Consider the following 56570-nt stretch of genomic DNA (forward strand, 5'->3'; position numbering starts at 1 on the left):
CCGGCGTAACTGGAGACCGCATCGACCACCTTGCCGGACGGATTTACCAGTGCGACCTGCAGGTCATACAGGAACGGGTCGTCGGGCGTCCACACGTGCGGATTGGGAATCGGCAGGCGGATCGTGTCACCTGCACCCGCGGACGCAGCCGAGATCACTCGACCGCCGGGCTCGGATACGAACACCATGGTGCGCTGGCCCCTGGTCCCGGCAACCCGAGGCGTGACAGCCAGACTCGTCAGATCACTCGAGATGTCGAGCTTGTTGATGTAGGTGGCATGCACCGGCTCCATCCACACCGTCTGCCAGATTCCCGAGGCACCGGTGTAGAACAGTCCCTCTGGGTCGTTGCGCTGCTTGCCGATCGGGAATGGGTTGGCTTCGTTGCGGTCCTGGGCCCGCACCGTGATCTCCTGGGCGCCCGGCCCCCGCAACGCCTCGGTGATGTCGACACTGAACGCGGTGTAGCCGCCCTCGTGGTGGGCCACCTGTTCGCCGTTGACCCAGACGGTGGCGATTTGATCGACCGCGCCGAAGTGCAGCAGCACATGCTGTCCCAGCCAATTGCTGGGCAACTTGACGACTTTGCGGTACCACATCTCGTCGTCGTGACGCGCGATACCGGACAGGGCGGACTCGACGGGATACGGGACGAGGATCTGCTCGCGGAAGGCGGCCGGCGGTGGCGGAGCCGGCAGCACCGTGCCGGCGGAACGGCCCATATAACTCCACACCCCGTTGAGATTCAGCCACGCGGTGCGCGCCATCTGCGGGCGCGGATAGTCGGGCAGTGCGTTATCCGGTCCGACCAGCTTGGTCCACGGCGTGGGCAGCAGTGCCGGCTTCGGATGCCACATGACGACGGCCTTGGCCGGTGGGCTCCCGAGCATGGCAAAAGCCAACAGGGCCAAGGTGACTGCCGCGAATCGACCGGTCCAGATCCGACGGCGGTGGCGGCGCTCGCACGGCAGCGCAAGGTCGTCGGTCACGATTCTTCCCCCCGAGCTAGACACCAACCGTGGCGCGCCCCTGCGCGACCGTTTTTCTGCACAGCAAACGAACCGTTCCAGTCGCGACACGAAGTGATCCGGCAGCAGCCTTCGGGTTGACCGCAGTTGACCGGGAAGATGCCGTTGCCAGACGCACTCTAGCCGGTGGAAACCGGGGTGGCCATTATCTTTAGGCCCTATTCCCGCAGCAATGTTTCAGTCGTCGGCCTTGTTCAATGACAACCTGCGGCAAGGGTTTACGGCGGCGCCGCGGCCTCGGCTTTCACGGTCGCGGACGCGCGGATTCATAGCTTTCAGCAAACGCCGTCCGGCGTGTCGGCGCTGCGCCTGGCCGATATGGCACCATCGCCACGTGGTGTCACGAACTGCCAAGGCCCGCGGAGAGACGATCCCGGTGATCGCACTCACCGGCCACCTCGGCGCGGGCAAGACCACGTTGCTCAACCATGTTCTGCGTGCCCCGCACGCCCGGATCGGGGTGGTGATCAACGATTTCGGGGAAATCAATGTCGACGCCGGACTGATCAGCGGGCAGATCGACGAACCGGCATCGATCGCCGGCGGCTGCATCTGTTGCCTGCCCGACGACGGCCAGCTGGACGCCGCTCTGGCCCGGCTGGCCGACCCCAGGCTCCGGCTGGACGCCATCATCGTGGAAGCCAGCGGGCTGGCCGACCCCGCGGCACTGGCCCGCATCATCGGATTCAGCGAGATCGGCGGCGTCCGCGACGGCGGCGTCGTCGATGTGATCGACGCGGTGCAGCATTTCGACACCGTCGACAGCGGTGGCGCGGCGCCCGCCCGATACGGTGCGGCGACATTGGTCGTGGTGAACAAGCTCGATCAGATCCGGGACGCCGACCGCGACACGACGCTGCGACGTGTCGAAGCCAGAGTGCGGGAACGCAATTCACGGGCTCATGTGATCGGTGCCACGAACGGGCAGATCGACCCGGCCCTGCTCTACGACGTCGCCGCCGCCACCGACGAGACGGGCCAGCTGTCGTTCCGCGAGGCATTGTTCTCCGAGCCCGACGAGCATGCGCACGTGCACGCCGAGTCGGTGACGGTGACGGCCGACGGCGCCGCCGATCCGGAGCGGCTGATCGAACTGCTGGAGGATCCGCCCGCAGGGGTGTACCGGATGAAGGGCCGGGTGGCAGTGCGTCATCGCGCGGGGATCCGCGGCTACGTGGTCAACGTCGTCGGGCCCGCGGTCCACATCGCACGCGGCGGCGCGGCACCGGGATCCGAAAGCCACCTTGTCGCGATCGGAACACATTTCGATACCGGAGCCGCGCGCACCCGGATGGCCGACGCGCTGCGGCCCGCCGATGGACCGCCGTCGGCGACGGCGCAGCGACGCTGGCAGCGCTACCTCACGCGGGCCTGACAGCACGGCGCCCCACCCTCTGTCGAGGATGGGGCGCCGCGCGAAACAGCCTGCGTTTAAACCACTTTGGAGACGTAGATCGTCTCGTAGTTGTCGGTCGCCCACGCGCTCATGAACGCGCCGATCGTGATGGGTTCGCCCTTCGGGAACCGCTTGACCTTGATCGTGATGGGATTGCCGTCGTCGTCGGTGACGACCTTGTCGACCTCATCAGCCTGGGCGCTGCTGCCACTGTCGTTGAGGTAGACGATGCCCTTGTTGGTGTCCACCCCGATCACCACGACGCCGTGGTTGGCCGTCTGGAAATCCTTGATGCCACCGTCGAGACCCTCGCAGTCGCCCTTGGCGCACTGAACGGCTGCCCACAGCGTCTCGGCATTGAGACCGACAATGGGTGCATCACCCCGAGCGACCGCCGCCTCTAGATCGAGGAGGGCCTGCTGGCCCTCGTCGGGCTCGTAGACCTTGAGCTCGGCGTGAACGTATTGGCCGTAATGGATGTTCAGCAGCGCCGCGGTGTCCGGCGCGTTGGCGCCGTCCGCGCTGTTCTCGTTGATGTAGATCTTCCGGCCCGGCTTGCTCACGCTGTCAGTGGTCTTGGCCAGCTCGACGATTTGGGCTTCCGTCGGCTGCAGGGACTTGTCGCCGCGGAGTTGCCCGACGACCATTGCCGCTGCCATCAAGATGCAGTTCTCGTAGTTTTGTTCGACGTAGTACTGCGAGTTCAAGGCCGGGTTGCCGTACACGCCGTTCCCCTGGATCGCGATCTTGACCACGACGCTTTGGGTGTCAGCCTCCGCGAGCCCCATGTCGACTGCCAAGGAATGCAAGAAGTTCTGCACCTGACCGGCGACCCCGGGCAGTTTCGCGCCGCTGCCGTTTTCCGCCGTGATCACGAAGCTGTCGGTGATACCCGGCGTAACCAGTGACGAATCGACGCGATAGGTGTAGCTGCCGTCCGCCTCACGGGTGACCGTGCCGTACTTGGGCTGGGTCGTGACGGTGTAGGTCACCCCGTATCCGTTGTTGCTCTCGGCGTTGACGTCGACGCTGATCAGCTTGCCGGGCCCCGAACCCGCGCTCACGCGTGGATCCAGGCCGGGGCCGTCGTTGAAGAAGATGTAGGTCAGCCGGTCGGAAATGTCCTTGAACACAGACTGGGGTGACGGGAGCTGCGCCGCGGACGCCGCCAGCGAGGCGTCGGGTGTCGGCGGGGCCGGGGTGCCGTCGTTGCCGGGCTGGCCGGTGTGGCCGTTGTTCGCGGACGTGCCGCCGGCGGCCGGATAGGACGCATCACCGAAGTCTCCGCCCTTGCCGCCGTAGCCTCCGGTCTCGGTGCCTGCACCGCCGTCTGCTCCGCCGTCGCCACCGTCACCGCCCTTGCCGCCGTTACCCCCGTCGACGCCGTTGAAGCCCGAGCCGGCGTCACCGCCCTTGCCCCCGACTCCGCCGGACCCGCCCATCCCGCTGGTCTGGGTGCTCGATCCGGCTCCGCCATCGCCGCCGCGCCCGCCGGTACCCGGAGTTCCAGGGGTCCCGCCGATCCCAACGGCCGGCGCTTTGGAGTCTGCCGTCGACCAACCGCCGTAGCCACCATTGCCCGCGGCGCCCCCGGCACCGCCCTCGCCACCGTTGCCCGCGGCCGCATTGGTGGTCGCCGCCCCGCCGGTTCCGCCGACGCCGCCCTTTCCGCCATTGCCGCCACTACCGCCGGTTCCGTTGCTATCGGCGGTATCTTGACCGACACCACCGCCGCCACCCTTTCCGCCTGCACCGCCGTCACCGCTGCTACCGGTATTGCCGTTGGACGAGATGACGAAGAAATACTTGCCCGTGCCGGCCTCCCCGCTGCGCTGACCGCCGACACCGCCAACACCGCCGTCACCGCCATTACCGCCGGCAGCACCGTCACCGGTAACCGCTCCCTTTTGTTGGTTCGCGCCGCGGCCACCGTCTCCGCCGGCGCCGCCCGTACCGCTGGCGCCCCCGTTACCCCCGACACCGAGGAAAAGGCTTCCGTTGCCGCCGTTTCCACCGCTGCCGCCTGCCCCACCGGCTTTACCGGCCGTGCCGTTGGGGTTGCCGGGACTGCCGTCGACGTTCGTGACCGCACCGTTGATGCCGAAGCCGCCCTTCTGGCCGGCACCACCGGCGCCGCCGTCACCACCGGCGCCGAGGATCGACAGGAGGCCGACGTTGCCGCCGTTGCCGCCGTCGCCGCCGCCGTAGCCGCCGGCTCCGCCATTGCCCGCGTTGCCCATCCAGAGGCCGGCATTGCCACCGGTCCCACCGTTGCCGCCCTTGCCGGGATTCTCGGACGTTTCCGGCCCTTCGCCGCCCGCACCACCGTTACCGCCGTTGGCGAACACCGACAGCAGTCCCCCGTCGCCACCGTTGCCGCCGTTGCCACCGATGGTGCCCTCGCCGCCTACGCCGCCATTGCCGGCGTCACCTTTGAGTGAGAAAAGTCCAGTGTTGCCGCCACGACCGGCGTCGCCACCGTTCGCCCCGATCCCGTAGGCATTGCCGCCGGCGCCACCCTCGCCGCCGTTGCCATACATCAAGCCACCGTTTCCACCGCCGCCACCGGTACCGCCCTTGGTCCCGGGCGGGACGGGTCCGCCGTTGGTCTGGGCGACGCCACCGGCACCGCCGGCGCCGCCGTTGCCGTTCAGACCGGCCGAACCACCGTTACCGCCGTCGATATGGCCTTCGACCGACTCCGCGCCGTTGCCACCGCCGCCGCCGTTACCCTGCACCAAGCCGCCGCGGCCGCCGTTGCCCCCTCGGCCGCCGCTGACCGCGACCACACCGTCGCCGCCCTCGCCACCGTTGCCGAACCAGCCTGCGGCACCGCCGTTTCCGCCATTCCAGCCGTTGCCGCCATTGCCGAGAATTCCGCCGTTGCCGCCCGTGCACTTGGTGGCCGCCGCGCAGGTGTCAGCGGTCCAGGAGTAGCCGTTGCCGATGATGATGCCGCCGTTGGGATGTGCGGCGGTGCCGTTGCCGAAGAAGAAACTCACCAGCGTCTCGAGGCCGCCGCCCACGCCGACCGCGGCCGAGGTCGGCGTCTTGGTCACCGAAGCCGCGGCGGCCGAGACCTTCGATACCGAGCTCACCGGCTCCGCCGATGCGGCGTCGGGAATCACCGTGGCGGTCTTCTTGGTGGGCTTCGGGTTTCGACTGCCCGCGACCGACGATCGCGGCTTCTGCCGGGCGGGGCCCGCCTTCGCCGTCGATTTGTCACTGGATGACGAGTTGCTCGAGGAAACCGAGCCCTTCGCGCCCGCCGTACCGGTCGAGTCGGCCGTCGCCACCGCCGGCACCGATGCGATGGCGGCGCCCACACCGAGCGCGACCACCGAGGCCCCGATCCAGGTCAGCATCCTGAGATGACCGGATGCGGACTCCTTGGGTGCCGACATTCCGCCGAACTCGGCGGGCAGCATCCGCAGTTGTTGGGATTCGGACTCGAAGCGATCGGTCACATCCATATCGGCAACTCCCCGTTAGTAGCCATAGTTTTGAATTGACCGCCAACTCACAGTTACCTGGCAGCCAGACTGGAGCATAAGGCGAACTAACTAACGCGTCTATAATTTGCTCAAAATTGTTCGGCCGCGTCGAGAAGCCGTCGCCTTCCGGGCATGGGGTGTTAACTGATCGCGCCGGCAGCTCGGACTTGTGGCCGAGCACACCGACCAAGTCGCCGCAGCGGGTCGGTACATCGGTGCCACTCTGGCGCGCCGTGCATTAGCCCGCCCACATCGCACGTTGGCGATCACTCGCAAGATATATGCGTTCAGCAACAGCATCTTTCAGCGATCACCTACGCGCCAAGAATGCCCGCAGTCCTCGATTCAAACGGCGGAACGAAGAATTTCCGCTGGGGAACGCGTTTCCCCCACCCGGCCACCCACCCGATCGACCCAAGAAAACCTACGGTAACGGAGGTTGCTCCCGGCAAATTAACGTATCCGACAACATTGTGCGGCGACGTTGCTGAATTGTCGCCGATCCACCCCGGCTGAATTTGGTGCGGCCATTTGAATAACGGCGTCAGAGGTCGACGACGATGCCCTCGGACGGCGTCGCGATGCACAGCAATACGTTCCCCTCGGCGGGCGGCTCCAGCGGCTCGGGGTCGTACTGGACCCGCCCGGACAGCAGCGCGGTCTCGCAGGTGTGGCAGACCCCGGTACGGCACGACCACCGAGTCGGCACATCGCACGCTTCGGCGAATTCGAGCAGGCTGGTGTCGCCGGGCCGCCACGGAGCCGAGAGCGCGCTGCGCGCAAACTGCACGATGGGTCCGGTTCCGGGCGGCCCATCGGGGACGTGAGGTGAGACCGTTGTCGCGGCCGCGATGCCCGGAGTGATTGCGGCGCGCGCGCCGAATCGCTCGGCGTGAATGCTGCCTGCGTTGATCCCGTACGCGACGAGGCCGTCGGTGACCGAGTCCATGAACGGCTCCGGTCCGCACACGTAGACGTCGGCCTCGACCGGAAGTCCCAAATCACCAAGCGACTCGGGCGACATTCGCCCCCGCCGGTCGTAGTCGGTGCCCTCGCGGTCGCCGGCATCCGGGCTGCTGTAGAAGATGCGAGATTGGCCGTGCGGCAACTGGTTCAACAGATCAACGACTTCCGGCGCGAACGCGTGCTCGCTGCCGTTGCGAGCGCTGTGCAGCCACCACACCGGACGGCCCGGCGCGCTGGCGGCCACGGAATGCAGCATCGACAGCACGGGTGTCACACCCACGCCCGCCGAAACCAGAACCACCGGACGCGGATTGTCATCAAGGAAGAAGCTCCCGCGCGGCGCTGCGACCTCGATGAGATCGCCGACCTTCACCTGATCGTGGAGGTAGCCACTGACGGTCCCGAACGGCTCGCGCTTCACGCCGATCCGGTACTGCGCCGAGCCCGGTTCGTTGGACAGCGAATAATTGCGCACCTGCGGCGCCCCGGCCGGATCCGCTAGAACCCGCACCACGATCGATTGGCCGGCAAGCCAATTCGGCAGTCCGGTATCGCCGGGGTCGGCCAGCAGCACCGAACGCACGTATCGACTCTCGTCACGGATCGCGGTGACCTTCAGCGGCCGGAATCCCGGCCAGGCCGGTGGCGGCGGCGCCACACCGGTCAGCCCGCTGTTGCCGGACGCCCCGGCGGTTCCCGCATCCTGCTCGAGCAGACTCTGCAGCGAGCTCTTCCAGCCGGGACTCAACGCCGGGATGTCGAGGGCACGTTGCAGGGCGTCACGCGGGTGACCCGGAAGGTAGAGCAGGGCATCGAGCTCGGCGACGCTGACCCCATGTGGCCCGTCGGCGATCTTGACCACCTCGTGCCCGGCCGCCACCTCACCTTCGGTGAGCACCCGGCAGTAGAAGCCGGGTCGATGATGCGCGACCAGCAGGGCGGCCATGCGCGGTTCGCCGAGGCGCATTCCGACGCGGTAGCAGGTGACCCGGGGCTGCGTCACCTCGAAGACGACATCCCCGATCTGATACCGATCGCCGATACAGACCTCGTCGTCGGGAAGCCCGTCGACCGTCAAGTTCTCCCCGAACGCGCCCGGTGTCAGGTCATTGCGGCCGAGCACAGTCGCCCAATGATCGTAGGAGGCAACCTGATACACCAGCACCGCGCGGTTCTCGCCGCCGTGGCCGCCCCGATCCCCCTGGCCGTCACCGTCGATGTTGAGCCGGCGGACCCACCGTGGACCGGTCACCGGTGCCTTCCAGGCGCCGGTGTGTACGGTGCGCCCGTTCCAGTCCACGTCCTTGGGCAAGCCGACGTTGACCGACACCAGCTTGGCCACGGCGGTTACTGCCGGCCGCTCTCGAGCTGCTCACGCAGCCGGGCATTTTCAGCCCGCAGGGCCGCCAGTTCGTCGCGCAGTGGCGCCAGAGCGGATTCGAGCTCGGCGACGGTGAAACGCGGGGTGATGTGCTGTTGGCAGTTCCAGTCGTAAGCCTCGACGTCGACGAGCACCGCACGTTCGACCACCGCATCATAGGTCGGGTCGGTCAGGGACTTCACCAGCTCGGGGTTCTCCTCGGCGGTGACAACGCGGGCGTGGCCATAGATCTTCAGACGGCGCTGATGGCCGTAGTCGAGAGCGATGATGGCGACCCTGTCATCGCCGCTCACATTGCCGGTGCTGACGTACTGCAGGTTGCCGCGGAAGTCCGCCCAGCCGATGGTGTGATCGTCGAGAACGCGAATGAATCCTGGTTTTCCGCCCCGGAATTGGACGTACGGCCAGCCGGTCTCGGATACCGACGCCAGGAAGAAGCCGTCACGCTCGCCCAGGTAGTCCTTCTCGTCGTCGGTGAGGGGGTCGGCGCCCGGTGCAGCCTGACCAGCGGCGAGCTTACGGCCGTAGAACTCTTGGCTTCCATGCTCGCTCTGGACGGCGCGAACATCGTCGGTGAACGCGATCGACGCGTAATGCTTGCTCATATCTCTTGGTCAACACCCTTCACCGCAGCGGGAATTCCCGGCCGCGCTCGCTGTCGGGCCGAGGCCCGAAATAGCGGCGCTCGGATTCGTCGATGGCGATGTCGTTGATACTGGCCTCACGCCGGCGCATCAGACCGTTCTCGGCGAACTCCCACAGCTCGTTGCCGTAACTGCGCCACCACTGACCGCTCGCGTCGCGGCATTCGTATTGGAAGCGCACCGCAATGCGGTTGCCGTGGAAGTCCCACAGGCTCTTTCGCAATGCATAGTCGAGTTCGCGTTCCCATTTGGCGGTGAGGAATTCGACGATCTGTTCGCGGCCGGTGACAAACCGATCGCGGTTGCGCCAGGCGCTGTCGGGTGTGTAGGCCAGGCTGACGAGATGCGGATCGCGGGTGTTCCAGGCGTCTTCGGCGGCCTGCACCTTCTGCATGGCGGCGTGCAGGTTGAACGGTGGAAATGGTGGACGGGACTCGGTCACATCGGGCCTCCCGTCGGTACTTCCATGGCTGCGATCACCTCATCGGTACTGAGAACAGCGTGCGCCAGAAACGCGAAGTTCACCAGTGCTGCTTGATAGCCGTCACCGCGGGTGGGATGCCGGGGACCGGCGGTGGCGTCGCGCAGGTCGGCGCTGTTGTTGCCCGATGGGCTGAGTACGTCGTTCTGAGGGTCGATGACGACGACGGCGGTATCGCTGGGGGCAAAGTTCACGACGGCGGTCTCTCCTTGGCTGCGAGTGGAGCCTGCCACGCAAGTCTCGGACGCCGCCGCCGGTTTCGCCACCGCGCAGTCCCATAGCTGCTAAGACTTGACCGGAACCCAGCCCCTCTTCCACGGGTCGACCCTCCACGCAGAGCCGGTGTCGCTGCGGAAAGCGAGCCGCAATGTCACTGATCGACGCCTTCGGGCTGGCAAGCGGGATTTTCTGGATCATCACCTACGTGTGCGTGATCCGGCAAGGCATCGTCGACCGCACCTACGCGATGCCGTTTCTTGCTCTGGTCATGAACATCACCTGGGAGTTCCTGTTCACCTTCGTCTATCCGTCAGTCGGCGGGGTGCTGCAGGAATCCGTCAACGCGGTCTGGTTCGCCGCCGATGTCGCGATTCTGGCGGTGTTCCTGAAGTACTGGCGTTCCGACTACCCACAGAACCTTCCCCAGTCGTACTTCTGGCCGAAGTTCGTTTTCGCGTTCGCGATGGTGACGCCGGTGATGGTCGCGATCGTGTCGGTCTTTGGGCGCGAGAATGGCTCGGTCTACACCGCATACATCGACAACCTGATCATGTCGGTGTTGTTCTTGACGATGCTCATCCGGCGCGGTGACCGGCGCGGCCAGAGCATGTGGATCGCGTGGGGCAAGCTGCTCGGCACCCTGACCGCGGCGATCTCGCAGTATCTCTACGACCCGTCAAATGTCCTCTGGTTGGTCATCTACATCGAGATCGTGGTGCTGGACACGCTTTATGTGATTCTGTTGTCGAGAGCTCCCCGCTACCAACGTGATCTGCAGGCCGCACCAGCGCTCGCCTGATCTGCGACGGGCACCGGTCACGAAGCATAAGATGCGTGACAGGTCACCCTTATGCGGAAGGAGTCACGTGGCTGCACGTCGGAAACGCTATCCGCTCAACGAATCCCAGCAGCGCACCTGGCTGAACTACATGCGGGTCTACCACCGCCTCGAATACGAGATGAATCGGCAATTGCTGGCCGACTGCGCGCTGTCGCTCAGTGACTACACGGTGATGAACGCCCTGTCCCAGGCCCGAGAGCGGCGCACGCAACTGACCGCACTGGCGACCACCATCGGCTGGGAGCGAAGCCGGCTGTCTCACCACTTGCAGCGGATGAGCGGCCGAGGACTGGTCGAACGCGTGCGGTCCGACACCGACGGGCGCGCCACCGACGTGGTGCTCACCGACGCCGGCTGGACCGCGCTGCGCTCGGCCGCGCCGCTGCACGCCGAATGGATTCGCACCCTGTTCTTCTCCGACCTCGATGCCCGCCGAGAATCGGAGCTTGCCGACACGTTGGCGATCGTGTACGACAGCATCCTGCGGGAGGGCACGTTGCCGCGGCCGGACTAGACCTGTGCTGCTCCACCGTCGACGAACATCTCGGCACCGGTCATGAAGCTGCTTTGATCCGAGGCGAGAAAGAGTACTGCAGAGGCGATTTCGCTGGGCTGCCCGATCCTGCCCATCGGCACCTTCGCCGCCTCACCAGCCAGCAGCGCCTGCTCCTGGCCGCTGGGCGCCAGCCCCTTGAGTCCCGGCGTCTCGACCGGTCCGGGCACCACGGTATTGACGCGGATCTTGCGGTCCGCCAACTCCGCTGCCCAGGTCCGGCCCAACGAACGGATCGCTGCCTTCGATGCCGCGTACGCTCCGAACGCCGGGATGCCGGCGGTCGCCGACGTCGAGCCCGCGAGGATCACCGACGCACCCTCGTTGAGCAGTGGCAGCATCTTCTGCACCGTGAATACCGTGCCGCCGACGTTGCGGTCGAAGGTGGCGGCCAGGTGTTCGGGTGTCTCGTCTTCCAACGTCGCAAACTCCCCGCCGCCCGCATTGGCGAAGATGACGTCCAGGCCTTCGCCACGCTGCCCGATGGCGTCGGCAAGACGATCGAGATCGGCGAATTGCGTGACGTCACCCGCGACGCCGGTCGCACCGTCACCGATCGCGGCAACGGCCGCGTCGACCCTGTCCTGCGTCCGTCCGGTGACAAAGACATGCGCACCTTCGGCCGCGAGACGTTGTGCCGTCGCCAAACCGATGCCCGACGTACCTCCGGTGACCAGAGCCGTCTTTCCGCTGAGCTGGGCCATGATTACTCCTTACGTATGGAACCGCCTACGACCGGTAAGAACTACGTGATATGTCACGTTATTCCTAGAGCGCCGTATCGGCGTCCACCGCGACGAGCGGGAGTTGCCGGCCTACCGAGATCGACATCCGCTGACGGCTCAGCGCGGGCCATGCCTGCACAGCGCAAAACGGTGCGCACTGGTGTTGGTCGGTGCTGGTACCGACGTGCACGCAGCATTGCACCAATCGTTCTTCGATCATGGTTGCCATGTCCATGAACGGCTTGACCGTCACCCGCACCACCCGTTCGCCAAGCAGCTGCCGCAGCTTGCGCCGACGCCCCGGCAGCGCCGACGACGCCATGGCCAGCAGTGTTCCCATGCCGAGATCGCAGCTCTGGCAGATGATTCGCCACACATCGCCGATGTCCGGGTGCGACAGCGACGACTGCTCGGACAACAGCCCGAGAAGCGATTCCCGGACCGCAAGTCGCAGCTGCTGAGGCAGTTCACTATCGACGATCCGGTTCGAGACGAGACCGAGCCTGGCCTTGAGACCGTCATGGCCGAGCAGCGATACCAGCGATCGCCAGGCACCGGAATCGTCGCGAATCATGTACCCCACCGAACAACAGTGCGGGTGCGAACACGGCAGCGCGGTCAGATCTCGCCATGTCACCAAGCCGTCGGTCTGCGGCCCCAGTCGCTTCAGTACGCCGGTGTGAGTGAGTCGATCGAGCGGATCGATGAGCCCGGAACGACCGGAGCCGAACTGCGGCTGGATACTGATTCCGCCGACATAGGGCGTGTCCAACGCGAGCTGTACCATGGCGCCGATCTCGTTGTCATTCACACCCAGAGCGGTCGTCATCACCAATGTGGTGAAGATCTCGTGTTCCGAGAGCCGTTGCAGCGCCAGCTGTTTCATCGCCCGCAAATCCCCGCCACGATGGTGGCGATGGGCTGCCTCGGAGAGCCCGTCGTATTGCAGGTACACCTCGACCCGGTCGCGGTGCCCGGCAAGCAACGCGAGCAGAGCGTCATCGGTGGCGATACGAATACCGTTGCTGTTGATCAGTATTCGGGTGATGGGTCGCGCGGCCAGTTCGGCAAGAAGTTCGGGCAGTGCGGGATGCAGGGTAGGTTCGCCACCGGACAACATCAGCACGTCGAGGCGGCCGTTTTCGCGGCCCAGCCGCTGATCCACATTGGCCAGCACATCGGTGACGGGTACCACGTTGCGCAGATCGGGCGAGGAGTCGGTGAAGCACGTCGGGCAGCGCAGGTTGCACGTCTCGGCAATGTCCTCGAGCAGAATGCAGGTGTGCTGCGTCTGCATCTCCGGTAACCCGCGCAGATACGCCGACGGGATCGGGTCGAAGTTGCCGGCCACATCCGGAGTGTGCGCCTTGGTCGGTGCCGTCCACTCCTCCAGATAGGACAGGATCTCGGGATCTTCGTCGTAGAGGGTGCGCACCAATCCGTGTGTTTGACAACCACGTTCGAGCCACACCCGACCGTCACGCTCGACCAGCCGGCCGCTGAGCCGCGCGACGTCGCTCAGCGGCCGTTCGGGTGCCTCTTGGTGGCAGGCGGGACAGAAGGCGGTGACATAGCGCAACAACCGGTCACCGCGCAGTCCCATCCCGCTGGCTGTCACGTGTACATCTCGGGGTTGAGACCGGTGCAGAAACCGACGGAGACGACGGAGAGAAACGCCCAGCCGATCATCAATCCCAGGCCCAGTCCCTTGACGTTGGGATTCTTGGTCGCGAGCAGCGCACCGCCACCCCCCAACGCGCCGAGGGCGAGCGCCGCCGCGCCGGTGGCGACCGCCGCGCGCCCGTTGCTATCAGCCATCGTCAGGACGGCGAATCCCACGACGAAATTGATCGCGAAGTACAGGAACGCCCCGAAAAACGCCATGCCCACCGAGATGCGGGCGCGCCTCGGCGGCGGCGCACCGTACTGACCTGGCGGCCGATACCCCGGCGGCGGTGGATACCACGGTTGCGCAGGCAGATAGGCCGGCGGCAGCGGCTCTTCAGGCGGCGGGACATCGCCGGTCTGGTCATCGTCAGGTGGGGGCGTCGTCATGCGGGTACCTCCTGCCGACGCGTCGGGGATCGATAGTAACCGCGACGGTAGCCGTGCCACAGCCGCAATCCCACGAGGGCAAGCGACGGCAGCAGAAACCATTGCGGCCGAGTCAGATCCAGCCACACCGTCTCGTTCGCTCTGGTGAACTCGACGAGAAACCGGAACACGGCGTAGGCCGCGACGTAGAGGACGAACAGTTCGCCCGGCCTGGTGATCCGCGACCGCAACCACATCAGTGCCGCGAACGCCGCCAGCTGGAAAGCGATCTCATACAGGAATGAGGGATGCATCGCCTGCCCGGCCAGGCAGCCCGGGCATTCCGGGGTGCTGGCGGCGGCGTGCACGCCCCATGGCAGGGAGGTCGGGCGGCCGGGCGCCTCGGTGAGAAAGCATCCGATCCGGCCGACCGCCATCCCGAGCGCCACCGCCGGGGCGAACAGGTCACCGGTCTTACCGCGATACCCGCCGATGCGCTTGGCGACCAGTACCCCCACATACGCGCCGACCAGACCGCCCAGAATGCTCTTGGCGCCGTACTGCCACGCTTCGGCCAGGGTCGGGTTGGCGCTGAAATCGAGGTGGCGAGCCCACCCTGAGAGCCGCATTCCGATGGCGCCACCCACAAGCGCGCCGGCGACCGCGACCAGCGATTGATCGTCGACGGCCCCCCGCGGCCGTGCTTCGAGCACGAACACGACCATGGCCGTCAATACCCCGAGCCCGACGAACAGGCCGTGCACCGGCACGGCCATCGGTCCTATCTGCCATTCGGGGACCACATCGGAAAACCTATCGGCAAATGCGCCGGCGCGGCATCACATCGGCGGGTCAGTCCTCGGTGTGCGACATCTGGTTGATCAGTGATCGTTTGAGTTCGGGCCGGCTGGCGGCCACCGCGGTGAACAGCGCCGAACGCGCCAGCAGCTGGGCAGGATCCGAGCGCAGCAGCGACGGCCCGCCGCGTGCCGCGACGAGTGCCCCGGCAGCGCGGGTGGCCAGCTCGCAGCCATCGGCGCGGGCCCGCAACAACGTCGTCGCATCACCGAGTCCGGCATCGAGCCGTTCCCGTATCGCGTCGGCTTCCTTGCGCAGCGCGGTCGCTGCCGCGGTCTCGCCGGCCTCGTCGAGCAGGCGCACGCAACGGCCGGCGAGGCCGATGGGCAGTGTGGCGTTCAGCCGCGACCCGAAGTTCTGATTGGCCATGAATTCCGGGCGCGGCACGCGGCTGACGACCCGGTCGTCGGGGATGAACAAGCCATCGACTTCCAAGGCCACCGTCTGCGAGGCGTCGGCGACGAACAGCTCCTGGGCGGTCACGGCGGTGATGCCGGGTTGAACCTCGGCGTTCACCAAACCCGCTACGATATCGCCGGTTTCGACGTCGCCTGCCGAGATCTGGATGACATCGATGATGCCCCAGCCGCTGACAAATGGGGCGTGCCCGGACAACCGCCATCCGCCGGTTTCCCGTCGCGCACGCATCCGGGGTGGCACCGGCACCGCCCCGGCGTAGGCGACGCCGCCGCGAATCTGCCCGGCGATCGCGTCGGGGACGATCTCCTCGCGCAGGGCTTGGTTGGCGGTCGCCGCGACGGACGCGAGCATGCCGTGGTGCTGCACCCAGGTGAACGCGGTGGTCAGGCACCCACCCGCCATCGTCTCCAAGATCTCGACGATCTGCGGCAATTCCAGCCCCGGGCCGCCGGCGTCGGCGGGTGCGGCAATGCCATAGAGGCCCGCTGCGGCCAGCGTCTCCCAATGGGTGTCGGGAACGTGTCCGGTCCGGTCGACCGCCAGTGCGGCCGGGAACAACACGGTGTCGGCGATCTCGTGCGCCCGCTCGACCAGGTTCGTTGTCACCGCACGACGGTAGCGCGGTTGCCGCCTAGCCCGACCGGCGGGCCCGCTCCGAGTTCGTTTCCGGCCCGACCAGTTCGACGGTGTCTCCCACGTCGACTGTGACGACGTCTTCAGTTGCGACGAAAGGGATTTGGAGCAGACCGTAGAAGTCGTCGGTCATGACGAATGTGTGTGCGCGGGCGAACAGTGGTTGCGCATCGAACACCCGTACCCGTAGCTTCTCGCGGTTCAGTCTGCCCAATTCGCGACCGGTCTCGGGATCGGTGATCACCGGGCCCTGACCGGAGCTCACCGCGAAGACCATGCCGATGGCGACTCCGGCCTCGGTGCCCCGGTTGATGACCAGCGTGTGGTCATCCTCGACGAGCGCCACCTGCCCGGTAATCGGCTCTCCGGTCACGATGCCGCCAATGAATTGCTTTCTCGCAACGCCGAACTCGGGCCTGCTTTGATGCGTGGCCGCAAGCCGTAGTCATCCGCACGAAGCGGCACGTCGAGGTAGCTCGCCGGGTCCTGCTCCGTCCCCAGCGTGAGCTCGACCGCCGTCTTCGCCTGGAAGAGGGCGATCACGGCCTGCTGGTGATGTTCGGTGCCGAACGAGCTGAGCGCCTGGCCGAGCTTCGCGTCGACGTATCGGACGGAGCGCTGCAGATCGGACGGGCTCGGTTCAGCGGTCTCGGCCTGTCCCGGCGTTTCGGCGGTGCCAAGCCCGCTGTACCAGCGGTGCCCGAGTGCCCCGACGATGCCTGCGCACACCGGGATCACCACGACGGTGCACATCAGGCCGAGGTTGTTGTGCAGCGTGATCGCACCGACGAGACCCAGCAGCATTCCGACACCCGCGCCGCAGAACAGTTGCACCGCTGCCGGCACCGCTTCGATGACGCGCCAGATCCGGCGGATCGTGTGGGCGCCGGATCGTGCGATTCCCGCGACGAATCTGGCGATCGCCGCGATGGCTTTGGCCGCAGCACGGCCCACCTCGTCGGCTTGCTTGCGGGTGAGCGGGGACTTCGGCATCGACCAGGACCGCCGCTGCGCCGCCGTCGCCTCAGCGGCTGGCTCCGCGGCGGGAGGTGCGGTGGGTTGCTCGGCGGGCGCCTCGGCCGTCGGTTCAGGCTGAGTCACATTCGCATCATTAGCCACATGGGTATCATGGCCTGAACTCGCTGAATCGCACCCCTGGCACGCCGAGGGAGGCCAAAAGAAGCAGCCCGCCGGCCGCGCAATAGTGGCGCGCTTCCGCCGGGTCGAGCGCAAGTGGCCGAAGGGCAAGCGCAGGTCTGCGCTGGCGGCAAGGGTGGAACCGGTGGCCCCGCCTAACGGGCCGAACGGGCGTGCCGTCCCTGGCCCGCGGTGCTGTTCGTAGCCTTAGCCGATGCCGACGACGCCACCGTGTCGGCGCGATGCTTTCCACCGGTGGTTCGCTTGGCCGCGAGGTCGGTGGGCACCGAGCTCGCCCCGTCGCGGATTACCTTGCCTGCGTTGACATACCGGCCCCTGGCACTGCTGGCGGCGAGCGGTGCGGTCACCGTAGGCGTCGCGGAGTTCACAACGGAGCGAGGCACCTCGTTGGCTGCGGCCACGCTCGTCACCGAAGCGCTCCGCGCCGCAGCGGCACCACGTGGGGCCTGCCACCCGATCGCTTTCGCGATCGTCCTGGCGAACTCCATCATCGCCCCGATCGGGCCAACCGGTGTTCCTGTCGCGAGCGGGACGTGGATGTGCAGAACGCCGAGAAGATCATTGTCGTAGGCGAAGTCGAGCGCGTTGAATATCGAACCGCCGGGGCTGAACAGACCACCGAGAGCAATGCCGACTTCGACACCGTCTGGAAAGCTCACGCCGATGGCGGGCCCGAAAGCTTTGGCCAGGGCGGTGAGGTCGACATGTTGTCCGCCATTGAGGAACGCGTCGGTCATGGCGGCGGGAATGCCGGCCAGGGTGCTCATCGCACCAGCCACGTCCGGGGTTGCCGCGCCGAGGTCGGTTCTGATCGCCTCCAGACTGGATGCCAGCACGACGAGGGGGCCCAGCACCGGACCCGCCATGCCCAGAAGCACCCCGCTCAGCGCGGTGGTGGAGAACGCCAGCAGCTGCTCTCCTGTGGGAGAGATGCTGAGCTGCAGCAGATCTGGCACACCCGGCAGTTGCATGATGGCAGGCAACAGTTCGTAGAAGGTTCGGTGAGTGGTGTCCAGAGTCGACGGGTCGGGCGCCAGCGGCGCGGCGAGCGCATTCTGAAGGTTGGCCTGGATCTGTGCGGCAATACCCGGCAGGTCGGGCAGTTCGGTGAGGTAGGTGCGCAGATTGGCGGCGATCTGCTGCAAGATCGGGGCCGGCGCTTCCCGCCAGGTGTCCAACAGGGCCGTCGCGTTCTCGCTGGCCTTCGCGAAGACTTCCGTCCAGTCGGTACTCGCAGCCAATTGGACCGTCGGTGCGGCGAGAATCGGGGGCGGCGGGACCACCACCGGGCTCAGCGCGATGGCACTGGTACCCACAACAGCCACACCGGCTGCGATGAATGGGCGAGGGATTGCAGGCATGTCGACTCCCCGTCGTCGCGTCACCCCTGACCCACGAGAACCGTATCCGAGGCAAGACGCACTCGGACCTGAATTCGACGGCGGACTGGGCGTTGAGGGCAGACGTGGGTGCTTGCTGCCGGCGAACTTCGCAAGATTTTTCGTCTCTCGCGCAACACTCCTCGGCGGGCCGACGGCTATCCGGGACTTTGCCGGTCAAGCGGGTTAAGCGCGCCGAAATTAGCTCGGCGTGCGACGCACTCGCGCCCTGGCGGATGGACTTGAATACAACACAGCTACCGAATGGGTATTTGCTTGGCCGTAATTTTGTGACTACAGTCACAGCCGGGTCGGGGATCTACCACGGAAATTAAGGATCAGAACGTGAAATCGTGCTCCACCCCTTCATTTGCAGCAAAGATCTGTGCGGCGTGCATCGGCGGCCCACTGATTGCGCTCACCGTTGGCGCGCCGATAGCTCTGGCGGCGCCGTCTGCGGGCTCCGGCAGTAAGCAAGCGTCGTCCACCGACAACCCGCAGTCCGGCACCAAGGCCGGCCCGCGAAGCCCGAGCAGCGCCGCTCGCGTCCACGCGGCGGACGAGCCGCAACCGACCCCGGATTTCGCGATGTCGTTCAACGGCCGCAGCATCGTCCAGTCAGGCAATGCGACGGCGACCTCGGATCCCGGCTTCAACCTGGCGGTGGCAGGCGCCGGCAGCAACGCCTACGCCGGCGGCGGCGGTCTGTTCAATGTCGCGGTCGCCGACCACAACAGCACGGCCAAGGCGACCGGAGGGATCTTGAATTTCGCGGCTGCCGACGAGAACAGCACCGCGATCGCCGAAGATGGCATCTTCACCGTCGCGCAGGCCCAAAACAACAGCACGGCAAAGATTTCCGGCGGGAAGCTGAACATCGCTGAAGCGGACAACGGCGGCACGTCCACGGTGAGCGGCGGCGACCGCAACACCGCTACCGCCGACGGCAGCGGCAGCACCGCCTTCGCAGGCAACGGCAACAACAACGAGGCCACTGCATACTGCGGCTCCAACGCCGACGCGAGCGGAGGCGACGACCTGGTGGTCACCACGCCAGTCGGCGGGTGTCAGTAGTAACCAACCGTCGCCGCCGGGTTTGGTGAGGTTCCCCCGCACCGAATCCGGCGGCGATGTCGGCGTGGCTCGATCCTCGAGGGATGCCTGGGCCCAACACGTTTCAGTAGTCGGGTACTGACGTTCGCCGGCCAGAGCCATGGGAGCCTTCGGTGAACCTGTGGACGCACACTTGAGGGAGCGACCGATGTCCCTGCATCGCAAGACCAAGCACACGCTGACGACGTCGGCCCGGCGGTACGTGGCCACCGGGCTCGGCGGAGCAGTCGCGATGGCCGGCGTGGGCGTGCTACTCGCGACCGGACCGGATATTCCGGCACTCACCGACACCAGGCCTGTTCGACTGGCTTCCTTCGAGTCGTTGCCTTCTCCCCCACCGCTGGCCCCGGTGGATACCACTTACTGGTGGTTGACCGACACGGGCAACAAGGTGATTCCAGCCAGGGTCACTTCCAAAGCTGTTCCCTCTCTTCCCTCTATCGGCTTCTTGATCGGCGACGGCGCTGACGCCGCGGCGGATTGCACGGGCGATGCGTGCAACGGCGGCAACGCCGGCATCTTGTTCGGCAAGGGCGGCGACGGTGCCAACGGGGGCCACGGCGGGGCCGGCGGATTCTTCTTCGGTGTCGGCGGCCGCGGCGGTGACGGCGTCAACGGGGCCGACGATCCCAACTACACCGGCGAGGACGGCGGGCCGGGCGGCCAGGGCGGCGCCGGTGGCTTCTTCTTCGGCCGCGGCGGCGATGGCGGCACCGGAGGCGAGGGCGGCCAGGGCGGCAACGGCTACGCCACCGGCTCGAAGTTCGCCGGCACGGGCGGCAACGGTGGCGCCGGTGGCGCCGGCGGGGCAGGCGGGCTCTTCGGCGCCCGTGGATCGACCGGCGACGGTGGTGACGGCGGCAACGGCGGCGATGCGACCGGCGTCGACCCCGAAGTCATCAGCGGCGGCACCGGCGGCGACGGCGGCGCGGGCGGCAAGGTGGGCGGTAAGGGCGGCAAGGGCGGGATCGGCGGCACGTTGGGCGTCGGCGGAACCGGGGGTACCGGTGGCTCGGGCATCACCGGTGGTGCGGGCGGTGACGGCGGCGACGGAGCTGCGGCCGGATCTTCGGGGTACCTGGGTGGCGGAGGCGGAACCGGTGGGCAAGGCGGCACGGGGACCGTTACCGGTGGCCAGGGCGGCACAGGCGGCCAGGGCGGAGCGGGGCGGGACGACACCGCCGTTGGTTACGACGGCTACACCGGTGGCTACGGCGGCCAGGGCGGTAAGGGCGGAACGGGCCCGACCGGCGGCAAGGGCGGCACCGGAGGTTCCGGGGGCAAAGGCGGAACCGGGGGCGCCATGGGCTACGGGGGTATGGGCGGCCCCGGCGGACAAGGTGGACAGGGCGGCACCAGCACCAGCGGGACCGGCGCCGCCGGCGGCACGGGTGGTGCCGGCGGCGGCGGTGGCGATGCTGGAGCCGGCGGGTTCGGACGCCAAGGCGGCAGCGGCGGCCCCGGCGGGACGGGCGGCAGCAGCACGGTCGGCGCCGGCGGTACCGGCGGTGCCGGCGGTGTGGGCGGCGACGGTGGCACTGCGGGCGCCGGCGGGTCGGGCGGATCCGGCAGCGGCGGCGGGGGCGGCGGCACGGGTGGCCCCGGCAAGGGTGGCCCGGGCACAAGCGGCACAAGCGGCACTCCCGGCACTGGCCCCAGTGGTAATCAGGGTGGCCACGGCGGCGCGGGCGGATCTGGGGGCGCAGGCGGCCCGGCCTGATCGGCCACCGGCGCAGCTAGGGATTCACGAATCGTTCAGGCGGATAGCCGAATTCACGATGCAAACCGGTGGCGATGTGTGCAGGCGCTCACTGACGGAGCGATGCTGACGCACAACGGCTTGCGCCGCTACCAGATACGGATCCAGTCGACGAGCATCGCCGCCGGCCAGGTGCCCAGGGCGGGATCACCACCACCGGGACCGCCGACCGCGAGGGTGAACATCGGTGACATCCAGTAGCCGGGATTGTTGAACGGCCAGCGCAGGTCGGTCGGATTACCGTGGACCGGAATGGGTTTCGGCGGCACCGTGAAGTACGGCTTGGCGCCGTCGACGTAGTCCCGCCAGAATTTGAACCCGTCTGCGTCCCAGCGCATCCGCCAGGTGTGCCAGGCGCCGTCGATCAGACCGGCAATCGACTTGCTTTCCCACGTCTTTCCGTTTGACGCCGCGTGGACCGTGGTGCCCGGGGCCCAACTGCGGTTGCCGTAGAACTCGAAGATGTCGACCTCGCCGTCGGGCAGCGGATCTTCGTTCACCGCCCAGTACGCGGGCCAGGCCCCCGAGGTCAGGCAGTCGAGCTTGGCCCGCGCTTCCCAGGTGTGGCCCATGGGGACTCGCCAGTTGCCGCGCACCTTGCCGCTGAAGTACTGATCGTCTTCTCGGGTGGCGAGCAGCACGAGGTTCGAATTCCCGTCGAGGAAGACGTTGCGCCGGTCGTCGCGGTACTGGCCCTCGACGGGCGGCCACACGTCGTCCTGCCAGTTCTGGATCGACCAGTTCGCCGGGTTGGGTGCCGACCCGGCAGGCCCGTCGAAGTCGTCTGAGAACAGGTAGGCAGATCCTTCTGCTTTGGCGCCCGGGAGCGGTAGGGCCGCGGCCAGCAGGCCAAGCCCCGACATCATCATCATGCTTCGACGGTCCAATTCGGCCACGGCTAGACCATAACCTCTCCGATCACGCCAAAGGACGGATTAAGGGGCCGGGACCTAGCGCTGCCAGTCGCTGGACCCGTCGACCCTGGTGTACGTGCCGGTGGAGTTCTTCACGATGATGGGATCACCGGCGCCGAAGTTGTCGTAGAACCATCGCGCATTGGCCGGGCTGATATTGATGCACCCGTGGCTGACGTCGCGCTTGCCCTGGTCGTCCACCGACCACGGAGCGCTGTGCACGAAATTGCCGCTGTCGTCGAACCGGACGGCCAGGTCGACGGTCACCTTGTACCCGTACGTCGAGTTCACCGGGACCCCGTAGGTCGAGGAGTCCATGACCACCGTCGGCATCTTTTCTTGCACGTAGTAAGTGCCATTGGCCGTTTGGTGACCGCCCGCGGCCATCCCCATCGACATCGGGATGGTCTTCTCCACCACACCGTTACGGGTAACGGTCAGTTGGTGCGTGGCGTCGTCGGCGGTGGCGATCAGCGTGTCTCCGGTCCGGAACGTGGAGACGGTGCCGCCGGCGTCGACGGTCACCGCGGTGTGCGCGGGCCAGAAGCTCAACGGACGCCAGCGCAGCTGCGTGGGGGTCATCCAGTAAAACTTGCCGGGAACCGGTGGGACCGACGAGACGTGGATGGCGTTTTCGGTGGCGCCGGCATCGTCAACGAGCCCCGGGAAGTCGATGATGATCGGCTGGGCCACGCCCACCGTCGAGCCGTTGGCGGGGGCGATCCTGGGTGGGCCGAATGGCGCGGCGCCGACGAACGGTGTCGGGTCCTGTCCCGGGGCAGCCGGATCCGGATCCGCCAGCGCAGGAATCACATTCGCGGTGAGCATCAACCCGAATATCGACACCAACCCGGCCGCCCTCAGACCCGCGGCGCGAATTCTGTCTGCCCACCCCGACATTGCATCCCTCCCATCAGCTGGGAGCTAGTGTCGCACAGCGCCGCCACGACGCGGCGGAGCTACTGCCGAACAGACCCCGCCAGCGCCGACGAGCTCGTAGCGCGCCGCACCGCGACCGCCGACAGGCACGCGGCGGCCGCGCCGATCGTCCCCCACATCAATGCCTGGTTCAGCAATGAGTAGACCCGGAAATCGGCCAGTACCTGGGCTGGAAAGCCATCGACCAGGACGCCGTCGGGACTGGTGAGTGGTCCGGGAACCTCATGGAAACCGGGCAACACCACGAAGGCGATCAGCACGACCGCGAGGTAGCCACCGACCGCGGCGGCCGCGGCCCGCCAACTCCCCCACCGGCGTGACCACGAAATCCCGGCCGCGACCGCGGCGCACGCGCCCACCACCGAGATCACAGTGATCGTCAGGAAGGCCGAACTTCGCGCTCCGATGGTCTCTTCGAGGCCGACTGTCGGCGGATTCGCCGGGTACTTCAGTCCCGGCACCACGTTGATCGCGACGAACATTCCCGCCGAGAGCAACAGAGCCAGGCCGGTGGGATCGGGTGCGGCGCCCCGTCGTTCGAGCATCGTGCGAATCACCGTGTACGCCACGACGAACAGCACACCCATCGCGACAGCGAGAGCGATGACTCCGACCGCGGCGCCGACGTTCTCCTGCACCGAGCGAGTGAAGAGCTCGTGGCCGTGCTCGTGACCACCTGCGGTGATCTGGGCCTCGGCATACTCGCGTTCCCCTTCGTAGTCCACTGCGGCACTGATCAGCGGCTCGATCATCACGCGGCTGAACACGAAGGAGACGACGCCGCCCATCACACCGGGCACGAGATAGCGGACCGCGGCGGGCAATTCGGCGTTCAGTGGCACGGGAACCCCAGCAGGTGTCGCGCGTCGTGGACGAACTCGTGGATGTGAGTGTCCGAGCCGAACACTGACACTGCGCCCTGGTCGAAGCCGACGAAGTAGTAGACGATCAGCGCGAGCAGTGTCAGTACGGCCAGCCGAAGCGGAGTGGCGAGACTGGACGCAGCCGCATGCACGTCGACATGCGGCACACCGACGGCGGGGTTGGCGTCGTTCATCGAGGAGTCCTCACAGTTCTAGTGGTCGTGGTCGAGTTCGTGGGCAAGTGCGTGGTCGTTGGCGTCGGTGGCGACCGGCGCGGTCAGTAGCTCGTGGCGATCGACGAGCTTCTCGAGCGTCGCGACCCAGTGGTCGTAGTACTCCCATTGCCCCCGTTCGGGTTCGGGCGTCTGCTCCCACTCGCCGATGGTCGCGATCAGAGTCTCCTGGAACTCACTCCACGGGTAATGCCGGAACTCGGAGAGGGCCAGTGCCAATCCGAAGGCCCGGCGTTGCCATTCGTGGTCGAATTGCGGCGCCGCCTGATCGGTGGTGCACGTCTCGTGCAGCTTCATGACGCCGGACCTGCCAATGCCACCCCGATCATCGACTCGGTAGTCACCAGGTCCATCAACATCTCGTCGGTGAAATCCTCAGTACCAGAGGGCCGTTCGGGAATGACGAACCACCGCGAGTGACCGCTGGAGTCCCACACCTTGATCTCGGTGTCGGCCGGCAGGTCGAGCCCGACCTCGGCGAGCACTTTGCGTGGTTCGCGGGCGGCCCGCGACCGGAACGTCGGATCCTTGTACCAGTACGGGGGCAACCCGAGCACCGGCCACGGGAAGCAGGAGCACAGCGTGCAGATCACCAGGTTGTGCACGCCCGACGTATTGGCCACCGCCTGCAAGTGCTCGCCTTCGGCGCCTGCCATACCGTCGGGCAGATTCAGTTCGGCGACCGCCGCAGGAGTGTCCACGACGACCTTGGCCGCGAATTCTGGGTCGGTCCAGGCCTTGACGACGATCTTCTTCCCGTTGAGCGGTGTCATCTCCGTCTCGAAGTAGGCCAGCACCTTGTCCACGGTTTGCGGTGTGATGACACCCTTTTCGATGAGTAGCGCCTCCAGGGCCGCAACCTGTTTGGCGCTGATTTCTTCCCGGTCGGGCGGGTAGGCGAACTGTTCGGTCATCACTTCTCCTCGATCGGTGCCAAATAAGCTTCGAATAGCTCGGCGTACAACTTCAGCGGGCCGTCCTCGGCTCGGGGCCCCCAGATTTCGGCCGGGTCGAATTCGACGATGTAGATCGGCATGGGGTCACCGATCCCGTCGCCGGTGTGGGTGAAGTAGCCGTAGTCGCCCTCGAATACGCGTTCCACGGTGCCGACCCGTTCACGCAGGTATCCGGGCAGCCGGCTGTGCGCGTCGGCGGGCACGTTGGTGATGCGCACCCGTTCGCCGACCGCGAATTTCGGGTGTGCGACATCACGCCGCGGGCTGTCGCCCTGGCGGAGGTAGGCGATCACCTGATCGTCGATCGCCGGCAGGTCCTCCACATCGGTGGACGGGGCGAGCTCGGCAATGCGGTCGGCGAGCTCCTCCTCGGTGACGTAACCCTTGTCGATGAAGAATTGGGTGATACCGCCCAGCCACTTCTCGTAATAGCGGAACTTGAAGTAGTCGAAGGGGTTCATCGCCTCGGCGCCGGTCCGCAGGTCGGCCCAGGTCCACTCGTCTTTGAAGGCGGTGGGCACCTCGTCGATGGGATAGGCCGGCAGGGCGGACCCGAGGTGGTTCGACAACCCCATCATCGCCACATGGATGCCGAAGATCCGCTTCTCCCAATCTTCAACGAAGACCCGCTTTTCCAGGCTCAGCGGCTCGGGCAGGCCTTCCAGGCCTCCGAGATAATGCTGCAGTTTCATCAGGCAGGGCTTCCTTCCGGGTGCGGGGATCCGGTGTCGAGGGCCGGTTTTTTCGTCATCGCGGTGGCCAGGTATTCGGAGAGCAGCCCGAAAGACGCTCCGAGGACGCAGGCCAGGGCCGCGACCAGGCCGGGGTGCGAGATGGTGGTGACGGTGATGTCGTTACCTCGGCCTGCGACCGTCGACACCGTCGAAGCGAACCCGACGACGACGGCCGGAGTGGTGGCCAGCAGTGGCACCCACGACGCCTGCACCATGACCGCGCTGCCGACACCAACGGCGATGGCGGTCACCAGCAGGCTGCCGCCCATCAGGTAGGCGGCATACAGGCTGGCCGACGCGATCACCACGCCGACAATGTTCGACGAGACCGACTTGATCCAGCCGGCGACGCCGCCGCCGACGAAGAAGAACGATGCCCAGGCCAGGAAGACCACCCAGATAGGCACTGTGACGACTTCGGCAGTGAATGCGACTGCCACGCCGCCGAGCACGCCGATGCTCAGCGTCAGGGCTGTCCGAGAATCCATGGCCCACCTTCTGTGTGAAAGAGTGATCACTCGCTTCGACACCGGAGCGAAGTACGGTGAAATCAGGTTCGTGCCAGCGAGTTTCAGTTGTGTTACACCCCGATTGCTCTGCCCAGCAGGTCCGGACATGAAACGCGCAATTCCGGACCTCGCCAGACGGGCGGTGTCGTTTGCGTTGCCCTCACACCGGACTCCCGCTACGTTGACTCTCACCTCGCGTGGGTCATAGAAGGGCAGCACCGAGTGTCGGACGAGCACAGATCAGAGCGGCCAGCCGCCGCCGGGCACCGACCCGCGAAAGCGCCGGGTTCGACGACGCCCAAGACCGTCGTGTTCGCCTTGTACGACAAGGTGACCTTGCAGGACGTCGCCGCGCCACTCGAGATCTTCGCGCGCGCAAATGATTTCGGTGCACAGTACCGGGTCATCCTGGCCTCGCCGACCGGCGAGGCCGTCGACACGACGTCGTTCGTCTCGTTGAAGGTCGATGTGCCGCTGGCTGAGGTTCCGGATCGGATCGACACCCTGATCGTCCCGGGCGGGGTACCGCCCGATTTCTCCTTCACCCCCGGCGAGCACGACATCCCTGAAGAACAGACGCCGGACGTCGTCGCGGCGGCATTGCAGATGGTGGGCGAACTGGCGCCGCGGGCCCGGCGGGTCGCCTCGGTGTGTACCGGTGCGTTCGTCCTGGCGTCGCTGGGTCTGCTCGACGGCCGCCGCGCGACCACGCATTGGGCACACTGCCAGGAGCTCGCCCGCACCTATCCCGAGATCGAGGTGGTGCCGGATTCGCTGTTCGTGCAGGACGGGCCCTACATCACCGGGGCAGGAATCAGCGCCGGCATCGACCTCGGTCTGGCGATGGTGGAAAGCGACTACGGATCGGACGTGGCCCGGCGGGTGGCGCGCTGGATGGTGGTGTTCTTGCAGCGCCCCGGGGGTCAGGCCCAGTTCAGTGTGTGGACCGAGGCGGCGTTGCCGGTGTCGAGCGGACTTCGCGAGATCCTCGACGCGGTCGTCGCCGATCCAGCCGCCGATCACTCCATCTCGGCGATGGCGGATCGTGCGGCGGTCAGCGAGCGGCATCTGGTGCGCATGTTTCACGATCAGGTCGGCTTGACCCCCGCCAGGTTCGTCGAACAGGCGCGCTTGGAGGCGGCGAAGGTTCTGCTCGCGACGGGAGACCAGGGTCAGGAAACGGTGGCGCGACGAGCCGGCTTCGGATCCGCGGACACCATGAGACGCACGTTCCGCCGGGCCCTGGGCGTCTCACCCAGCACGTACCGAAGCCGGTTCCGCACGACCGGCATTCATCGTTAGGTTGTGGCGCTGACCAGATCCGGGTGGAACGTGGCTGCCATCCGGCGCATGCCGTCGCGCCAGTCAACGGTCGTGTGGCCGATCAGCTCGTGCATTTTCGTGACGTCCAACGGATTCCCGCGCAGCGTGTGATGGGTCTCCTCGAAAACCGGTTCCTTGCCGACGAGCGAGCCGAGGTAGGCGCACCAGTCCTGGAGGCTGACGAATTGGTCGCCGCCCCAGTTGACGGTGGTGACCGGAACCGACGCCACCTCAAGCAGTTTTGGGATCATGGCGATGATGTCGTCTTCGTGGATCGGGTTGTAGACGGCGGGGCCGCCCGGCGGGACGGGGATGGCCATGTCGCCGAGCATCATGTCCAGGTGGAAGAGCGGCCAGCCGCCGTTGTTGCCGTAGGGGACGTTGAGGCGGGCGATGGTGGCCGGTACGCCCAGCGCACGGGCCATGGTGGCGACGACGGTTTCCCCGGCGATCTTGGTGATGGAGTAGGTGGGCAGCAGCGGCTTGTGGTTGTCGCCGAGATCGGTTCGCTCGGTGCGGTATTCGTCGCCTGGCGGGTCGTAGACGGCGCCGGACGAGCAGTGCAGAAACGCGGTGGCATCGCGGCAATGGGCCATGAGCAGGCCCGCCGATTCGGCGTTGGCCGCCATGTCCTTGTCCCAGCGACCGCTCTTGGCGACCCCGAGGTTGAGGACGTAGTCGAAGTCGGACGGGATCCCGGTGAAGTCGCCGGCCGCCATGTTGACGCTCTCGCAGCGGACGCCGCCCTTCTCCAGGCGTTCGCGGGCTGCGGCGTCGGTGAAGCGGGCGATGCCCCACACCTCGTTGTCGGCGGCGAGGGCCAGGGCGATGGGCACGGCGACCTGGCCGCTTGCTCCGGTGATCAAGATCTTGGATCCGCGCATCGGCTGATGGTAGGCAGTTCCACGGGCCGCGGCGGCGATTTGTCCCAGTGCCCGTAGCGACCGATTGATCCTTGCAGAATGCTGAGCAGTCGCTCAAACTATGCAGTCATGGGCAAGCTCGAGGGCAAGGTCGCGTTCATCTCCGGTGCCGCGCGGGGCCAGGGGCGGGCGCATGCGGTGCGCCTCGCCGAGGAGGGCGCCGACATCATCGCGATCGACGTGTGCGCGCAGTACCCCACCGTCGTCTACAAGATGTCGGTGCCGGACGACCTGCAGGAGACTGTGCGGCAGGTCGAGTCCCTGGGCCGGCGCATTGTGGCCCGAGAGGCCGACGTCGTGGATTTCCCGGCGTTGCAGAAGGCGTTCGACGACGGGGTGGCCGAACTCGGCGGTGTCGACATCGTGGTGGCCAATGCCGGGATCGGCCCCGGTGGCCAGAGCACCGATGACGAACAGTGGGACGACGTCGTCAACGTCAACATGAAAGGCGTGTGGAACACCGTGCGGGTCGCGGTCCCGACGATGCTCACGCAGGATCGAGGCGGGTCGATCATTCTGACCAGCTCGACCGGCGGCCTCATCGGCACCCCTGTCATCTCCGGCGGGATGCTGGGGTACACCGCCGCGAAGCACGGCGTCATCGGAATTATGCGCACCTACGCGAATTACCTTGCCCCACACTATATTCGGGTCAACAGTGTGGCGCCGACGACCGTCGCTACGCCGATGGCCAACAACGGCGATCTGAGCATGCTCAAGAAGTACGAGCCAGCCATCGCGCGGTCACTCGAGAACGCCATACCGGTCGACTACGTCGAGGCACGAGACGTCGCCAACGCGGTCGCGTGGCTGGCGTCCGATGACGCTCGCTACGTCACCGGCACCGTCGTGCCCGTCGATGCCGGGCTGCTCAACAAAGTCTGAGGGTCCCACTGCGACGCCGAAGCGCCAGCCGGCCTCTCATCACGGGCCGGCTGGCGCTCAGCGGTCGAACCTACTTGCCGGCCTTACCGGATCTGGCGGACTTGCCCGAGCCCTTCTTGCCGGTATCGGACTTCGAGTCGTGACCGGCGGCGGCCGACGATCCGGCCTTGGTATCGGTCGACGAAGAACCGGCGGTGGCTGAAGCGGCCGGAGTCGCCTTGACGCTGGCCGTCGCGGAACCGGAACTGCCGGTGGAGGATTCGGCCGTATCGGCATCGGCCGCGCTCTCCGATGCCACCTTGGTGGCACCACGGGCTGACCGAGCCGCCGGGGCGGTCGACAGGGTGACCGTCGTGGCGGCGGCGGGCATCTTTGCGGCTGCACTGGTGGCAGCCGTAGCCGGCGGGGTGGCTCCGATGGCTTGGGCGATGACGTCCCGCAGTGCGATCAGGCTGGCGATAGGTCCGCTGGCCAGGAACCCGAAGTTGGGGTCGTAGGGCGTCAGAAGGCCTGGGGCATTGATGAATCCGAGGATCGTGCCCGAACCGTTGAGAAATCCGTCGACCAGATTCGCAGGGAGATTTACCAGAGTGTTGATGACGGCAGCCGGGTCGCCGGCGACCACTCCGTCGTACACATCCTGTGTCGCCTGCACGGCGGCGTTGATCGTCGACACCAGCGGGAACGTCATCGGCAGGATGACCTGGAATACCGCGTCGGGCACCGTGGCAAATGCCTTGGCGAAGTTGTTCACCATGCTCACCAGGGGCCGCGTCAAATCGGACACCGTCTGAACGCCGGCCAGCGCGAGCGGGATCACGATCTGGTTGTTGAAGGTGTCGAAGGCACCCACGATGTCACCGCTTTGGAGCTGGCCGCGAGCGGTCGCGATCGCATTGGGTGCGCCGTCGAGGATCAGCTTGACAGTCCCGGCACTGCTGTCCAGGCGCGTCTTCAAGTCTTCGAAGGCAGCCATCTGGTTGGCGACGATCTGGCTGAGGATCGGGGCGGGACTGTCGGCGATCTGCTGGCCGATTGCACCGAGGTTTGCTGCGGACGTCTGGAACACCTGGATCCAGTTCTCGATCGGGTTTACCGCGGCGCTGAGTTCGACGCTGACCGACGACACCGCTCGTTGCATGGCCTGGGTGTCGGGCAGTGGCGGGGCCAGTGGCGAAATCGCGATGACACTCGCTCCCACCAGCGCCACACCAGCGGTGGCGTACGGACGAACAGCAGCGTTCATGACTCTCCTTCGACAACGGTTGGCCCCCTAAGCGCTAGAACGTACCGCACCTTACTCGCCAGTAAGAAGAGGTATGGGAAACTTTCTTGCGCGTCGAAAGGACCTCAGATAGCTGGCCTATGCGCTGGATACAGGCCGCTAATACGCTGATCACATCGCTATTGGCGATTTCGGCACGTTGCCAGACGGTGAACAGCCGGGGGTTATCAGCTACCGTTCGCCGCCGACTATATTACCTGCGGGTAAGATAAAACAGTTTGCTGAAACTGTCTACTAAGTTACTTTTCGGTAGCGTAACCGGGCTTATGTAAATTGTGGGCCGTTTGCGTGGTGGGTCACTGCGCCGAGACCGTCGTGACGGCCGCCACTGCGGGCCCGAATTCGGCGGCAGGCCTGCGAGCTGTTTCGGCCCCGACCATCTTCTGCGCTCGACAGGTAGGTGTTTGCGAGTTTGCTACGCGGCCAAAAATTCGTGGCGCGCCGTGCGCGTTGGTCCTGCGCACCTGCCGTCAGGCACTGCCAGGGATGTGAAGGGCGACGGCGCCCAGCAGTTTTCAACCAACGCGCGAGGGGTATCTGAGCAACACTTGGATGCAGCCGATCCATGCACGGCCGATGTCCGCAAGGCCGACATGCACGTCGGGGAGGGAGCTACGAGTGAACGCCCGAATCTGTGGAGTGCTTTCTGCAAATCTGCTTGCGGCCGCACTTCTCTTCGCGCCCGGTGCCGCTGCTGACACGATCCCCGGAGCTGACGCCGCGATCGGCAAGGCCGAAAGCGCGCTCGGGACAGATCAATTCGGCCCCTGGGGATGCGAGGCGTTCGTGGCCTACGCCTTTGGCGTGTCGCAGGCTCAGTACGGTTGGGACGGCGCCGCGGAGACGATGTACCAAACGTTGCTTCAACGGGGGCAGATCCACACCGACATGGATGCCCCGCGGGGCGCACTCGTCTTCAGTAAGAGCCCGTACGGCGCCCACATCGACATTGCCCGCGGCGATGGGACGTATATCTCCGGCGGCGTCCAGGGGCTCAAGCGAGGGTACGGCGACGGGCACAACATCCAGATTCTGCCGACTCCGCACGTGGGGTCCGGCTGGGTCTACCGGGGCTGGAGTCTGGGCTACCCGGAGTGACTTCTTGAGCCTTGGGTGGCGGTGACAGATGCTCCTCCAAAACCGATCCACAGCGTTCCACATGTCGATCGTGTTGTCGGGGTTGACGAAACCGTGGCCCTACGAATCACGTGCCGACGCTCCACGCGGAAAGCGCTTCGCGGACAGGGTGATCGACGATGCGATGGCCGACCTCTACAACCCAGCGCAGTTGGATGTGTTGCGGCGGGTGGGGAGATATTGCGGCGTGGGTAGGGCAGATGAGCGTCGGCCCCGGTCACCGGCGGGTCTTCGTCGAGCACAACGCGACACTTTGGAATCGGTAGCCGCCCGGGCGATATCTGATTGCGTCATGACATACGCGACCTGCCCTACTTCTGACGATGGGCGTTTTGCTCGTCGGTTGTTCCACCGAGCGGACGGCTCCGCCGCCGGCACCCCAGGCCACCGCACCGGTGACATCATCGGCAGCGGCAACACCGACACCCTCCGCGCCGGCGACTGTCACCGTCACTGTCACACCAAGCTCGACACCACAGTCGACGCCGACCGTGCCAGGTCAATGCGGCGGCGACGGTCTCGCCGTCACCACAGGCGCCCTGGAGTCAGCGGACACGCAACGTCGCGTCACGGTGTCGTTCAAGAACGTGTCGGCCCATCCCTGCGCGCTCGTCGGCTATCCGGGCGCAGACCTCGTCACACCGGCCGGTGGTGTGCTCATCAATGTGCCACGCCGCCCGGCCAATGCGGCACCTCACCTGATGCTCGCCCCGGGTGAAGCCGCCACTGCCGACGTTTCGGCCTCCGCGATCGACGCGACGACGGGCAAAGCGTGTGCACGGTGGGGCACCCTGGTGGTCACGGCACCCAATGACGTTGTGCCCCACACGATGACCATCGATCTGCCGATCTGCGACGCCTCGGTCAGTTCCGTCGGGTGAGGGGTCGGCTCCAAGCCCGATGTGGTACAGAGCTCAACCCGCAGCGCCCGCAGTCGTCAGCAGCAGAGCTGCCTCGTTGTAGGGAAACGCTCGGTAGAGGAGGCGAGAACGCGGGACGACCAGCTCCGCGGCCTCGGCCTTGCTGACCACCCGTGGGTTGACGAGCGCGACGGCCCGGCCACGCTTGCGTAGCACCGTCGGCCCGCCGGCCAGCACGTTCTTCAACCAGTCCGTCTGTGGGCCGTAGCCGATGAGGACGGCGTAGCCATCATGGGTTTTGAATACCAGAAGGGGCGTTCGATAGCGCTTACCCGACTTCCGCCCGACGTGCTCGAGCGTTCCGAGGTTCGGAAGCCACGGTGTGATCCTGCGAGCCGCCGGATTGGTGACTCGTTTGTTGAACTCTGCGACTCGGCGAGGCACGCGCATGCTCGGAGTCTAGGTATGACCGACGTTCCTCGACAGCGACCGCTCGCATGTTGGAGCAAAGAACGGCCTCTACCTGCAAGAACATCGGTGCCCCCAGTCAGATTTGAACTGACACTGTGCGGATTTTAAGTCCGCTGCCTCTGCCGATTGGGCTATGGGGGCCGCACCGCGCGTAAACCCGGTCCAAGCACCGTACCCACAGCACGACACCCCGGGGGAAGGGGCCACCCGGGGTGTCGCGAGCTGGGTTATCAGGCGGCGACCGCCTCCTTCTGTGCCGGCTTGTGATCGTCGTCGAGCATCGTCAGCTCGTCGAACGGCTCGCGACCGCTCAATACCGCGGACACCTTCTCGTTGTTCACCGTCTTGGTCCACGACCCAACCAGCAACGTGGCCACCGCGTTGCCGGAGAAGTTGGTCACCGCCCGCGCCTCCGACATGAACCGGTCGATCCCGACGATCAACCCCACCCCGTCGAGCAGCTCGGGCCGATGCGCCTGAAGACCGCCGGCCAGCGTCGCCAGCCCGGCCCCGCTCACGCCGGCCGCACCCTTGGACGCCACGATCATGAACACCAGCAGACCGATCTGCTCGCCCACCGACAGCGGGTCGCCCAGTGCGTCGGCGATGAACAGCGACGCCATCGTCAGATAGATCGCGGTCCCATCCAAGTTGAACGAATATCCGGTCGGCACAACAACACCCACCGTACTCTGCTGCACACCCAGGTGTTCCATCTTGGCGATCAGCCGCGGCAGCGCGGACTCCGACGACGACGTCGCGAAGATCAGCAGATACTCCCGCGCCAGGTAGCGCACCAGCTTGAAGATCGACACGCCTGCCACCATCCGAAGCAGCGCGCCGAGCACCCCGAACACGAACACCACGCAGGTCAGGTAGAAGCCCAGCATCAGCACCAGCAGGTTGGTCACCGCGCTCCACCCGGTCTGACCCACCACGTTGGCCATCGCACCGAACGCGCCAATCGGGGCCAGCCACAACACCATTGACAGGATCTTGAACACCAGCCGCTGCAGATGCTCCACCCCACGCAGGATCGGCTCACCCTTAGTGCCCATCGCCTGGATCGCGAACCCAACCAACAGCGCCACGAACAACCCCTGCAGCACGTTGCCGTCAGTCAGCGACGAGAACAGCGACGTCGGGATGATGTGCTGGATGAAATCCACCAAACCGCCTGACTCATGCGCCTTCTCGGCCAACTCCGCACCCTTGCCGGCCGTCGACTCCGACAGCTTGAGGCTGCTGCCGGGATGCAGCAGGTTACCGACCAGCAGGCCGATACCCAGCGCGATCGTCGACATCACCAGGAAATAGCCGAACGCCAGCCCGCCGACCTTGCCGACGGTGGCGGCCTTACGTACCGATCCGATGCCCAGCACGATCGTGCAGAAGATCACCGGGACGATCATCATCTTGATCAGGGCGACGAACATCGTCCCCAGGACGCCGACCTCCTTACCCACGCTAGGAGCCATCAGCCCGACGGCGATACCGCCGACCACCGCGACGAGGACGGCGATGTACAGCCAGTGCGTGCGATCCCGGCGCTTGGGCGGCGCGGGCTTGTCGTCGCCGCCTGGACGATCCACAACCGTGGTCATGAGCGGTTTCCTTCCGATGAGACAGCAATAGGTCTGAAAGGATGGTTTACCCTCACGTGACGCAGGTCACGCTTTAGTTCATTACGTTCATCGCGGAGGTGCGCAGTGGCCGTACTCCCCCGCTCGCTGGCCGGGCAGGCCTTCGCGCTGCAGGCCGCGATCATCGTCTTGGTGGTCCTGGCCGGCAGCACCCTTGCCCTGCTCGACGCCAAGAGCGACGCCGACGCCGCCGCCCGCCAGCAGGTCACCGCCATCGCCGTCGCGCTGGCCGACTCACCCTCGACCGCGACGGCCATCGAAAGCGGCAACGCCGCAACGGTTCTGCAACCGGTCACCGAGGCTGTCCGCAAGAGCACCGACATCGCCTTCATCACGATCATGGCGCCCGACCGCACCCGTTTCACCCACACCAACCCCGACCAGATCGGCCAGAAGTACATCGGCACCATCGAACCGGCGCTGCGCGGCGAAACCTACACCGAGGTCTACACCGGCACGCTGGGCCCGTCGGTGCGCACCATCGCGCCGGTGCGCGACGCCCAGGGCCAGATCATCGGCCTGGTCGCGGCGGGCATCACCACCGAGACCCTCGCCGCGCACTGGCGTTCGCAATGGCCGGCCATCGTCGGCTTCGGCATGGGTGCGCTGGCACTGTCCTTCATCGGCATCTGGGCCATCCGCCGCCGCGTCCTGACCCAGACGCACGGCCTCGCGCCCGACGAACTTCGGGTGATGTACGACCATCACGACGCGATCCTGCACTCCGTCTCCGAGGGACTGATCGTCCTCGACCGCAACGGCGTGGCCCTGGCCAACGACGAGGCCCGCCGGCTGCTGGCCCTGCCGTCCGGGCCTATCACCCGCGCTGACCTGCCAGAGTTCTTGCGCGGCAACGATCCCGGCGTGCGTGACGAGGTCCGGCTCACCGACGACCGGGTGCTGGTGGTGAACCGCTCTCAGGTGAGCGCCTCGGACTCCGAGGTCGTCACGATCCGCGATCGCACCGAACTACAAGGCGCCCTCGGCGAATTGAGCTCGCTGCAGGGGTTCACCGATTCACTGCGCGCACAGGCCCACGAGTCGGCGAACAAGCTGCACACCGTCATCACCCTGGTCGAGATGGGCCGGCCCGAGGAAGCCGTCAAGTTCGCCACCCAGGAGCTGGCGCTGTCCCAGCAACTCGTCGACCGGGTCTCCGACGCCGTCGCAGAACCCGCTCTGGTCGCCCTGCTGCTGGGCAAGACCGCCGAGGCCGACGAACGCGGCATCGAACTGACCATCACCGAGGAAACCCATCTGCCCGCCGAGTCACTGCTGAGCTCGCAGGAGATGGTCACCGTGCTGGGCAACCTGATCGACAACGCCATGGACGCCTGCGACCGCGACGACCCGTGGGTCGAGGTCACCGTCAACCAGACCGACGACGAGCTACAGATCCAGGTCGCCGACAGCGGGCCGGGCATGGATGCCGAGACATTCCAGCGGGCCATGCAACGCGGCTACTCGACGAAATCCGGCACCGACGCCGGCCACCAGGGCTTGGGGCTCGCGCTGGTGGCCCAGACCGTCAACCGCCACGGCGGCAGCCTGAGCGCGGATCTCACCTACGGTTCGGTGGTGACGGTGACCATCCCATGATCAACGTTCTGATCGTCGAGGACGACCCGCTGATCGCCGAGGCGCATCAGACGTATCTGACTCGGCTGCAAGGGTTTACCGTCACCGGGCTGGCACACACCGCGCGTGACGCGATGCGCATCGCCTCCGAAGCCGAGGCCCCGGTCGACCTGGTCCTGCTCGACCTCGGCCTGCCCGACGCCAGCGGTATCGCCCTGGCCTCGGCGCTGTCCGGGTTGCGGCCCGCGCCCGACATCATCGCGATCACCTCCGAGCGTGATCTGGAAATGGTGCGCGCCGCGGTCGCCCACGGGGCGCTGGCTTATCTGCTCAAGCCGTTCACGTTCGCGGCGTTTCGTGACCGCCTCGAGCGCTACCGCCGCTACCGCGAGGCGCTGCCCGCCGGAACGGACGCCGCCAGCCAGGCCGAAGTCGATCGTGCGCTGGGCGAATTGCGGATCAGCACGGATCGATCGGTAGCCCCGAAGGGCGCGGCACCGGCCACCACCGATGGGATCGCCCGCGCAGTGCGCGACCGCGCCGACGGGCTGACCGCCGAGGAGGCTGCCAAGTTGGTGGGGGTGTCCCGGGTGACCGCGTGGCGCTATCTGGAACGGCTGGCCGACGACGGAACCGTCACCCGGGTGACCGAATACGGCAAGACGGGGCGACCCAGTACGCGCTACCAGTGGCGTTGAGGTTCATCGAGTCAGAACAGAGATCGCAATTCTGCGACAGAAAGCGATCTGCGTTCTGAATAGATGGGATCAGGCGTCGTCGAAGTCCGTCGACACCGACAAGTCGCGCCAGGCCTTCTGCTCAGCGGCTACGAAATCCAGCTTGGCGGCGATCCCGGCGAACGCATCGCTGCCCAACTGGATTCGCAGCGGCGGCTTCTCGGTCGCGCCCAGCTTCAGTATGGCCGCCACCGCCTTGACCGGGTCACCGGGCTGATTGTGGTTGGCCGTCGCGGCATGTGCCCGCGTCGCACCCGCCGTCTCGGCGTAGTCGTCGATCACGCCGTCCTCGGTGTGCAAGCTGGAAGCGTCCAGGAAGTCGGTGCGGAAATACCCGGGCTCCACGATCGTCACCGAAATACCCAGCGGGCCAACCTCATCAGCAAGCGCCTCGGAGATGCCCTCCAACGCGAATTTCGTGGAGCAGTAGATCCCCCACCCCGCCGAACTCCGGAAGCCGCCGATCGACGACAGGTTGATGATGTGGCCCGAACGCTGCGCGCGCAGGGTGGGCAGCACCGCGCGCAGCACATTGAGAACGCCGAACACGTTGGCGTCGTACACGCCACGAACGGCCGCGTCGCTGGCCTCCTCCACCGCGGAGAGCAGGCCCCGGCCGGCATTGTTGACCACGACATCGATCCTGCCGAAACGCTCGACCGATGCCGCGACTGCCGCCTGTGCTGCCGCCTCGTCGGTCACGTCGAGTGCCACGGCCAGCAGGTGATCGCCGGCGTCCGGGAATTGCTCGGTGATGGTCTTCGGGTCGCGCGCTGTCGCGACCACCTGATGGCCCGCAGCCAGGGCCTGCCCCACGATCTCCGCACCGAAGCCCCGCGAGGCTCCTGTCACAAACCACACGCTCATGCGTTTATCCAACTACACCGGGTCCGGTTGTATGCCCCCTTGCGGAGCCGGTCAACGCGTTACTAGGATGTCCTAGTATTCAGCCGCCAGGTCAGCCAAGGGGCAGTCATGAGCACAACCATCCAGCACTTCATCGACGGACAGCGCAGCAATCTGTCCAGCACGCGCACCGCCGACGTCCTCAATCCGAGCACCGGCGAGGTGCAGGCCCAGGTGCTCCTGGCCTCAGCCGCCGACGTCGACACCGCGGTGGCCTCAGCCGTCGAAGCACAGAAGGAATGGGCCGCCTGGAACCCCCAGCGCCGGGCCCGCGTGATGATGAAGTTCATCGAGCTGGTCAATGCCAACACCGACGAGCTCGCCGAGCTGCTGTCCATCGAGCACGGCAAGACCGTTGCCGACTCCCGCGGTGACATCCAGCGCGGCATCGAGGTCATCGAGTTCGCCATCGGCATCCCGCACCTACTCAAGGGCGAGTTCACCGAGGGCGCCGGGGGCGGCATCGACGTGTACTCGATCCGCCAGCCGCTCGGGGTGGTCGCCGGCATCACGCCGTTCAACTTCCCCGCGATGATCCCGCTGTGGAAAGCCGGCCCCGCACTGGCATGCGGTAACGCGTTCATCCTCAAGCCCTCCGAGCGCGACCCCTCGGTCCCGGTGCGCCTGGCCGAACTGTTCCTCGAAGCCGGGCTGCCCGCCGGTGTATTCCAGGTCGTGCAGGGCGACAAGGAGGCCGTCGACGCGATCCTGCATCACCCCGACATCAAGGCTGTCGGCTTCGTCGGCAGCTCCGATATCGCGCAGTACATCTACTCCACCGCCGCAGCCAACGGTAAGCGTTCCCAGTGCTTCGGCGGCGCCAAGAACCACATGATCGTCATGCCTGACGCCGATCTGGACCAGGCCGTCGACGCCCTCATCGGAGCCGGCTACGGCAGCGCCGGCGAGCGCTGCATGGCCATCAGCGTCGCCGTGCCCGTCGGCGAAGAGACCGCAAACCGGTTGCGCGCCAGGCTCGTCGAGCGGATCAACAACCTGCGCGTCGGCCACAGTCTGGACCCCAAGGCCGATTACGGGCCACTGGTCACCGGCGCCGCCCTCAAGCGGGTCCGTGACTACATCGACGCCGGTGTGGCCGCCGGCGCCGAGATCGTGGTCGACGGTCGCGAGAAGGCCAGCGACGAGCTGACTTTCGCCGACGCCAGCCTGGAGGGTGGCTTCTTCATCGGCCCCACCCTGTTCGACCACGTCACCACCGACATGTCGATCTACACCGACGAGATCTTCGGCCCGGTGCTGTGCATCGTGCGGGCTCATGATTACGAAGAGGCCCTGCGCCTGCCCACCGAGCACGAGTACGGCAACGGGGTGGCCATCTTCACCCGCGACGGCGATGCCGCCCGCGACTTCGTGTCCCGGGTTCAGGTCGGCATGGTCGGCGTCAACGTGCCGATCCCGGTTCCGGTGTCCTACCACACCTTCGGCGGCTGGAAGCGCTCCGGCTTCGGCGACCTCAACCAGCACGGTCCGCACTCGATCCTGTTCTACACCAAGACCAAGACCGTCACCGAGCGGTGGCCATCAGGCATCAAGGACGGCGCCGAGTTCGTCATCCCCACGATGCAATGAACTTCCTGACGCTCGACGACGACGACCGCGTGATCGCCGAAACGGCGACCGCGTTCGCCATCAAACGTCTTGCGCCGCATGCCTTGGACTGGGATCACTCCAAAGAATTCCCGGTCGACGTCTTGCGGGCGGCCGCCGAGCTGGGGATGGCCGCGATCTACTGCGCCGAGGATGTCGGCGGCAGCGGGCTGCGGCGCCTGGATGCGGTGCGGATCTTCGAGCAGCTCTCGACGGCCGACCCTGCACTGGCCGCGTTCCTGTCGATCCACAACATGTGCGCGTGGATGGTCGACACGTACGGCACCGACGATCAGCGCAAGTCGTGGATCCCTCGGCTCGCCTCGATGGAGGCGATCGCCAGCTACTGCCTCACCGAGCCGGGTGCGGGATCGGACGCATCGGCGTTGCGCACCAAGGCCGTCCGCGACGGCGACCACTACGTGCTCGACGGTGTGAAGCAGTTCATCTCCGGAGCCGGCACCTCCGATGTGTACGTCGTGATGGCCCGCACGGGGTCCGACGGCCCGCGCGGCATCTCGGCGTTCATCGTCGAAAAAGACACGCCAGGACTGAGTTTCGGTGCCCAAGAAGAGAAGATGGGCTGGAACGTTCAGCCCACCGCCCAGGTGGTCCTGGAGGGTGTACGGGTGCCGGCGTCGGCGATGCTAGGCGGCCCTGAGGGCGAGGGCACCGGCTTCGGTATCGCCATGAACGGCCTCAACGGCGGACGCCTCAACATCGCCGCCTGTTCCCTGGGCGGCGCGCAGTCCGCCTACGACAAGGCCGCGAGTTATCTGGCCGACCGCCAAGCCTTCGGCGGGGCACTGCTCGACGAGCCCACCATCCGATTCACCTTGGCCGACATGGCCACCGCGCTGGAGACGTCCCGGTTGATGTTGTGGCGCGCGGCCGCCGCGCTGGACAACGACGAGCCGGACAAGGTCGCGTTGTGCGCAATGGCCAAACGCTATGTCACCGATGCCTGCTACGACGTGGCCGATCAGGCGCTGCAGCTGCACGGCGGTTACGGCTACCTGCGGGAGTACGGCATCGAGAAGATCGTCCGCGATCTGCGTGTGCACCGAATCCTGGAGGGCACCAACGAAATCATGCGCGTGGTCATCGGGCGGGCCGAGGCCGCCCGGGCGCGCGCATCAGCATAGGGCAAAGGAGCCTACGCATGACGACGATCGCGTTCCTGGGGCTGGGCCACATGGGTGGACCGATGGCGGCCAACCTGGTCAATGCCGGCTACACCGTGCGCGGCTTCGACCCGGTGCCCGCGTTGCGCCAGGCGGCCGAGGAGAAGGGTGCGGCGGTGTTCGACGCCGGTGCTGCCGCGGTGACCGGAGCCGACGTCGTCATCACCTCGCTGCCCAACGGCGCGATCGTGAAAGCCTGCTACGCCGAAGCACTTCCGGCCGCCACGGCGGGCACGCTGTTTATCGACACCTCCACCATCTCGGTCGACGACGCCCGTGAGGTGAACGCCCAGGCTGCAGCCGCCGGGATGGCCCAGCTGGACGCTCCGGTGTCCGGCGGCATCAAGGGCGCGACGGCCGGCACGCTGGCCTTCATGGTCGGCGGCGAAGCCGATGCGCTGGAGAAGGCCCGTCCGGTGCTGGAACCCATGGCCAGCAAGGTGATTCACTGCGGATCCTCCGGTGCCGGGCAGGCCGCCAAGCTGTGCAACAACATGGTGCTCGCTGTGCAGCAGATCGCCGTGGGTGAGGCGTTCGTGCTGGCCGAGAAGCTCGGCCTGTCCGCGCAGTCGCTGTTCGACGTGATCACCGGGGCGACCGGCAACTGCTGGGCAGTGCACACCAACTGCCCTGTGCCCGGCCCGGTTCCGACGTCACCGGCCAACAACAATTTCCAGCCGGGGTTCGCCACCGCGCTGATGAACAAGGACCTGGGCCTGGCGATGGACGCCGTGTCGTCGACCGGCGCGACGGCCCCGCTGGGCACCCACGCCGCCGAGATCTACCGCAAGTTCGCCGGCGAGCACGCCGACCTGGACTTCAGCGCGGTCATCGAAACGCTGCGCTAGAAATCCCCGGCGTGGTGGCGCAACGTCTCGATCGACGCCGCCAGGGCCCGCGCTTCGGCAGCCGACAGACCGACGTCGGCGAACACCTGCGCGTTGAGCGTCTTGGTGGCGTCCTCGACCGTCGAGCGACCGAGCTCGGTGATCTCCACCAGCGTGGTGCGCCCGTCGGTGGGGTGCGGCACCCGCTTGACCAGTCCGTCGGCCTCCAGCCGACGAATGGCGTGGGTGACGCTGGTGACATGCACCTGCAACCGGTCGGACGCCTTGGTGATCGGTAGCGCACCGGTGCGGCTGAACGCCAGCAGGCGCAGCAGCTCGAACCTCGAGAAGCTCAGATCGTAGGGCCGTAGCGCATTCTCGACCCGGGCCAGCAGGATCTGGTGGGCCCGCATCACCGAGGTCACGGCCACCATGCCCTCGGCGACATCACCCCACCCGGAGCGCTCCCAATTTCGGCGCGCCGCGGCGATCGGGTCCGGTTTCTCGGACGAGGTTGAGTCGGCAGCCATCCGCTCATTCATACCGCATCCGGGCACCGGCACAGGGCACTACCGCCACTCCGCCACCGCGGCGAGCACCGCGCGCGTCGAGATCCGGTCCCCCACGGTGATTCGCACGCCGCCGTCGGTGTAGTGGCGCACCCGCAGTCCGGCCGGGTCGAAAACTTCCCGCCACGGCTTGCGTGCCGGTGGCAGATACACGAAGTTGGCATGCCCTTCGGTGACGTACACCCCCATGGCGCGCAGCCGCATCCGCAGGTAGCGCCGCTGCGCGGTGATCACCCGGATGCGCCGCCGCAGCTCGCGTTCCGCATCGTAGGACGCGGCGACGGCCACCAGGCCGGTGCAGTCCATCCCGAACGGCAACTGCATCCGCCACAGCAGGGCGGTCAGTTCGGCAGACCCGAAGCCGTAGCCGATGCGCAGACCCGCAAGACCGTAAGCCTTGGAGAACGTCCGCAACACCAGCACATTCGGATACCGCTGGATCAGCGACAGGCCATCGAGCCGGAACGCGGGTGCGACGAACTCGATGTAGGCCTCGTCGAGCAGGACGATGGTGTCACTGGGCACCGCGGCCAGGAACCGCTCCACCGCGGGCGCGGACTCTACCGTCCCGGTCGGATTGTGCGGACGGCACAGGACCACGACCTTGGCGTCGGCGGCGGCCTCGGCCAGCGCATCCAGATCGTGGCAGCCGTGCTCGTCGAGCGGGACCATGATCGGTTGCAGCCGGGCCATCCGCGCGAAGATCGGGTAGCCGTCGAAGGTCGGTGCGGCCATGGCGATCCGGTCGCCCGGCGCGGTCACGGCGTGCAGGAGCTGCATCGCGACCCCGGTGGCGCCGGGACCGACCACCACCTGGTCCTCGGCCACCCCGATGTGCCCGGCGATCAACCGCCGCAAGCTCTCCGGCAAGAATTCGGGATACCGGTTGACGGAGCCGGTTGCGGCGATCAGGGCCGAACGCACCGTCGGCAGCGGCGTGAACGGATTCTCGTTGAGCGACAACGCCAGTGGATCGACGGCGTCGGGCAGTGTGGCCAGACTGTCGCCGGCAACCTGCGACAGCGGCTGCATCAGGCGGCCCTGCCGCCCCAGCGCACCGCGGCCGCCCCGGCGAAATCGCCGGCGTGGGCGAAGGCCGCCATCAGGATGGTGTCGCCGGCCGAAATGCGCCCCTCGCTGATCGCCCGGTCGAGATTGATCGGGATGCCCGCGCCAAACAGGTTGCCGCACTGGTCGAATGTGTCGACGTGCCGCTCGGGCGGTAGCTCCAGGGCTTCGCGCCAGTTGCGCAGGAACACCCGGTTCGGTTGGTTGGTGACGAGCAGGTCGAGGTCGCGCGACTTCATCCCGATCCGATGGCACACCGCCAGTGCGACTTCCGGGACCTGCCGGTTGCCGCGAGCGAGCACCTTGGTGATCTTCGATTCGGTGAATCCGATGTAACCCTCGGCGGGTCCAGGCCGCCACCACTTGCGCGGCGGATCGAACGCGATCGTCATATCGCCGGCGAACTCACCGTAGGTGCGGGTTTCGATGCCGAGGATCGGCGAGGAGTCCGACACCGTCACGAGGCCGACGGCCGCGCCGTCGCCGGGCACCGCCGCCTGGGCCTTGCGCCGCACAGTCGGCTGATCGAAGACCTGACCCGCCGAGTTCTGCGCGATCGCCACCACCGCGGTCTGCCCTGCGCCCGAGGCCAGCAGCTGCCGGGCCACCTGTAGCCCGAGCACGAACGCCGCGCAGCCGCCGTTGTGCAGATCCAGCACCCAATTCGGCCGCATACCAAGGCGATGCGCGATCGCACCGCCACCGCCGTAGAACGGCATGTCCGGCAACTGGGTGTGGGTGATCAGGATGTCCGCACCGGAAACCACGTCCTCGCCGTGCCGCTCGATCAGCCCGGCCGCGGCCCGCTCGATCATGTCAGTGGCGGTCTCGTCAGGTGCCACGTGGTGGCGGAACTTCGGCGCCCGGAACATCAGGTTGTCGCGCAGATCGTCAGAGTCGGCGAACTGAGCGTAATAGTCGGCGGGGACCGGATCGCCGGGCAGGTAACTCGAGACATCGATCAAGCTGACATCGGTTTGGCCCATGGCAGTGCTCATTTCATCCACCCCGGCGTCACCGGCAGTCCATTGCGGCGGCGGTATTCGGCGATCGCTTTGAGATTCTTCAGCTCGAGTTCGTGGCCGGCGCCGAACATGTCCCAGAAATCGCCGACCCACACCGGTCGCTGCGGCGGTGCGGTTTCCGGATAAGGGTTGTCGTCATAGAACGGATGACGGCAGTTCGTCCACAGCACAACCGAACCAGGCTTGTCGAGCACCGTCTGCGCGTCGATCACCCGCATCAGGTAGATCATCCACAAGTGCTTGCCCTGGTCCCATGCGCAGTGGTAGTCGACGGTGCGCGCCTGCGGGTTTGCTTCGGTACGGGTGTAGATGGTTGTCTGCGAACCCAATCGGTCGTAGGCCACCCACAGCCCCGGCTCGTCGGTCTCTTCGAACCCGCGCAGACTGTAGGTCCATTCCTCCAGCGAGCGGGTGTCGGACAGATATTCGTACAGTTCGTCGGGCGGGCAGTCGATGTAGTCGTTGACGGTGCAGTACCGGCCGAAGACCTGGTCGTGCGGATACACCGACCGCATCATCTCCATGATGACCGGGGTGGCCTTCTCTCGCGGCGATGTCTCGATCCGCATCACTCCCTCGATAGGGGCGGCCGATCCGGTGTGGACGAAAATGTCGTCAAGCGCGGGCAGCGACATGGGGATTGCTCTCCTCGGTGGTTGGGGCCGTGGACTGCCGAAGCGCAGTCAGGAACGGTGCGAACGGCGGGATTTCCTCGGCCGAGCATTCGATGCTGACGACTGATGGCCCGTCGTCGGCAAGAGCTACCCCCAGTGCGGCATTCAACTGCCCGATCTCACCCACGTCGACCGAACGCAGCCCCGGGAACATGGCAGCCAAGCCAGCACCCAGATTGCTGGGCCGGAACCTGTTGTAGCTGTATAGATCTCGGTAGTACAACTGCTCACGCGTCACGCACATGGCGTGCGCGTTGTTGTTGAACAGCACGAAGGTGATCGGCAGCCGGTACTGCAGCGCGGTGTGCACTTCCATGCCATGCATGAAGAACGACCCGTCACCGGCCACCACCACGACTCGACGCCGCCGGCCGAACGCGATGCCGATGGCGGCCCCGAAGCTGTAGCCCATGCCGCCCATGCCCAGTGCGACCAGGAACCGCCCCGATCGGCGCACCGGGAGGTTGTGGATCGCGGCCGCACCCGTGTTGCCCGCATCGACGACGATGTCGACATCGTCGACAAGGACGGCGTCGAGCGCGGAAATCGCATCCCGGTAACGGATTCCGTCACCGGTGTGGCGCGGCGGGAACAGTTCCTGGCGGCCGATCACCTCAGGCACCCGCACGCCGTTGGGCCGGCACCCACCCCCCGAGAGCATCATCGCCAGCTTGCCCAGTGATGCGCGTAGGTCGTCGGTCCGGATGTGCGTGCACGGTAGATACGGCGCGGCGGAACCGATGGACATCGTCGGCACGCAGCTCAGCGCATCATCCAAGCCGCTGCGCGCCGTCACGTTGAACCGGGTTCCGATCAACAGACACAGCGCACTCTCGCGGATGGCATCGGCTATGCCGGGGTGGCCCATCACACCGGTGACACCGAGCGACGATGACGAACCCAGTCCCGGTGATCCGCTGACGTCCTTCGCGTCGGGTACGGTCGCGACCCTGGCCCGCAGCAGGGCACGCAGGCGCTCCAGTTCGACACGGGCGTCGTCGCGCGCCACCTGCTCGCCCGCGATGATCGTCACCGGTCCGTGCGCCCGACGCAGTACCCGGGCGAGCGGCCACGGGTCGCCAACCACCGGCGGCTCCGGCGCCGATGCCAGCCGACTGCGCACCGGAACAAGCGCCTGCTGAACGTCTTTGGGCAGCAACAGAACCGCCGGGCCGCCCTGCCACGCCGCGGCGATCGCCTCCGGCAGGGCGGTCACTATCTGCTCGGCAGAAGTAACACGCCGGCAGTACACCGACACCGTCGAGAACAGCGCGTGGGCATCCAGCGAGCCGTTTCGCCCGCTGGTGTCCTGAAAACTGCCCCGGCCGTCCATCGCCGTGGCCGGCTGACCGATCAACGCCAGCACCGGGACCCGGCTGGCCAGTGATTCTCCCAGTCCGGGAACAAGATTCAGCGACCCACCGCCGGAGGTCGCGATGACCACACCCAACCCACACCCCGACCGGCTGTACCCGTCGGCCATTGCCGCCGCGGAGAACTCATGCTTCGCCAGCACAGCGGTGACGCCGTCATGAAAGTACGCGGCATCGTAGAGATCCTCGATATTGGCGCCGTCGACACCGAACATGTAGTCGACGCCGATGGCCGTAAGTTGGTCGACGATGTGGTCGACCACACGCTGTTGCCTGTCCATCTGGCTCACCTGTCCTCCCCGACCCTGCCAGTGACACGAGCTGCGAAGCGGTTCGGTTCACCAAGCAGGGCCCTGATCAGATGAAAAGTCCATCAGCAGAAGGCTTTTGACTGATCGCTAGATCAGCGGGGAATTACAGACTGCGTTCCAGCAGGATGTCGCCGGTGTCCGCCTTGACCACCTGGACGGAGGCGATCTTCTCCATCGGCATCGACGTGCTGCCGGTCGGCGAAGCCGATTCGCCCTCGCGGGCCATCCAGGTCGCCAGCTGCACCTTGCTCCCGTCGCGGCCGACCGCGTACATCACCAGCTTGTCGGCGTCCTCGGTGGCCTCGCTGCCGATCTCCTCGTGGTACGTGCACGTCATCTCCACGTGGGTGCCCCACCCCATGGGGGTCACCTGCACCGTCGCGTCGAACGAGGACGGCATCACCGGGGTCATGCTGACAGCCGTGGCAGACGCGTGCAGCGTGTGGCCCGGGTCGGCGAAGGGCGCCGGTTTGATCGCGACGAGGGTCCCGACGGCCAGCACCGCGGCAGCCGCGGCGGCCACCGTCCACGTGATCCACCGGCTGCGACGTCGGCGGCGCCGCACCTCGAAGAGCACGCCGTCGAGCAGCTGCGGGCGCAGCGGCGGCGGTTCGCTATCGCCGGTGTCGATAGCGGCCACGTCGTCCGGGCTGAGCATGGCCAGCAGGGCCGGCATGCCGCTGAGCTCACCGACCGCGGTGCGGCACGGCACGCATCCGCTCAGGTGTGCCTCGTATTCGCGGCGCTCGGTGCTCGACAGGGACCCGAGAACATAAGAGGCATCCCACGTCTCGTAAGGGTCGTACGGATCGTTCACCGTGTCACCCCCATCTCCTGCAGCGTCAGGCGAAGCGCACGCACCGCGTAGTGCAGCCTCGACTTCACCGTTCCTTCGGCAATCTGGAGGTCGGCCGCGATCTGCGCTGTGGTCCAGCCAAGATAGTAGGAACGGCGGACCACAGCGCGATGGTCGGGCGACAGCTGAGCCAGCGCGTCACCGATCAGCAGCCGGTCCAGTGCCGAGTTGACCTCGTCGGGCCCGGCGGGTTCCGGGGCGCCCTCGGTGTCCAGCGAGTCGGTTTCCTTGCGGAACCGGGCACTGCGTCGTTCGTCGATGATCATGTTGCGCGCGACCGTGAACAGCCACGCCCGAGCGGAGCGTTCGGCGTCGCCGGCCACCTCGGGGTGTTGCCAGGCGCGCAGCAGCGTCTCCTGCACCACGTCCTCGGCGCGCGCCGGATCCCCGGTGAGCCGCAGCGCATAGCGCCACAATGCGGCCGCGTGCTCCTGGTAGAGCACTCGCACCAACGCCGCTTCCGGGTCGTCCATCACTCAACCTCCCGGTGGAGACACGTAACCGGTGAGTGTCGGGTTCAAGTGTGCGCCGCGACTTTAGGACAATGCGACCAGATCGTGTACCGAATCGACCGGCAGCCGGCCGTCGACCACCGCACTGACCTCCATGTTCTTGAGGCTGATGGCACCCTTGTGGTTGTCGAGGAAGGCGGTGTCGGCGGCGTCGCGCCCGGTCGAGATCCGCACCATCGACTGCCGCGGCGCCAGACACGTCGCATCCACGACCCGCCACCCACCCTCGACGAATGCTTCAGCGACGGCATGGAAATCCATCGGCTCGCACCCCGGTGCATAAACCGCCACCAACCGCGCCGGCACGTTGACCGCCCGCAACAACGCGATGACCAGATGGGCGTAGTCGCGACACACGCCCTCTCCGGCGAGCAGTGTGTCAACGGCGCCGTCGATCGGATCACTGGAACCCGGCACGTAATTCAACCGGGTGCCCACCCACGACGACACCTTCTCCAGCAGCGTCACCGAGTCGGCGTACTGACCGAACTCGGTGGCGGCGTATCCGTAGAACTTGTCCGCCTCGGCGTAGCGACTCGGTCGCAAATACGTCGAGAGATCGATCTCGTGAACCGGCGGCGGGTCGGTTCGGCCCAGGACAGTGGCCCGGTAGGACGCGGTGACGGTCCCCTCACCGACGTCGAAGCGGTGAATGCGGGAGTTGTGGTCACCGACGAGCTCGTGAGCGGTCACCAGTTTGCCGTTGCACCGGTACTCGAATGATTCGGTGACCTCCGCGCCGGGGTGGGGCGCGACCGCGATCTGGAACTCGAGAGTGGTCGGCGAGGTGACCGCCAACTCGATTTCGGCGCCCACCTCACGGCGGAGCACCGAGCCGGCGTCGACGGGCGGCGAGGATTCGTTGCCGTGCTGATCGTTGTCGCGCCGCCATCGGGGCATGCACCTACCGCCTTCATTGAGGGCCGTGTCATCGCGGACCCGACGGCGTCGCTGTTGAACCGCATGCGCTGACGTGCTCACCCTAACCGTGGGGGGCCAAGATCGCTCACCACAGAAAGATGAAGTCCCACCAACACTTCTGGGCTGGCAGGACGCCTACCGACTCAGCTCGTCGTCGAACTAGGCGGTCAGAATTCGCGGTCCGTCGTCGGTCACCGCGACGGTGTGCTCCCAATGCGCGGCCCGCGACCCGTCCGAGGTCACGACGGTCCATTCGTCGGCCAGGATCCGCGTCTTGGTGGTGCCCAGGGTCAGCATCGGTTCGATCGCCAGCACCGAGCCGGCGACCAGCAGCGGGCCGCGGCCGGGCTCGCCCTCGTTGGGCAGGAACGGATCCATGTGCATCTGCCTGCCGATGCCGTGCCCGCCGTAGCCCGCGACGATGCCGAACTTGCGGCCGTAGGTCCGCTCGGCGGCGTGGGTGCCCGTCTCGATGGCGTGCGAGACGTCGGTGAGCCGGTTGCCCGGGACCATCGCCGCGATACCGGCTTCCATAGACTGCTTGGTCGCCGCGGACAGCGCCTCGTCCATCGCGATCAGCGCGCCGATACCGAAGGTGACGGCGGCGTCGCCGTGCCAGCCCTCGATGATCGCACCGCAGTCGATGGATACCAGGTCGCCGGCGGCGAGCTTCTCCTCGGGCGTCGGAATGCCATGCACCACACGGTCATTGACCGACGAACAGATGCTGGCCGGGTAGCCGTGATAGCCGAGGAACGACGGGATGCCGTTGGCCTCCCGGATCACCGTCTCGGCGACGTCGTCGAGATCCTTGGTGGACACCCCGGGTGCGGCGGCCGCCTGGACGGCGCGAAGAGCGGCGGCCACCACTGCCCCGGCAGCGGCCATCGCATCCAGTTCACCCGGCGTGCGGGCGGGAACGGTTTTGCGATTGCGCAGACCGGGGATGGAGACCATGAAGCGTCAGTGGCCGAGGGCCTGCAGCGCCCGCGCGAAGACCTCGTCCAGACCACCGACGGCGTCGACGGTCTTGAGCTCGTCGCGGTAGTAGTCCAGCAGCGGCGCGGTCTCGTCGCGGTAGACCTTGAACCGGTTGCGGATGGTGTCCTCGTTGTCGTCGGCGCGGCCGCGGCTCATGAGCCGGGTGACCAGCTCCTCCTCGGGCACCCGGAACTCGAGCACAGCGTCGAGCTTGAGGTTGCGGCGGCTCAGCATCTGCTTGAGCGCCTCGGCCTGCTCCACCGAGCGGGGGAACCCGTCGAGGATGAACCCGTCGCTCACGTCGGCGTCGTCGAGGCGGCTATCGACCAGGGCATTGGTGAGGGTGGCCGGGACCAGGTCACCGGCGTCGAGGTACTTCTTGGCCTCCAGCCCCAGTTCGGTGCCGGTGCTGATGTTGTGCCGGAACAGGTCACCGGTGGAGATGTGCGGGATGCCGAACTTCTCGGCCAGGTCAGCAGCCTGGGTTCCCTTGCCCGTACCTGGCGGACCGAGCAAAACGATTCTCACTTCAGGAACCCTTCGTAGTTGCGCTGCATGAGCTGGCTCTCGATTTGTTTGACCGTATCCAAACCGACGCCAATCATGATCAGAACCGCGGTACCGCCGAACGGCAAGTTCTGGACGCCGCCGCTGTTGCCCATCTCCAGGAACAGGTTCGGCAGAACGGCGATCACACCCAGGTAGATCGAGCCGGGCAGGGTGATCCGGTTCAACACGTAGCGCAGGTAGTCGGCGGTGGGCTTACCCGGGCGGATACCGGGGATGAAGCCACCGAACTTCTTCATCTCGTCGGCACGTTCGTCAGGGTTGAACGTGATCGACACATAGAAATAGGTGAAGAAGATGATCAGGCCGAAGTAGATGCCGATGTAGACCGGATCCGCCGGGTTCGTCAGGTAGTTGGCGACGAAGCGGTCCCACCAGCCGTTGCTCGGGGTGCTCCGTCCGCTCTGGATCAGCTGGGTGATCAGGTGCGGGATGTAGATGAGCGATGACGCGAAGATCACCGGGATGACGCCGGCCTGGTTGACCTTCAGCGGCAGGTAGGTCGACGTGCCGCCGTACATCCGGCGGCCCACCATGCGCTTGGCGTACTGGACCGGGATCCGGCGCTGGCCCTGCTCGACGAAGACGACACCGATGATGATCAGCAGGGCGGCCGCGCAGACGGCGGTGAACACCAGGCCGCCGCGGCTGTCCAGGATGCTCTTGCCCTCGGCCGGGATACGAGCGGCGATACCGGCGAAGATCATCAGCGACATACCGTTGCCGACGCCACGCTCGGTGACCAGCTCGCCCATCCACATCACCAGGGCGGCGCCCGCGGTCATCACCAGCACGATGATCACCAGGGAGAAGATGCTCGTGCTCTGGAGGATGTCCAGCGTGCAGCCCTGCAGCAGACCGCCGTTCGCGGCCAGCGCCACGATGCTGGTGGCCTGCAGGATCGCCAGCGCGATCGCCAGGTAGCGCGTGTACTGGGTCATCTTGGCCTGACCGGCCTGACCTTCTTTACGCAGCTGCTCGAAGCGCGGGATCACCACCGTGAGCAGCTGCACGATGATGCTCGCGGTGATGTAGGGCATTACGCCCACCGCGAACACCGTCAGCTGCAGCAGCGCGCCGCCGGAGAAGAGGTTGATCAGCGAATAGATCTGCCCCCCGGCGCCACCACTGACCTGCTCGATGCACTGGTGGACGTTCTTGTAGTTGACCCCCGGGGACGGCAGCGAAGCGCCGACCCGGTAAAGGATCACCACGCCCAGGGTGAACAGGATCTTTCGCCTCAGGTCGACCGTCCTGAGCGAAGAGATGAAAGCCGAGAGCACTCTTCCTCCTGGGCAGCCGGACGGGAGTCTCAGCGTGCCAATGGGGCTGGTCTGGCCAGCGTTCGGGTAATCCTGCCGTGCACCGATCGCCGCCAGGTTTTACGCCTGCAGCATCGCGCGCTCAAACAGTCTACGAGAGTAACAGTTGGCCCAGGCAGGGCGGGAATCCGCGGATTGGTTTCGGCGGGCAGGAGCGAAGCGACCCGGGGAATGATGCGGCCGCGGCCCACCCGCGCTCACAGCCGACCTCCAGCGGGAATCACGTACAGTCGCTAGTGGTTATATCGGCTAAGTATCAGTTGCGGAGTAATGAGGCTTGAGATGACGCGCACCGACAATGACACCTGGGACCTGGCGTCCAGCGTGGGAGCCACCGCGACCCTGGTCGCCGCCGCCCGCGCCGCGGCGAGCCGGGAGACCGAACCTCTGATCGACGATCCCTTCGCCGAACCTCTGGTGCGGGCGGTCGGCGTCGACTTCTTCATCAAGATGGCCAGCGGTGACATCCCCACCCCCGACGACCAGACCGCGATGGGCGTCACACGGATGACCGACAACATGGCGGTGCGGACCAAGTTCTTCGACGAGTTCTTCCTCGACGCTGCCGATGCCGGGCTCCGGCAGGTGGTCATCCTGGCGTCCGGCCTGGACTCCCGGGCATACCGACTCGATTGGCCGGCCGACATGGTCGTCTACGAGATCGATCAGCCGGAGGTCATCGCGTTCAAGACTCAGACGCTCGCCGAGCAGGGCGCGGCACCGACCTGTGAGCGCCGCACGGTTGCAATGGATCTACGCAACGACTGGGCCAGCGCCCTGCGCGAGGCCGGCTTCAATCCGCAGGCACCCACGGCCTGGAGTGCCGAGGGCCTGCTGGGCTACCTGCCGCCCGACGCCCAGGACCGGCTGCTCGACACCATCACCGACCTGTCCGCTCCGGGCAGCCGGGTGGCCATCGACAGCGCGCCACCCGCTGATCCGGAGGAACAAGAACAGTCCCGGGAAAAGATGGAGACCATCTCCGCGCACTGGCGCCAAAACGGATTCGACCTCGACTTCGGCAACCTGGTGTACCTGGGTGAGCGCAACGAGGCGGCCGCCTACCTCGCCGGCCATGGCTGGCAGGTGAACACAGCCTCGGTCAATGACCTGTTGGCCGCCGAGCGACTGGGCACGTTCGACGAGGACGAGCCGATGGGCAAGCTGTACTACCTCAACGCCGTCTACGGCGGTGCCCGGTGAGCCGCAGCGACGCCGATTCCTGGGATCTGGCCACCAGCGTCGGGACCACCGCCACCATGGTGGCCGCTGCCCGCGCGGTCGCCAGCCGCGACGAGAACGCGCTCATCGACGACCCGTTCGCGGCACCGCTGGTCCGCGCGGTCGGCATCGACGTCTTCACCAAGATGGTCGACGGTGACCTCGACATGGCGGCCACGGACGGTGCGGACACCGCCCGGATCATGACCGACGTGATGGCGGTCCGGACACGGTTTTTCGACGACTTCTTCATCGAAGCCGCCTCCGCCGGCGTGCGACAGGCCGTGATCCTGGCCTCCGGCCTGGATTCGCGGTCCTATCGGCTGGACTGGCCGGCGGGCACGGTGGTCTACGAGATCGACCAGCCCAAGGTCATCGAATTCAAGACCGAGACGCTGGCGGAGTTGGGCGCCTCCCCCACCACCGAACTGCGCACGGTGAGCATTGACCTGCGCGAAGATTGGCCGGCAGCCCTGCGCGCCAACGGTTTTGACGACACCAAGCCGACCGCGTGGAGCGCCGAGGGGCTGCTGGTGTACCTGCCGCCGGAGGCTCAGGACCGGCTGTTCGACAACATCACCGCACTGTCCGCACCGGGCAGCCGGATCGCCACCGAATACCACCCCGATGGCGGTGCCGGCCTGGCCGCGCGGTCCAAGGCGATCAGCAGCCAATGGCAGGACCGCGGGCTGGATCTCAATATGGCAGACCTGTTCTACCCCGGCGACCGCAACCCGGTCATCGGCTATCTCGAGCAGCAGGGCTGGCAGGTCAGTGCGCGGGCACGCGAGGAGATGTTCGCCGTGTACGGCCGGCACTTCCCCGACACCGACCTGACCATATCTCTGCGTAACTCCGTGTCCGTCACCGCAATCCGGAAGTAACACCCATGAACGACACCGGCTCAATCCGATACGACGGCGACACCTGGGACCTGGCATCCAGTGTCGGCGCCACCGCGACATCGGTGGCGGCATCGCGCGCACTGGCTTCCCGGGGCCCCGACGCGCTGATCCACGACCCGTACGCCGACGCACTGGTCAAGGCCGTCGGCGTGGAATCCCTGATCCGGGTGGCCAACGGCGAGGCGAACATCGAGGACGATCCGATGCTCAACCGCCGCCGGATGGTCGAACAGATCGCGGTTCGGACCCGCTTCTTCGACGACTTCTTCACCAACGCGGCGCGCGACGGTGTCCGCCAGGCGGTGATCCTCGCGTCCGGGCTGGACACTCGCGCGTACCGGATGAGCTGGCCGGCCGGCTCGGTCGTGTTCGAGCTCGACCAACCGCAGGTCATCGAGTTCAAGACCCGGGTGATGGCGGACATGGGCGTGTCCCCCACCGCCGAACGGCGCGCCGTCGCCGTCGACCTGCGTGACGACTGGCCGGCAGCGTTGCGGGAGAACGGCTTCGATACCACCCAGCCGACCGCGTGGATCGCCGAAGGACTGTTGATCTACCTGCCGCCGGAGGCCCAGGATCGGCTGCTGGACAACATCAACACGCTGTCAGCACCGGGTAGCCGCGTCGCCACCGAGTTCATGGCCGCGGGAATGACGTTGCCGGACAGCTGGCGCGACCGGTTCAAGAAGTATTCGGCGCAGATCGGGTCCGATATCGACTTGCCCGCCCTGTTCTACGACGGCGAACGGAATTCGGCTGGTGACTATCTGACCGAACTGGGCTGGCGGATCAGCACGCTGACCACTCGGGAATCGTATGCGGCCAACGGTTTCGAAATGCCCGACGACGAGACACTGGTCCAGTTCAGCGATTCCACCGGCTATCTGACCGCGACCCGCGCCAGGTGATGGACTACCCGAGTCTTCAGTACATCTGCGCAACACCGATTTAGGAGACACCATGGCTCGCACCGACGACGACACCTGGGACCTGACCTCCAGCGTTGGCGCCACCGCGACAGCGGTGGCCGCCGGACGCGCACTGGCCACCAAGGATCCCCGCGCACTGATCGACGATCCGTTCGCCGACCCCCTGGTCCGTGCCGTCGGCATCGACTTCTTCGTCAAGATGATCGACGGCGAGCTCGACCCGGCACTCTTCGACGGTTTCACCCCCGAACGGGTGCAGGCCATGATCGACGGAATGGCGGTGCGCGCCAAGTTCTTCGACGACTACTTCATCGCGTCGACCGGCAGTGGAATCCGGCAGGCGGTGATCCTGGCTTCGGGCCTTGACGCGCGCGCCTACCGGCTGCCGTGGCCGGCAGGCACCACCGTGTACGAGATCGACCAGCCGAAGGTGATCGAGTTCAAGACCGGCGTGCTCGACGATCTCGGCGCCAAGCCCACCGCGCAACGCCACACCGTCGGTATCGATCTGCGCGAGGACTGGCCCGCCGCGTTGCGTGCGGCCGGCTTCGACCCTGCGGCTCCCACCGCGTGGGTGGCCGAAGGGCTGTTGGTCTACCTGCCGCCCGAGGCGCAGGACCGGCTGTTCGACACCATCACCTCACTCAGCGCCCCCGACAGCACCGTCGCCACCGAATATGTGCCAGGCATCATGGAATTCGACCCCGAGAAGGGCACCGAGATGACGGCCAAGGCCCGCGAGCAGGGCCTGGACCTGGACATGGGGTCGCTGGTCTACGCCGGCCCGCGCAGCCACGTGATCGAATACCTGCGCGGGGCGGGCTGGGGCGTGACCGGCACGCCGGGCGAGGAGCTATTCCAACGCCTCGGATTGCCGGCGCCTCCCGAACGGGACGAGAACGACAACAATCCCTTCGGCGAAATCGTCTACGTCAGCGCCACTCTGGGTTGAATCCCAGCCACAGCAGGCTGGTGCCGCTCAGTGCCCGCTCGCCCTGGTCCAGCACGCCACGGACCGACTGGGCCAGCACGGCGGTGACAGCTTCGGGCAGCGACGCGGCCGCGGGCTGCGAAGACGGCTTGGGGCGCAGGAAATCCCGAAGCGACGCGGTCGGATAGGAGACCAGTTCGACCTCGGCGTCGACGTCGATTCCGGCGAGGGTCTTGGCCCGCCGCACCGCCGTTCGTAGTCCACCGAGTTCATCGACCAGCCCGTGCTCCAATGCGTCGGCACCGGTCCACACCCGACCGCGGGCCACTGCGTCGACCGCCTCGACGGTCATGTGGCGCCCCTCGGCGACGCGCTGCACGAAATCGGCGTAGAACAGATCGGCCTCGGCCTCCACCAGCGCCTGCTGCTCCGGTGTGAACGGTGCGTTGACCGACCAGGCGTCGGCGTTGTCGTTGGTGCGCACACTGTCCGATCCGACCCCGATACGTTCCTTGAGCTCGCGGGCCACCAGCTTGCCGGTGAGCACCCCGATGGAGCCGGTGATCGTGCCCGGGTTGGCGACGATCGCGTCGGCACCCATCGCGACGTAGTACCCGCCCGAGGCGGCCATTGCCCCCATCGAGGCGACTACCGGCTTGCCCTTGGCGCGCACCCGTGTCACTTCCCGCCAGATCGTCTCTGAGCCGGTCACCGACCCGCCGGGGCTGTCCACCCGCACCACCACCGCGGCCACATCGTCGTCGGCAGCGACGTGGCGCAGCGCAGCGCCGATGGTGTCACCGCCCGC

At 66.6% G+C, this 56570-nt stretch carries 57 protein-coding genes, 1 tRNA gene and 1 pseudogene (2 of these 59 cut by a window edge); 19 read left to right on the forward strand and 40 right to left on the reverse strand.

Features of this window, described 5'->3' with window-relative positions:
* Positions 1 to 890 carry the beginning of a glycoside hydrolase family 2 protein gene (locus HPC46_RS11670; protein ID WP_218894044.1) on the reverse strand. The gene continues 973 nt to the left of window position 1, outside the view, so 890 of the gene's 1863 nt are visible here — the first part of the coding sequence; its start codon is at positions 888 to 890; the stop codon falls past the left edge of the window.
* A gap of 472 nt (positions 891 to 1362) precedes the next feature.
* Between HPC46_RS11670 and HPC46_RS11675 the strand changes: the two genes are divergently transcribed.
* Positions 1363 to 2403: a CobW family GTP-binding protein gene (locus tag HPC46_RS11675; protein WP_325096636.1), complete on the forward strand. Its 1041-nt coding sequence runs from the start codon at positions 1363 to 1365 to the stop codon at positions 2401 to 2403.
* Between the two features lie 56 nt (positions 2404 to 2459).
* Here HPC46_RS11675 and HPC46_RS11680 read toward each other — a convergent pair whose 3' ends face one another.
* From HPC46_RS11680 to HPC46_RS11700, 5 genes are all read right to left on the reverse strand, one after another.
* On the reverse strand, positions 2460 to 5897 hold the full coding sequence (locus tag HPC46_RS11680) for an Ig-like domain-containing protein (protein ID WP_179469822.1): 3438 nt from the start codon (positions 5895 to 5897) through the stop codon (positions 2460 to 2462).
* A gap of 565 nt (positions 5898 to 6462) precedes the next feature.
* Positions 6463 to 8226 (reverse strand): MOSC domain-containing protein, encoded by a 1764-nt coding sequence (locus HPC46_RS11685; RefSeq protein WP_179469923.1) that lies wholly within the window; start codon positions 8224 to 8226, stop codon positions 6463 to 6465.
* Between the two features lie 5 nt (positions 8227 to 8231).
* The gene (locus HPC46_RS11690) at positions 8232 to 8870 is read right to left on the reverse strand and encodes a pyridoxamine 5'-phosphate oxidase family protein (protein WP_179469925.1); all 639 of its coding nucleotides are present in this window, start codon (positions 8868 to 8870) and stop codon (positions 8232 to 8234) included.
* A 19-nt stretch (positions 8871 to 8889) separates the two neighbouring features.
* A complete protein-coding gene (locus tag HPC46_RS11695; protein WP_179469927.1) occupies positions 8890 to 9351 on the reverse strand; it encodes a nuclear transport factor 2 family protein in 462 nt (153 codons plus the stop codon).
* Positions 9348 to 9584, reverse strand: a complete 237-nt coding sequence (locus HPC46_RS11700; RefSeq protein ID WP_179469824.1) for a hypothetical protein — start codon at positions 9582 to 9584, stop codon at positions 9348 to 9350. Before HPC46_RS11700 ends, HPC46_RS11695 begins: the two co-directional genes overlap by 4 nt.
* A 173-nt stretch (positions 9585 to 9757) precedes the next feature.
* On the opposite strand from HPC46_RS11700, the gene HPC46_RS11705 reads away from it, so the two are divergent.
* Both HPC46_RS11705 and HPC46_RS11710 read left to right on the forward strand, forming a co-directional pair.
* Positions 9758 to 10408: a transmembrane-type terpene cyclase gene (locus HPC46_RS11705; RefSeq protein WP_179469929.1), complete on the forward strand. Its 651-nt coding sequence runs from the start codon at positions 9758 to 9760 to the stop codon at positions 10406 to 10408.
* A 67-nt stretch (positions 10409 to 10475) separates the two neighbouring features.
* Positions 10476 to 10964, forward strand: coding sequence for a MarR family winged helix-turn-helix transcriptional regulator (locus HPC46_RS11710; RefSeq protein WP_325096637.1), 489 nt, complete (start codon positions 10476 to 10478; stop codon positions 10962 to 10964).
* Here HPC46_RS11710 and HPC46_RS11715 read toward each other — a convergent pair.
* The 8 genes from HPC46_RS11715 to gjpA form a co-directional block, all read right to left on the reverse strand.
* Positions 10961 to 11707 (reverse strand): SDR family oxidoreductase, encoded by a 747-nt coding sequence (locus tag HPC46_RS11715; protein ID WP_179469933.1) that lies wholly within the window; start codon positions 11705 to 11707, stop codon positions 10961 to 10963. The genes HPC46_RS11710 and HPC46_RS11715 overlap by 4 nt on opposite strands.
* Positions 11708 to 11771: 64 nt before the next feature.
* Complete coding sequence (locus tag HPC46_RS11720; RefSeq protein ID WP_179470090.1) at positions 11772 to 13331, reverse strand: radical SAM protein; 1560 nt, start codon at positions 13329 to 13331, stop codon at positions 11772 to 11774.
* Positions 13332 to 13342: 11 nt separating this feature from the next.
* A complete protein-coding gene (locus HPC46_RS34955; protein ID WP_233716381.1) occupies positions 13343 to 13783 on the reverse strand; it encodes a hypothetical protein in 441 nt (146 codons plus the stop codon).
* A complete protein-coding gene (locus tag HPC46_RS11730; protein WP_179469935.1) occupies positions 13780 to 14565 on the reverse strand; it encodes a prolipoprotein diacylglyceryl transferase in 786 nt (261 codons plus the stop codon). The genes HPC46_RS34955 and HPC46_RS11730 overlap by 4 nt, the downstream gene beginning before the upstream one ends.
* Positions 14566 to 14614: 49 nt before the next feature.
* Complete coding sequence (locus HPC46_RS11735; protein WP_179469937.1) at positions 14615 to 15646, reverse strand: acyl-CoA dehydrogenase family protein; 1032 nt, start codon at positions 15644 to 15646, stop codon at positions 14615 to 14617.
* Positions 15647 to 15671: 25 nt separating this feature from the next.
* Positions 15672 to 16046 carry a hypothetical protein gene (locus HPC46_RS11740; protein ID WP_179469939.1) on the reverse strand — a complete coding sequence of 125 codons (375 nt, stop codon included), beginning with the start codon at positions 16044 to 16046 and terminating at the stop codon, positions 15672 to 15674.
* Entirely contained in the window at positions 16043 to 16774 is a 732-nt protein-coding gene (locus tag HPC46_RS11745) for a hypothetical protein (protein WP_325096638.1), read from the reverse strand. The genes HPC46_RS11740 and HPC46_RS11745 overlap by 4 nt, the downstream gene beginning before the upstream one ends.
* A gap of 191 nt (positions 16775 to 16965) precedes the next feature.
* Positions 16966 to 18192 (reverse strand): outer membrane porin GjpA, encoded by a 1227-nt coding sequence (gjpA, locus tag HPC46_RS11750; protein ID WP_179469941.1) that lies wholly within the window; start codon positions 18190 to 18192, stop codon positions 16966 to 16968.
* A 363-nt stretch (positions 18193 to 18555) separates the two neighbouring features.
* Between gjpA and HPC46_RS11755 the strand changes: the two genes are divergently transcribed.
* A complete protein-coding gene (locus tag HPC46_RS11755; protein WP_179469943.1) occupies positions 18556 to 19284 on the forward strand; it encodes a hypothetical protein in 729 nt (242 codons plus the stop codon).
* A 187-nt stretch (positions 19285 to 19471) separates the two neighbouring features.
* The gene (locus tag HPC46_RS35510) at positions 19472 to 21043 is read left to right on the forward strand and encodes a hypothetical protein (RefSeq protein ID WP_179469945.1); all 1572 of its coding nucleotides are present in this window, start codon (positions 19472 to 19474) and stop codon (positions 21041 to 21043) included.
* 128 nt (positions 21044 to 21171) lie between these two features.
* Here the strand turns inward: HPC46_RS35510 and HPC46_RS11765 are convergent, their stop codons facing one another.
* The 8 genes from HPC46_RS11765 to HPC46_RS11800 all read right to left on the reverse strand — a co-directional run bounded on the left by HPC46_RS11765 (position 21172) and on the right by HPC46_RS11800 (position 26209).
* A complete protein-coding gene (locus HPC46_RS11765) occupies positions 21172 to 21969 on the reverse strand; it encodes a glycoside hydrolase family 16 protein (protein WP_179470096.1) in 798 nt (265 codons plus the stop codon).
* A gap of 63 nt (positions 21970 to 22032) precedes the next feature.
* Entirely contained in the window at positions 22033 to 22896 is an 864-nt protein-coding gene (locus HPC46_RS11770; protein ID WP_179469947.1) for a L,D-transpeptidase, read from the reverse strand.
* A 59-nt stretch (positions 22897 to 22955) separates the two neighbouring features.
* Entirely contained in the window at positions 22956 to 23777 is an 822-nt protein-coding gene (locus HPC46_RS11775) for a CbtA family protein (protein ID WP_179469949.1), read from the reverse strand.
* On the reverse strand, positions 23768 to 23992 hold the full coding sequence (locus HPC46_RS11780; RefSeq protein WP_179469951.1) for a CbtB domain-containing protein: 225 nt from the start codon (positions 23990 to 23992) through the stop codon (positions 23768 to 23770). The genes HPC46_RS11775 and HPC46_RS11780 overlap by 10 nt, the downstream gene beginning before the upstream one ends.
* Positions 23993 to 24010: 18 nt before the next feature.
* Positions 24011 to 24328: a nitrile hydratase accessory protein gene (locus HPC46_RS11785; protein ID WP_179469953.1), complete on the reverse strand. Its 318-nt coding sequence runs from the start codon at positions 24326 to 24328 to the stop codon at positions 24011 to 24013.
* The gene (gene nthA, locus HPC46_RS11790) at positions 24325 to 24945 is read right to left on the reverse strand and encodes a nitrile hydratase subunit alpha (protein ID WP_179469955.1); all 621 of its coding nucleotides are present in this window, start codon (positions 24943 to 24945) and stop codon (positions 24325 to 24327) included. The genes HPC46_RS11785 and nthA overlap by 4 nt, the downstream gene beginning before the upstream one ends.
* Positions 24945 to 25679: a nitrile hydratase subunit beta gene (gene nthB / locus HPC46_RS11795; protein ID WP_179469957.1), complete on the reverse strand. Its 735-nt coding sequence runs from the start codon at positions 25677 to 25679 to the stop codon at positions 24945 to 24947. The genes nthA and nthB overlap by 1 nt, the downstream gene beginning before the upstream one ends.
* The gene (locus HPC46_RS11800; RefSeq protein ID WP_179469959.1) at positions 25679 to 26209 is read right to left on the reverse strand and encodes a DUF1097 domain-containing protein; all 531 of its coding nucleotides are present in this window, start codon (positions 26207 to 26209) and stop codon (positions 25679 to 25681) included. The genes nthB and HPC46_RS11800 overlap by 1 nt, the downstream gene beginning before the upstream one ends.
* Before the next feature lie 330 nt (positions 26210 to 26539).
* Here HPC46_RS11800 and HPC46_RS11805 point away from each other — a divergent pair, with 330 nt between their 5' ends.
* Entirely contained in the window at positions 26540 to 27532 is a 993-nt protein-coding gene (locus HPC46_RS11805) for a GlxA family transcriptional regulator (protein WP_179470098.1), read from the forward strand.
* Here the strand turns inward: HPC46_RS11805 and HPC46_RS11810 are convergent.
* Positions 27529 to 28437, reverse strand: a complete 909-nt coding sequence (locus HPC46_RS11810) for an NAD-dependent epimerase/dehydratase family protein (protein WP_179469961.1) — start codon at positions 28435 to 28437, stop codon at positions 27529 to 27531. The genes HPC46_RS11805 and HPC46_RS11810 overlap by 4 nt on opposite strands.
* A gap of 108 nt (positions 28438 to 28545) precedes the next feature.
* Between HPC46_RS11810 and HPC46_RS11815 the strand changes: the two genes are divergently transcribed.
* The gene (locus HPC46_RS11815) at positions 28546 to 29361 is read left to right on the forward strand and encodes a mycofactocin-coupled SDR family oxidoreductase (RefSeq protein ID WP_179469963.1); all 816 of its coding nucleotides are present in this window, start codon (positions 28546 to 28548) and stop codon (positions 29359 to 29361) included.
* A 70-nt stretch (positions 29362 to 29431) separates the two neighbouring features.
* Here the strand turns inward: HPC46_RS11815 and HPC46_RS11820 are convergent, their stop codons facing one another.
* A complete protein-coding gene (locus HPC46_RS11820) occupies positions 29432 to 30607 on the reverse strand; it encodes a hypothetical protein (RefSeq protein ID WP_179469965.1) in 1176 nt (391 codons plus the stop codon).
* A 657-nt stretch (positions 30608 to 31264) separates the two neighbouring features.
* Between HPC46_RS11820 and HPC46_RS11825 the strand changes: the two genes are divergently transcribed.
* From HPC46_RS11825 to HPC46_RS11830, 3 genes and pseudogenes are all read left to right on the forward strand, one after another.
* Entirely contained in the window at positions 31265 to 31744 is a 480-nt protein-coding gene (locus tag HPC46_RS11825; protein WP_179469967.1) for a hypothetical protein, read from the forward strand.
* Between the two features lie 91 nt (positions 31745 to 31835).
* Positions 31836 to 31958 (forward strand): annotated as a pseudogene (locus HPC46_RS34965) (MerR family transcriptional regulator); the annotation flags it as partial.
* Positions 31959 to 32274: 316 nt separating this feature from the next.
* Positions 32275 to 32664, forward strand: coding sequence for a DUF4232 domain-containing protein (locus HPC46_RS11830; protein WP_179469969.1), 390 nt, complete (start codon positions 32275 to 32277; stop codon positions 32662 to 32664).
* A gap of 33 nt (positions 32665 to 32697) precedes the next feature.
* Here the strand turns inward: HPC46_RS11830 and HPC46_RS11835 are convergent, their stop codons facing one another.
* The 3 genes from HPC46_RS11835 to HPC46_RS11845 all read right to left on the reverse strand — a co-directional run bounded on the left by HPC46_RS11835 (position 32698) and on the right by HPC46_RS11845 (position 34718).
* Positions 32698 to 33093: a nitroreductase family deazaflavin-dependent oxidoreductase gene (locus tag HPC46_RS11835; RefSeq protein WP_179469971.1), complete on the reverse strand. Its 396-nt coding sequence runs from the start codon at positions 33091 to 33093 to the stop codon at positions 32698 to 32700.
* Between the two features lie 88 nt (positions 33094 to 33181).
* A tRNA-Leu gene (locus HPC46_RS11840) sits at positions 33182 to 33255 on the reverse strand.
* Between the two features lie 89 nt (positions 33256 to 33344).
* Positions 33345 to 34718: a cation:dicarboxylate symporter family transporter gene (locus HPC46_RS11845; RefSeq protein WP_179469973.1), complete on the reverse strand. Its 1374-nt coding sequence runs from the start codon at positions 34716 to 34718 to the stop codon at positions 33345 to 33347.
* 105 nt (positions 34719 to 34823) lie between these two features.
* Here HPC46_RS11845 and HPC46_RS11850 point away from each other — a divergent pair, with 105 nt between their 5' ends.
* Together HPC46_RS11850 and HPC46_RS11855 are read left to right on the forward strand one after the other, a co-directional pair.
* The gene (locus tag HPC46_RS11850) at positions 34824 to 36356 is read left to right on the forward strand and encodes a sensor histidine kinase (RefSeq protein WP_179469975.1); all 1533 of its coding nucleotides are present in this window, start codon (positions 34824 to 34826) and stop codon (positions 36354 to 36356) included.
* Positions 36353 to 37033 carry a response regulator gene (locus tag HPC46_RS11855; RefSeq protein WP_179469977.1) on the forward strand — a complete coding sequence of 227 codons (681 nt, stop codon included), beginning with the start codon at positions 36353 to 36355 and terminating at the stop codon, positions 37031 to 37033. The genes HPC46_RS11850 and HPC46_RS11855 overlap by 4 nt, the downstream gene beginning before the upstream one ends.
* Before the next feature lie 69 nt (positions 37034 to 37102).
* Here HPC46_RS11855 and HPC46_RS11860 read toward each other — a convergent pair whose 3' ends face one another.
* Complete coding sequence (locus HPC46_RS11860; RefSeq protein WP_179469979.1) at positions 37103 to 37939, reverse strand: oxidoreductase; 837 nt, start codon at positions 37937 to 37939, stop codon at positions 37103 to 37105.
* 108 nt (positions 37940 to 38047) lie between these two features.
* On the opposite strand from HPC46_RS11860, the gene HPC46_RS11865 reads away from it, so the two are divergent.
* Genes HPC46_RS11865 through mmsB form a run of 3 tightly spaced genes read left to right on the forward strand, consistent with a single transcriptional unit; the run spans position 38048 to position 41618 of the window.
* Positions 38048 to 39568, forward strand: coding sequence for a CoA-acylating methylmalonate-semialdehyde dehydrogenase (locus HPC46_RS11865; RefSeq protein ID WP_179469981.1), 1521 nt, complete (start codon positions 38048 to 38050; stop codon positions 39566 to 39568).
* A complete protein-coding gene (locus HPC46_RS11870; protein ID WP_179469983.1) occupies positions 39565 to 40731 on the forward strand; it encodes an acyl-CoA dehydrogenase family protein in 1167 nt (388 codons plus the stop codon). The genes HPC46_RS11865 and HPC46_RS11870 overlap by 4 nt, the downstream gene beginning before the upstream one ends.
* A 17-nt stretch (positions 40732 to 40748) precedes the next feature.
* On the forward strand, positions 40749 to 41618 hold the full coding sequence (mmsB, locus tag HPC46_RS11875; protein WP_179469985.1) for a 3-hydroxyisobutyrate dehydrogenase: 870 nt from the start codon (positions 40749 to 40751) through the stop codon (positions 41616 to 41618).
* Here mmsB and HPC46_RS11880 read toward each other — a convergent pair.
* The 11 genes from HPC46_RS11880 to secY all read right to left on the reverse strand — a co-directional run bounded on the left by HPC46_RS11880 (position 41615) and on the right by secY (position 51737).
* Positions 41615 to 42127: a MarR family transcriptional regulator gene (locus HPC46_RS11880; protein ID WP_233716383.1), complete on the reverse strand. Its 513-nt coding sequence runs from the start codon at positions 42125 to 42127 to the stop codon at positions 41615 to 41617. The two genes, mmsB and HPC46_RS11880, sit on opposite strands and share 4 nt — an antisense overlap.
* A gap of 39 nt (positions 42128 to 42166) precedes the next feature.
* Positions 42167 to 43198, reverse strand: a complete 1032-nt coding sequence (locus HPC46_RS11885; RefSeq protein WP_179469989.1) for a pyridoxal phosphate-dependent aminotransferase — start codon at positions 43196 to 43198, stop codon at positions 42167 to 42169.
* Positions 43198 to 44220, reverse strand: coding sequence for a 3-oxoacyl-ACP synthase III family protein (locus tag HPC46_RS11890; RefSeq protein WP_179470099.1), 1023 nt, complete (start codon positions 44218 to 44220; stop codon positions 43198 to 43200). Before HPC46_RS11890 ends, HPC46_RS11885 begins: the two co-directional genes overlap by 1 nt.
* Positions 44221 to 44228: 8 nt before the next feature.
* Positions 44229 to 44894, reverse strand: coding sequence for a DUF8713 domain-containing protein (locus HPC46_RS11895; RefSeq protein ID WP_179469991.1), 666 nt, complete (start codon positions 44892 to 44894; stop codon positions 44229 to 44231).
* Positions 44875 to 46587: a thiamine pyrophosphate-binding protein gene (locus tag HPC46_RS11900; RefSeq protein WP_179469993.1), complete on the reverse strand. Its 1713-nt coding sequence runs from the start codon at positions 46585 to 46587 to the stop codon at positions 44875 to 44877. The genes HPC46_RS11895 and HPC46_RS11900 overlap by 20 nt, the downstream gene beginning before the upstream one ends.
* A gap of 133 nt (positions 46588 to 46720) precedes the next feature.
* Positions 46721 to 47434 carry an anti-sigma factor family protein gene (locus HPC46_RS11905; RefSeq protein ID WP_179469995.1) on the reverse strand — a complete coding sequence of 238 codons (714 nt, stop codon included), beginning with the start codon at positions 47432 to 47434 and terminating at the stop codon, positions 46721 to 46723.
* Positions 47431 to 47946 (reverse strand): sigma-70 family RNA polymerase sigma factor, encoded by a 516-nt coding sequence (locus HPC46_RS11910; protein ID WP_179469997.1) that lies wholly within the window; start codon positions 47944 to 47946, stop codon positions 47431 to 47433. The genes HPC46_RS11905 and HPC46_RS11910 overlap by 4 nt, the downstream gene beginning before the upstream one ends.
* Before the next feature lie 63 nt (positions 47947 to 48009).
* Positions 48010 to 48801: a transglutaminase-like domain-containing protein gene (locus HPC46_RS11915; RefSeq protein ID WP_179470101.1), complete on the reverse strand. Its 792-nt coding sequence runs from the start codon at positions 48799 to 48801 to the stop codon at positions 48010 to 48012.
* A gap of 264 nt (positions 48802 to 49065) precedes the next feature.
* Positions 49066 to 49863: a type I methionyl aminopeptidase gene (gene map / locus HPC46_RS11920; protein WP_179469999.1), complete on the reverse strand. Its 798-nt coding sequence runs from the start codon at positions 49861 to 49863 to the stop codon at positions 49066 to 49068.
* Between the two features lie 6 nt (positions 49864 to 49869).
* Complete coding sequence (locus HPC46_RS11925; RefSeq protein ID WP_179470001.1) at positions 49870 to 50415, reverse strand: adenylate kinase; 546 nt, start codon at positions 50413 to 50415, stop codon at positions 49870 to 49872.
* Positions 50412 to 51737, reverse strand: a complete 1326-nt coding sequence (gene secY / locus HPC46_RS11930; RefSeq protein WP_005143915.1) for a preprotein translocase subunit SecY — start codon at positions 51735 to 51737, stop codon at positions 50412 to 50414. Before secY ends, HPC46_RS11925 begins: the two co-directional genes overlap by 4 nt.
* Positions 51738 to 52058: 321 nt before the next feature.
* On the opposite strand from secY, the gene HPC46_RS11935 reads away from it, so the two are divergent.
* Genes HPC46_RS11935 through HPC46_RS11950 form a run of 4 tightly spaced genes read left to right on the forward strand, consistent with a single transcriptional unit; the run spans position 52059 to position 55783 of the window.
* Positions 52059 to 52979: a class I SAM-dependent methyltransferase gene (locus HPC46_RS11935; RefSeq protein ID WP_179470005.1), complete on the forward strand. Its 921-nt coding sequence runs from the start codon at positions 52059 to 52061 to the stop codon at positions 52977 to 52979.
* The gene (locus HPC46_RS11940; protein WP_179470007.1) at positions 52976 to 53881 is read left to right on the forward strand and encodes a class I SAM-dependent methyltransferase; all 906 of its coding nucleotides are present in this window, start codon (positions 52976 to 52978) and stop codon (positions 53879 to 53881) included. Before HPC46_RS11935 ends, HPC46_RS11940 begins: the two co-directional genes overlap by 4 nt.
* Before the next feature lie 5 nt (positions 53882 to 53886).
* A complete protein-coding gene (locus HPC46_RS11945) occupies positions 53887 to 54810 on the forward strand; it encodes a class I SAM-dependent methyltransferase (RefSeq protein WP_179470009.1) in 924 nt (307 codons plus the stop codon).
* Between the two features lie 52 nt (positions 54811 to 54862).
* Positions 54863 to 55783, forward strand: a complete 921-nt coding sequence (locus tag HPC46_RS11950) for a class I SAM-dependent methyltransferase (protein ID WP_179470011.1) — start codon at positions 54863 to 54865, stop codon at positions 55781 to 55783.
* Here the strand turns inward: HPC46_RS11950 and sppA are convergent.
* Positions 55764 to 56570, reverse strand: the 3' portion of a protein-coding gene (gene sppA, locus HPC46_RS11955) for a signal peptide peptidase SppA (RefSeq protein ID WP_179470013.1). It continues 1005 nt past the right edge of the window; only the last 807 of its 1812 coding nucleotides appear in the window; its start codon lies beyond the right edge, outside the window; it ends in the stop codon at positions 55764 to 55766. The two genes, HPC46_RS11950 and sppA, sit on opposite strands and share 20 nt — an antisense overlap.

It is taken from the genome of Mycolicibacterium vinylchloridicum (assembly GCF_013404075.1).
In the GTDB taxonomy this organism is placed as follows: Bacteria; Actinomycetota; Actinomycetes; order Mycobacteriales; family Mycobacteriaceae; genus Mycobacterium; species Mycobacterium vinylchloridicum.

What these genes read in the sequence shown, in the direction of transcription:
- HPC46_RS11785 (WP_179469953.1), bottom strand. Translation starts at nt 24,328, where the DNA reads ATGAAGCTGCACGAGACGTGCACCACCGATCAGGCGGCGCCGCAATTC.
- HPC46_RS11820 (WP_179469965.1), bottom strand. Translation starts at nt 30,607, where the DNA reads ATGAACGCTGCTGTTCGTCCGTACGCCACCGCTGGTGTGGCGCTGGTG.
- HPC46_RS11835 (WP_179469971.1), bottom strand. Translation starts at nt 33,093, where the DNA reads ATGCGCGTGCCTCGCCGAGTCGCAGAGTTCAACAAACGAGTCACCAAT.
- HPC46_RS11870 (WP_179469983.1), top strand. Translation starts at nt 39,565, where the DNA reads ATGAACTTCCTGACGCTCGACGACGACGACCGCGTGATCGCCGAAACG.
- HPC46_RS11935 (WP_179470005.1), top strand. Translation starts at nt 52,059, where the DNA reads ATGACGCGCACCGACAATGACACCTGGGACCTGGCGTCCAGCGTGGGA.
- HPC46_RS35510 (WP_179469945.1), top strand. Translation starts at nt 19,472, where the DNA reads ATGTCCCTGCATCGCAAGACCAAGCACACGCTGACGACGTCGGCCCGG.
- HPC46_RS11690 (WP_179469925.1), bottom strand. Translation starts at nt 8,870, where the DNA reads ATGAGCAAGCATTACGCGTCGATCGCGTTCACCGACGATGTTCGCGCC.
- HPC46_RS11855 (WP_179469977.1), top strand. Translation starts at nt 36,353, where the DNA reads ATGATCAACGTTCTGATCGTCGAGGACGACCCGCTGATCGCCGAGGCG.
- HPC46_RS11715 (WP_179469933.1), bottom strand. Translation starts at nt 11,707, where the DNA reads ATGGCCCAGCTCAGCGGAAAGACGGCTCTGGTCACCGGAGGTACGTCG.
- HPC46_RS11895 (WP_179469991.1), bottom strand. Translation starts at nt 44,894, where the DNA reads ATGTCGCTGCCCGCGCTTGACGACATTTTCGTCCACACCGGATCGGCC.
- HPC46_RS34955 (WP_233716381.1), bottom strand. Translation starts at nt 13,783, where the DNA reads ATGACGACGCCCCCACCTGACGATGACCAGACCGGCGATGTCCCGCCG.
- HPC46_RS11910 (WP_179469997.1), bottom strand. Translation starts at nt 47,946, where the DNA reads ATGGACGACCCGGAAGCGGCGTTGGTGCGAGTGCTCTACCAGGAGCAC.
- map (WP_179469999.1), bottom strand. Translation starts at nt 49,863, where the DNA reads ATGGTCTCCATCCCCGGTCTGCGCAATCGCAAAACCGTTCCCGCCCGC.
- HPC46_RS11680 (WP_179469822.1), bottom strand. Translation starts at nt 5,897, where the DNA reads ATGGATGTGACCGATCGCTTCGAGTCCGAATCCCAACAACTGCGGATG.
- HPC46_RS11900 (WP_179469993.1), bottom strand. Translation starts at nt 46,587, where the DNA reads ATGGACAGGCAACAGCGTGTGGTCGACCACATCGTCGACCAACTTACG.
- HPC46_RS11865 (WP_179469981.1), top strand. Translation starts at nt 38,048, where the DNA reads ATGAGCACAACCATCCAGCACTTCATCGACGGACAGCGCAGCAATCTG.
- gjpA (WP_179469941.1), bottom strand. Translation starts at nt 18,192, where the DNA reads ATGCCTGCAATCCCTCGCCCATTCATCGCAGCCGGTGTGGCTGTTGTG.
- HPC46_RS11950 (WP_179470011.1), top strand. Translation starts at nt 54,863, where the DNA reads ATGGCTCGCACCGACGACGACACCTGGGACCTGACCTCCAGCGTTGGC.
- nthB (WP_179469957.1), bottom strand. Translation starts at nt 25,679, where the DNA reads ATGAAACTGCAGCATTATCTCGGAGGCCTGGAAGGCCTGCCCGAGCCG.
- HPC46_RS11860 (WP_179469979.1), bottom strand. Translation starts at nt 37,939, where the DNA reads ATGAGCGTGTGGTTTGTGACAGGAGCCTCGCGGGGCTTCGGTGCGGAG.
- HPC46_RS11885 (WP_179469989.1), bottom strand. Translation starts at nt 43,198, where the DNA reads ATGCAGCCGCTGTCGCAGGTTGCCGGCGACAGTCTGGCCACACTGCCC.
- HPC46_RS11945 (WP_179470009.1), top strand. Translation starts at nt 53,887, where the DNA reads ATGAACGACACCGGCTCAATCCGATACGACGGCGACACCTGGGACCTG.
- HPC46_RS11800 (WP_179469959.1), bottom strand. Translation starts at nt 26,209, where the DNA reads ATGGATTCTCGGACAGCCCTGACGCTGAGCATCGGCGTGCTCGGCGGC.
- HPC46_RS11810 (WP_179469961.1), bottom strand. Translation starts at nt 28,437, where the DNA reads ATGCGCGGATCCAAGATCTTGATCACCGGAGCAAGCGGCCAGGTCGCC.
- HPC46_RS11815 (WP_179469963.1), top strand. Translation starts at nt 28,546, where the DNA reads ATGGGCAAGCTCGAGGGCAAGGTCGCGTTCATCTCCGGTGCCGCGCGG.
- HPC46_RS11890 (WP_179470099.1), bottom strand. Translation starts at nt 44,220, where the DNA reads ATGGGCCAAACCGATGTCAGCTTGATCGATGTCTCGAGTTACCTGCCC.
- HPC46_RS11705 (WP_179469929.1), top strand. Translation starts at nt 9,758, where the DNA reads ATGTCACTGATCGACGCCTTCGGGCTGGCAAGCGGGATTTTCTGGATC.
- HPC46_RS11780 (WP_179469951.1), bottom strand. Translation starts at nt 23,992, where the DNA reads ATGAACGACGCCAACCCCGCCGTCGGTGTGCCGCATGTCGACGTGCAT.
- mmsB (WP_179469985.1), top strand. Translation starts at nt 40,749, where the DNA reads ATGACGACGATCGCGTTCCTGGGGCTGGGCCACATGGGTGGACCGATG.
- HPC46_RS11770 (WP_179469947.1), bottom strand. Translation starts at nt 22,896, where the DNA reads ATGTCGGGGTGGGCAGACAGAATTCGCGCCGCGGGTCTGAGGGCGGCC.
- HPC46_RS11720 (WP_179470090.1), bottom strand. Translation starts at nt 13,331, where the DNA reads ATGGGACTGCGCGGTGACCGGTTGTTGCGCTATGTCACCGCCTTCTGT.
- HPC46_RS11880 (WP_233716383.1), bottom strand. Translation starts at nt 42,127, where the DNA reads ATGGCTGCCGACTCAACCTCGTCCGAGAAACCGGACCCGATCGCCGCG.
- nthA (WP_179469955.1), bottom strand. Translation starts at nt 24,945, where the DNA reads ATGACCGAACAGTTCGCCTACCCGCCCGACCGGGAAGAAATCAGCGCC.
- HPC46_RS11845 (WP_179469973.1), bottom strand. Translation starts at nt 34,718, where the DNA reads ATGACCACGGTTGTGGATCGTCCAGGCGGCGACGACAAGCCCGCGCCG.